Genomic DNA, 55799 nt, shown 5'->3' with positions numbered 1-55799 from the left:
GCAGGGGGCGCTGGTGCTCATGCTCGTCCCACCGGCGCAGGACGACGGCGTACAGCTGGTCCTTGGACGTGAAGTAGCGGTAGAGCGTGGCCTTGGCCAGACCGGCGCGCCGTGCGACGTCGTCGACCTTGATCTGCTCGTACTCCGCGTCGTGCAGGACCTCCAGGGCGGCGTCGAGGATCTGCTGGTACCTCGCCTGCTTGAACGCGGGCATTCGGCCGCCGGGCTTGCCGGGGCGCCGCTGTCCCTCGTCCGCCATCGTCCGCCTTCGGTTCTCGCTCGCCGACCTCGCTCACTCCACGGTCCGCACCGGATCAGGCGGGTGGGATCACTGTAGCCGTTCTTCGCCTCCTGCCGTGAGGTAGGCGAAATCCGAGTCTTGTTTCCGATCGCCACCAAACGGATCTGGCGAGGTATTGCACTTGAATTAAGAGTCTCATATTTTGTGTGTCCCCGGCCGTGGGCGGCCCCGAGGAGGACGTATGGCAGACCCGGGCATGACGATCGGCGGCGTGCCGGCGGAGGCGAAGAGCACGTTCGGTGTGATCGATCCGGCGACGGCCGAGGTGTTCGCGCAGGCGCCGGACTGCACCGAGGAGCAGCTGGACCTGGCGATGAGCACCGCCCAGGCCGCGTTCCGCGAGTGGCGGCGCGACGACGAGCGCCGCCGGGCGGCGTTGCGCGAGGCCGCCGCTTCGGTCCAGGCCGACACCGAGCGGATCGCGGCCCTGCTCACCGCGGAGCAGGGCAAGCCGCTGGACGACGCGCGCATGGAGGTGATGGGCGCCGTCTACTGGCTGGGCTACTACGCCGATCTCGACGTGCCCCGCGAGGTCGTGCAGGACGACGCGAACGGCTACGCCGAGGTCGTCCGCCGTCCCCTCGGCGTCGTCGCGGCCATCACCCCGTGGAACTTCCCGGTGGCGCTGGCGTCCTGGAAGATCGCCCCGGCGCTGCGGGCCGGGAACACGATGGTGCTCAAGCCGTCGCCCTACACCCCTCTGGCGACGCTGGCCCTGGGCGAGGCGCTGGCCCGCGCCCTCCCGCCCGGCGTGCTGAACGTGGTGTCGGGCCGCGATCCGCTGGGCGCGCGGATGACCTCGCACCCCGTGCCCCGCAAGATCAGCTTCACCGGTTCGACCCCGACCGGCAAGGTGATCGCGCGGACGGCGGCCGACGACCTCAAGCGGCTGACGCTGGAGCTGGGCGGCAACGACCCGGCGATCCTCCTCGACGACGCCGACCCCGGGCGGATCGCCGACAGCCTCTTCTGGGGAGCGTTCGCCAACTGCGGGCAGATCTGTCTCGCGGTCAAGCGCGTCTACGCGCCCCGGAGCATCTACGCCGACGTCGTCGAGGCGCTCGCGGAGAAGGCCCGCGCCGTCAAGGTCGACGCGGGGACCGTCGAGGGCGCGCGCATCGGGCCGATCAACAACCGGCCGCAGTACGACCGGGTCGCGGGGCTGGTCGAGGACGCCCTCGGCAAGGGGGCCAGGGCGGCGGCGGGAGGCGCGCCCCTGGACCGTCCCGGCTACTTCTACCGACCGACGGTCCTGGCCGACGTGTCCGACGGGGTCGCGATCGTCGACGAGGAGCAGTTCGGGCCGGCCCTGCCCGTCATCGCCTACGGCGACGTGGACGAGGCGATCGAGCGCGCCAACGGCACCCCCTACGGCCTGACCGCCTCGGTCTGGTCCGCCGACGTCGACCGGGCCCGTGCCGTCGCCGCCGACCTGGACTGCGGCCAGGTCTCGATCAACGCCCACGGCGCGGGCGTCCGCCCCGACCTGCCGTTCGGCGGCGCGAAATGGAGCGGGGTCGGCGTCGAGAACGGGATCTGGGGCCTGTACGGCTTCACCGAGACCCAGGTCCTGACTGTCCCCCCGGCCGCGTAGAGCCGACCCCCCACCCCCGAGGCGAGAAGAGCGTCACCATGGGCCTGTTCAGTACGTCCCACCCCTTCACCACCGGCGTCGACATCTCCTCCGACGAGTTCTGGAGCAGGTCGTTCCAGGAGCGGGACGAGGCGTTCGCGCGCCTGCGCGCCGAGGCCCCGGTCAGCTGGCATCCGCCGGTCTCCTATCCGGCGCCGCACGAGGAGCAGGGCTTCTGGGCGGTGACGCGGGTCGAGGACATCACCACGGTCAGCAGGGACAGCGAGACGTTCCAGTCCCGCCACGGGTTCACGCTCGACCCGCTGGGAGCGCGGAGCACCGGCGGTTCGTACTTCCTCGCCATGGACCCGCCCGAGCACACCCGCCACCGCGGCCTGGTGAGCGCCGCGTTCACGCCCAAGCAGATCCGCAAGATCGACGACCGGATCACCGAGAACGCCCGGCTGATCGTGGACGACCTCGTCGGCGCGGGCGACATCGACTTCGTCGAGGCGTGCTCCAGGCGGCTGCCGATGGAGACGGTCTCCGACATGGTCGGCGTGCCGAAGTCCGAGCGCGGGAGGGTGGCGCGCGCGGCGGACAACCTCTTCGGGGCCGGAGAGGTCTCCAGGCTGCCGGCGGAGGAGGCGATGAAGCTCAAGATGGAGGAGGCGATCTACCTCTTCTCGCTCGCCAAGGATCTGGCGGCGCACCGGCGCGAGCATCCTTCCGACGACCTGCTCACCAACCTCGTCCAGGCCCGGATCGACGGCGAGGGGCTGAGCGACGACGACATCGGCGCGTTCATGCTCCTCATGGCCACCGCCGGCAACGACACCACCAAGCAGACGACGACGCACACCATGCTCGGTCTCGCCGCGCACCCCGAGCAGCGCGACTGGCTGATGGCCGACTTCGACGGCCGCATCATGGGCGCGGTCGAGGAGTTCGTCCGGCACGCCACACCGGTGATGACCTTCTCCCGGACGGCCTCCCGCGACGTGGAACTCTCCGGTGCCCGGATCTCCGCCGGCGACAAGGTCGTCCTGTTCTACTGCTCGGGCAACCGCGACGAGACGGTCTTCGAGGACCCGCACGCGTTCGACCTGTCCCGTCCCCGGACGCGGCACGTCGCCTTCGGAGGCGGCGGCGCCCACTTCTGCCTCGGCAGCGGAGTCGCCAAGGTCCAGCTCAGGTCGATCATCGGTGAGCTGCTGCGCCGCCTTCCCGACATCGAGTTCGGGACCCCCGTACGGATGAAGAGCAACTTCATCAACGGCATCCAGTCCCTCCCCGCCCACGTGGGCTGAGGCCTCACCGAGAAGGCCCCGGTGGTCAGTAGATGTAGTCCTCGCCGCCGGCCCGGACGGTGATGTCGCTGATGTCGATGCCCCAGGGCTGGTCGATGACATGGACGACGACGGCCGCCGGTTCGGCGGGGTGCGAACTGTTCGCCTGAGGTCGGTTAAGTGAACATGCGGTTGATCAAGTGATCCGACTTGACATTTTGTGTTCGTCTCTGTACTTTCGGTAGCGCGATCTGGGACGCCGGGTTCGATGTCAGCGTGCGGGGCCCCCTTTCCACCGGAGTGATGGTCTGGGGCCTCCCCGTCGCCTCTGGTCGAGCCCACTTGGCCAGGTCGCGCAGGGAACCGGCCTCCCGGGTACGGACCACGCACAGGATGCGTGTCGCCGCCCCGGGGTCGAGTACGCCGGGGACCAGTGCGTCCAAGACCGTTCGGGGCGCGCGGCTGAGCAACTTATGCACAGTCCTTAGGAACGGTGAAGTAGCCGATGGAGTCGGGGTCGGTCTCGGCCGCGGTGAGGGAGCCGTTGACAAGGCGGCCCGTCTTCTCCTGGTAGCCGGCGGCCCGCTGCCCGACCAGGCCCATCACGGCCTTGTGGTTGACGACACCGAACCGGGCGAGGGCGTCGGTCTGGGCCTTGTCGGTGACGTCGGTCGGCAGGCCCGCGGCGGTGTGGCCGGCGGCGCGGATGCCGTCGATCGTGGCGGTGAGGGCGTCGGCGTCGATGTCGGCCCCGACGGCATGGGCGCCCCGCGCCGCGGTCATCTCCGCGATGATCTTGCCGAACCCGCTGCCGGCTCCGGTGATGACGATGACCTTGCCTGCGAGGTGGTCGCTCATGGACGTGCTCCGTTCGCGGCGTGCGCCGGATGGCTCAGATGACGTTGACGGCGGTGAGGACGGGCGCCACGAAGGAGGGATCGCCGTCGATGGTGACGGCCGTGCGCCAGTCCGTCCTTGTGGTGGCCCACCTCAGGAAGTCCACGGTCGAGGAGCGCGCGACGTCGCCGGGGAGGGGGGCGTCCTCGTCGAGCTGGACGGTTCCGGGCTCCGCGCCGGGGCGCAGGACGAACCGGCGGGCGGCCGGCCCGCGCAGATCCACTCCGAGCGGGCGGGTGAGGACGGGGGCCAGCGCCGTCCCGCACATCTGCGGGAGCCCGGCGAGCATCCAGTCGAGCGCCGGGCCGATCCGATCGGCGTCCATGGCGACCGCGTCCTGAGCGATGGGACCGAACGGAGCGAGCAGGTCGGAGCTGAGGTGGACGAGGTGGTCGAAGGCGAAGGCGTTGCTCAGCTCGGCGAGGCGGTAGGTGCCGAGTTCCGCGACGGGCATCGTGACCTCGGCGTACTCGGGTGCCTGGATCCCCTCCAGCAGCACGAGGCCCGCCGAGGACTTCTCCGCGTAGTACTCGGCGGCCTGCTCCCACCCCCAGTGGGCGCGCTCGCGGACGGCGGCGTCGTTGATCCTTTCCGCGAGTCCGGTGGGCTCGTCCGGAGCGGAGGTGGGGTCGGCGACGGTGTGGAAGAAGGCCGCCATGTGGACGATGACGTCCTGTACGCGCCATCCGGGGCACGCGCTGTCGCACGCCCAGTCGTCGGCGCCCAGCCCTCGGATCACGCGCAGCGTGTCCTCGACGAGCAGCCGGGTGGCGGCCACACCAGCGACGGACATGGGAAGACCTCTCGTTCGGGGGCGGGGGTCGAGCCAGAACGCGCGCGGAGCGCAACAAGACTCCCGTTTCAACCGGATCGATGTCAACAGCCGTGGTAGATCTCGGATCTCAGTTCCTGTCGAAGGAAGGACGAGCCTTCCAGCGAGACGCTGATTTCACTGACCGGGGCCGCGCGAGTCGTGCCCGCCTCTGCGGTCGCGTCAGGCCAGGTGGGAAGCGCGCCGTGCGGTACTGCGCGCGATGAGGGTGATGAACTCGTCCGCTACCCGCCGCGCCTCGGGGAAGCTGCCGTCGTAGGTGAGCGCGGCCGTGGTGAGCGTGCTGAGGATGGACCACAGCATGACCGCGGCATCCTCGGGGACCGACGCGCCCAGCGCCCGGAAGTCGGCCACCAGGATCTGATGCGATTCCGCGTGGATCCCGGCCATGATCGACCCGACGGCGTCGTCCGCCGCCGAATACAGCAGAACGTTGACCTTGAAGAACTGCGGATCCTCCTCGAAGGTGTCGAGCAGGGCGCGTATCCGTGTGCGCAGCCTCGCCTCGGGCGCCTCGGCGTCCAGGGACGACCGGAACGGGCCGGCGCCGGCCCACTCCCTGATCACGACCGCGTAGAGGTGCTCCTTCGAGGAGAACTCCCGGTAGAACGTGCCCAGCGCGACCTGAGCGCGCTGGGCGACGTCCGCCACGTGGATTCGCTCGTAAGGCCGCTCGCGCAAGGCGGTGTGGGCCGCGGCCACGATCCGGTCCCGGCGCTCGGATCGGTCATTCGACCGTTCCTTGGAGGGCGGGGCGGGGTGTGCGCGAGTTTCGGACGCCCCCACGGGGTCCCCGCCCTCCGGCGGATCGTAGAGGTCGACGAAGCGATCGAGAAGGCGATGGGTCTCGGTGAACGGGGTGCCGTGGTAGACGGCGGCGGTGAGCGCGGAGTGCAGGATCGCCGACAGCATCACGGCGGCGTCGTGCGGCGCGGCGACACCGAGGATGGCGAAGTCGTTCGCGAAGTACCGGCGGGTCCGTGCGGTCAGCGCGGACAGCTCCGCCTGCACGTCGGGGTCCGTACTGGCGGACAGCATGACGTTGAGCTCGAAGAAGCGGGGGTGGCGCTGGAAGGCGTCGAGGAGGGCGTGCCCCCGCAGGCGCGCCCGGTCCGCACCCGAGGTCGGTGCGGGTCGTCGCCTCCGCCGCTGCTCGCGCTCCGTCCACTGGCGGTAGATGGCGACATAGAGGTGTTCCCTCGAAGGGAAGTAGCGGTAGATCGTCGCCTTGGCCATGCCGGCGGCCCGGGCGATGTCGTCGACCCTGACGCTCTCGTCCGGCTGTTCCTGGAGCAGAGCGAGCCCGGCGTCGAGGATTCGCTCGTGCCGGTCGCGGTCGAACGACGGCGTGGCCCGGCGCTCGGCCTCCGTGCCGGTCTGTGCGCGCCGTGAGTCGGAACCTCTCGCCATCGTCACCTTCGGAGTCGCCGTCCGCCCTCGCCGAGGAGGAGCGAGGCCACTCTAGCCGCACGGGGCGAAACGCCTTGTGAGCGTGGAGATCGCCGGCCCTCGGACGAGACCGCCCGGTCACCCGCTCAGTGTTGGGTGATCGGGGTTTTGATGCCCAGGATGCGGCGGGCGGTGGTGTGCAGTTCGCGGCGCAGCTCGGTGTCGTCGAGGTCGGCCAGGTAGGGGCTGGTGGAGGCGTAGGCGAGACCGCCGCTGACGATGAGGGTGATGATCAGGGCGTGGGTGTCGGTGCGTGTGCCCATCATGAGCAGGCCGGCGCGCATTCCGAGGTCGCGCATGTCCGGGCGGCCGTCCACGTGCCGGCGGATGACCGGGTCGGCCTGCAGGGCGATGTGGAGTTCGCGGTTGTCGACGAGGAGGTCGATGATGCCGCCCAGAAGGGTGTCGAGCCGGTCGGCGCGGCGGTGCCGGCCTTCGGCGGCTTCGACGACGGCCGCCAGGTCGCGGAGGTAGGGGGTCACGACCGCTTCGACGAGGTCTTCCTTGCTCGGGAAGTGGTAGTAGACGGCCGCCTTCGTGACGCCGATCTCGTCGGCGATCATCTGGAGTGAGGTGCCGTTGACGCCGTGCTGGGCGAACAGGCCCAGGGCGGCTTGGACCAGCCGCTCGCGCACGTCCCCCGCGGGGTTGTTCCGGGCCATCTGCGGCACCTTAGCGTGCGGGTGGACGCTCACCGGGTGGACCGGGCGGTGGTGGCGCGTTTCCGCCGGCCGGCGGCGTCGCGCGGCCGTTGCCTGGGGCGGCGCTGGGTGAGCTGGCGGGTGCGCAGGGCCAGCTGCATCTCGAACCGCCAGTCGGGGTCGTTGAGACGGCCGGGGAAGAACTCTTCGAGGCGGCGCATGCGGTAGCGGACGGTCTGCGGGTGGACCTGGAGCAGGGCCGCGACGTCGATGACCGAGCTGCCGAGGCTGATCCAGGCCAGCAGCGTCTCGCAGAGGCGGTCGCGCTGGTTGGGGCTGAGCCCGGAGAGCGGGATCAGCGCCCGCCGGAGCAGGATTCCCGTGCAGGTGTCGTCGCGCAGCAGGTGCAGCGTGGCGAGGTGGTCCTCGCAGCGGATGTGCTCCTCGCCGGTCAGGACGCCCTGGGATTTGAGGGCCAGCACCTGGCGGGCCAGGTCGAGCGAGTGCGCGGTCTCCTCCAGCGGGACGGTGGGCCCGAGGGCGAACTCGACGCCCTTGAACGCGCGCCGCAGGTTCTGGTAGCGGCCCGGTGACGGGTCGGCGGGGATGAGCAGGCACGGATCGGGACGTTCCAGGTCGGCGAGGATGTCGGGATCCAGCACGGGCGAGATCATGCGCCGGGTGTCGTAGTCCTCGCTGATCGCCACGCACGCCACGGTGTCGGGCAGCGGCCACCGGGCCTTGAGGGACAGGTCGGCCAGGCGCGTGCGGATGGCCTGTGCGGGCTCGGTCAGCAGCAGGTGCAGCAGCCGCTGCCGGGTGTGCTCGAAGGCGCCGGCCGCCTGGGCGCTCAGCTCGGTGAACGCGCTGACCGACAGGGCCGCCATCTCCTCGGTGAAGGCGAAGACGCTGTCGGCCAGCAGGTACATCTGGCCGGGGGCGACGCCGGCCCGGTGCCCGATCTGGGCGAAGCGGCGCCAGGTGACCCGGGCGGCGATCCGGTAGGCGGCCTGCAGGGCGTCCAGGCTGCGGCTCTCGCGGAACTCGCTGCGGCCCAGGTCGCGGTAGAACTCGGCGTTGTGGTTCTCGATGGGGGAGCCGGCGGCGAACTGCGCGAGGAACTGGCGCAGCCCCTCCTCGATGCCCTGCCGGAGGTGGTCGCTGAACACGCCGTCCAGCGGGACGGCGTAGTCGGGGATCCGCTCCCGGATCTCGTCGACGATCTCCGCGGTCAGGGCGGGCAGGTCGGGGTACAGGATGGCGGCGATCTCCATCGCGGCGGGACCGGGATCCGCGGTGACGTTCCAGGGGTCGAGCATGGGGGTCCTCTCGCTGTCCGGCCCAAGATGTTAAACGATCGGCTAGCAGTTCACTAGCCGATCGTTTAACAAACGCTCCGGGGTCGTCCCTCAGGGGAGACGGTAGCGGGAGACGAATTCCCAGATCACGGCGTTGGCGTCGATGTCGTAGGTGGTGCCGCCGAGCACGGGTCCGAGGAACGGCGTCCCGCCGGGCCAGTTATGCCCGCCGCCCTTGATCTGGTACAGGGTGACGGGGCCGCCGGCCGGGCAGCCGGGGTGGTCGTGGCGGACGACGGTGGTGTTGTCGTCGGGAGCGATGTCGGGCAGGTTCGTGGCGACGGTCTCGGTGCCGCAGCCGTTGTTGCGCGTCCAGAAGTCCAGCGCGGGCCGCACCGTGGAGTAGGGGACGACGAAGTCGCCGTCGCCGTGGATGAGGACGATCGGGACGTGCCGTTCGGGGCGGCAGGCCCCGGGGTCGTTGAGCTGGCCGGCGACGGCGGCGTAGGCGGCGAACCGCCTGTTGTCGCAGGCCATCTTGCTGGTGAAGAAGCCGCCGTTGCTCATGCCCGAGGCGTACAGGCGCCGGGGGTCGGCGTTGAAGCGCTCGATGAGGATGTCCTGGAGCCGCTGGACGAAGCCGGGGTCGTCCACGTCGGGGCTGGGCGTGCCGGCCAGGACGCCCTGCCAGCCGATGCCGTAGTGCTCGGGGGTCATCATGATGAAGCCGCGGGTCTGGGCGTAGTCGGCCATGCGGCCGTACCACTCGGCGATGCCGGGCGTCTCCAGCAGGCCGGGGAAGTGGAACAGCACCGGCCGCGGAGTGCCGTCGTAGTCGTCGGGCAGGCGGAGGATGGCGTTGCGGGCCTGCCCGGCGTGGGTGATGCGGACGGCGTGGTCGCCGGGGTCGGGGCGGCGGTCCTGGACGGTGAAGGTGACCTTCTGGGAGGAGGAGGCACCGCCGCGGCGGACGGTGCCGTTCCCCTCCCACTTCACCGTCGCCTCGCCCGGGACGGTGACCCCGCCGTTGACGGCGGCGGAGATCTCCACGCCCGCGCCGGGGTCCTTGAGGGTGAACGTGCCCTTCAGCGCGGAGCCGTCGCGGGCGATGGCGAAGGCGACGTTCGCGGCGCCGCCGCCGGAGCCGGGCAGCGTCCCCGTCCCCTGGATCTTGTTGGTCTCGTAGGTCGCGACGTTGTCCAGGACGGCGATGGCGCCCGTGGACAGGTCGCCGGTCAGGGTGTAGGCGGGGGAGCCGGCCGCGGTGACGGTGACGCGGTCCGCGGCCTGCGCGGCGGGTGCGGCGGCGTGGGCGGTCCCGGCCGGGATGGCGGCGGCGGCACTGAACGCCGTTCCCGCCACGAGTGCGGCGGCAAGCCCGCGCCGGGACCGAGGGGGGTGGGAGTGCACGGTGGATCCTTCCTGCGAAGGGTGCCGTCAAGGCACATCCGAGGTGCGAGTCGCGCCACCGTAAGTCCGACCCACCTCAGCCGCCCATGCACGAACGCGCACATCCAGCGGACGCTTTTAGCGCATCCGGATGATGGATCCGGCGTATCCCCAGTTCACCGGTCATCCTGAACGGACATCGCCGCGACCATCGGTGACGGGGACACCGTCTCTGGACAGGAGGCTCCGGCATGCCTGCCACATCTGCGCGCGGAATGCCTCTCGATCGGGCGAACGGCGGTCCGGCGGGATTTCGGGTCGTGCGGGTCAGCCGAGGTCACGGGCCATGAGGTCGTCGATGGTCTCGCGGCGGATGATGAGGCGGGCGCGGCCGTCGCGCACGGCCACCACGGGCGGGCGGCGGACCATGTTGTAGTTGGAGGCCATGGAGTGGTGGTACGCGCCCGTGCACGGCACCGCGAGCAGGTCTCCGGGACGGACGTCGGCGGGCAGCCGCACGCCGGCCGCGATCACGTCCCCGGCCTCGCAGTGGCGTCCGACGACGGTCGCGCTGCGTTCGCCTCCGGCACCGCGGCGGCCGATCAGGCGGGCGGTGTAGCGCGCGCCGTACAGGCTGGGCCTGGGATTGTCGCTCATGCCGCCGTTGACGGCGACCAGCAGCCCGCCCGCCGGGCCGTGCTTGACGCTGACCACGCGGTAGACGGTGACCCCGGCGTGCGCCACGATCGCCCGTCCCGGCTCCACCGTCAGACGGGGTACGGGGAGCCGGTGCGCGGCGCAGGCATCCTGGACGGTACGGCGCAGCCGGCCGGCCACCGGGCCGGGAGCGAGTTCGGGGTCGCCCGCCCGGTAGGCGACGCCGAAACCGCCGCCCAGGTCGAGCCGCCGCGGGGGAGTGCCGTGCGCGGCGCGCAGTTCGGCGAGGAACTCGACCATGCGCGCGGCGGCGAGGTCGAAGGCGCCGGGGTCGGTGATCTGGGAGCCGATGTGGCAGTGCAGCCCGGCCAGTTCCAGGTGCCGCTGGGCCAGGACGCGGCGGACGGCCTCGGCGGCGGCGCCCGAGGCGAGCGAGAAGCCGAACTTCTGCCCGTCGGTGCCGGTGGTCACGGCGGCGTGGGTGTGCCCGTCGACTCCCGGCGTGACCCGGATCAGCAGGCGGGGCCGGGCGCCCTGGGCCGCCAGCGCGGCCAGGCGGGAGATCTCGTGGAAGGAGTCGACGACGATGGTCCCCACGCCGTAGCCGAGCGCCGCCCGCAGGTCTTCGGGGGTCTTGGCGTTGCCGTGCATCAGGATCCGCTCGGCGGGGAACCCCGCGGCCCGTGCCACGGCGAGCTCTCCGGCGGAGCAGACGTCCAGGGACAGCCCTTCCTGCCCGATCCAGGTGGCCATGGCACGGCACAGGAACGCCTTGCCCGCGTAGGCCACCTCGGCGTCACCGAAGGCGCGGCGGAAGGCTCGGCAGCGTTCCCGGACGTCCTGCTCGTCCACGACGAGGAGCGGGGTGCCGAAGCGTTCGGTGAGGGGCGTCAGCTTGATCCGGCCGATCGAGATGTCCCCGTCCAGGTGGGGGCGCGCGGTGGCGGGCCAGAGGAGGGCTTCCAGGGCGACGGCTGACGGCCTGGTCTGCGGGGTCATCGGTGCCCGGCCAGCGTCGGGACGGGCCGCGGCGCCGATGGGGCCGCGGGGAGCTCCGGGCCCACGAACAGCGGGTCCACCTGGACGTCGGCGATGCCCATGGGCCGCAACATGGCGCGCAGCGCGCGCACGCTCAGCCGGATCGACCGCTGCCCCTCACCGAGCGCGGACCGTAATCCCTCCTCGCTGGTGAAGGCGATCCCCACCCGTTTCTTCCGGGGGGACAGGAGCCCGGTCCGCAGGACCACCGTGCCGCTCGTGCACACGTGCACGGGGACGATCAGGAGTTCATGCATCAACGCATCCCTTTCAAGACGACCGACGAGCCCACGCTAGGGACACCACATCCATTCCTGGACGTTTCGCTACGCGCCCCATACGACCGATCCGGAAATATTGACGCCATCCTGACGCCGGCCTCTTTGCTTCGCGTGAAAGGGCGTCAATGAAGCGTTAACGCTCTTGCCCCGCCACAATGCGGCGATCTTGAATGATGGCGCCAGGTTCGCAAGCCATGGGGGAATGCGTCGTGAATCACATGCTCAATCCGCCCGCGCCGCCGCCGGCCACCGCTGAGGAGGTCCGGATCGAACGCGGGCGTCTGCGCAGGCTCCAAACAGAGTTGCCCGCGGCGGCAGGGCCGCTGGAGAAGGCCGTGGCGGAACTCGTCGGTCTGCAGGTGGCGGAGGCGTCGTTCACCTCGTTCACCTATTCGCTGGCCATCGCCTACAACGAGGTCGAGGCGTACACCCTGCGGGAACTGCGGCACCGGGCCGAGGAGACCGTGGAGATCCAGGACGGCGTGAGGTACTCCGCCGACGCCTGGGAGGCCGCGGAGCAGGCCAGCGCGCCGAGGATGGTGTGAGGCATGGTCGGGCTGGAACAGGGCGCGTGGCTCTCGAAGAAGAGCCTCCAGATCGGCACCGTCGCCGCGTTGTCGCTGTCGGCGTTGGGCGTCCCCGCCGCGTGGCCGTTCGTCCCGCCGCTGTACGTCCACCAGTACGACCCGCAGGCCTTCTGGGACGGCGGGATGGCCTGGGCGGAGGCGGGCCGGCAGGTGAGGACCGCCCGCGAGCGGATCGAGCGGCTCGTGGACGGGATCGAGGAGGAGGGCTGGCGGAGCGAGGACGGCCGCGCGTTCAAACAGCGGATGGACCGCTTTCTCCAGGACCTGCTGTCGATGGAGATCCGGGCCGCCGTCACCGCGGCCGTGCTGTTCATGGCCGCCGTCCTCGTCATGGCCATGATCCTGTTCATGGCGCTGATCGCCGCGGTGCTGGTGGCGCTGGCGGCCTGGCTGGCGATCGCGACGATCACGCCCATGAGCGCCGCGGCGGCGCGCCTGTCGGCGATCGGGACGCTGGCGAGCGTGAACGCCGCGCTCAAGTCCGTCGAATCGGCGCTGGCCACCGTGCTGCACACCTGCGCCGGGATCCTCGGCGCGCTGGTGGCCGGGGACGTGCTCGCCGAGGCCGCGCAAGGCGACTTCAGCGGAGTGCGGGACTTCGTCAGCGCGACCGTCGCGCAGGGACCCATGCTGATCTGGGGCACCCTGAACCGCGTCGAGCGCGATGCCACGGCCTACGGCCTCGGCGGCAGATTCCCCGCCGACGGCTTCTACGGATGGCTGAGCCGAGGGCGGGCCGGTGCCGACCTCCCCGCGGGCTGGACGCAGGCCGCGGGCGCCAAAGGCTTCTACGAGACGCAGTACAACGAGGGCGGCCAAGCGATCACCGGCGGCCTCGCCCCCGAGCAGGACACAGACGGCTCCTACCGATACCCATGGGAATGACGGCGTGATGGACGACTTCAAGAAGGTGCTCGGATTCGACCCCGGGAAGCTGGCCGAGGACTCCGAGACGTTCTTCGCCCGGCTCCGCGACATGCACGAGATCGGCCTGGCCGTCACCGCCAGGACCGAGTCCGCGGACCGCCGCGTCGCGGTGGAGTACTCCAGCGCCGAAGGCGTCCGGGTTCTGGAGATCGACCCCCGCGCGATGCGGGTGGGCGCCGGCGAGTTGGCCGCGACGATCCTGGAACTGATCAGGCGGGCGCGCGCAGAGGTGGAGGCCGAGGGCCAGGAGCGGCTCACCGAGGCGCTCGGCGACGAGAACTCCCTGGTCAGCGACCGCTACTCCTTCGGCAGGGAACTCCGGAACGCCACCACCGCCGTCACCGAGAACCTTGAAGCCGCCAAGGCGACGCTGGCGGAGCTCCAGGCCCTGCTCCGCCGCTGAGCCCTCCGGCGGGGTCACCACTGCCAGTGGTCCCAGCCGTGGCGCATGCGGATGACGAGGGGCAGGGCGAGGACGAGCGCGTGCACGTCCGGCGGCGGATCGGAGAGCAACTCGACGTCGAGCCGGCGCGCGGACGGCAGCGCGCCCCGCTCGCCCATGGCCCGGACGGACTCCTCGGGCTCGACCACGGCGGCGAACTCCGCACCGCCGCGCGCGTCCCGTACCAGGAAGGACTCCCGAAACCCCCGGGAGCCCCGCTCGGCCACCGCGAGAACCCCTCCGCGCGGATCGCGCAGCTCGAAGTCGCAGTGGACGAACCCTCGGGGACGGATGACGCCGATCCGCCGCCCCGCCGGCCACGACACCGGCGCCCACGCGTACGGGCGGAATCCGGGCGGGACACGGCCGACCGCCAGCAGCACGGCACCGTCCGGGGCGGTGAAGTCCATGATCCCCCTGGGGAACCGGGTCCGCCGAACGGCCCTGGCGAGCGGCTCGCCATCGGAGCGATCGACATAGGTGCGGTCACCGGAGAAGGTCAGCGCCGGCGTCCGGAACAATGCCGCCCGCCCGGCGCCGCATCCCTTCCGCATTTCCCTCCCCAGCGGGTGTCCTTTCTTTCTGAATACGCGACGATCACCAATGGTTTCAAGCCGTCCTCACGAAATCCATACGCCGGTCCCGGACCCTGAGGCGGGCGTCAGGAGGGTGTGTGGATGTGCACTGTGCCCGCGGTTCCGTCGATGGTGATCAGTTGGCCGGTCTCGATGGCGTGCGTGGCGTCGCGGAGGCAGATGACGGCGGGGATGCCGTACTCGCGGGCGACGGTGGGGCCGTGGGCCACGGGCGAGCCGGTCTCGGTCACCAGGCCGGCGGCGGTCATGAACAGCGGTGTCCAGCCGGGGTCGGTGGTGGGGGCCACGAGGATCTCGCCGGGTTCGATGCGCGCGCCGGACGGGTCGCGGATCACCCGGGCCCGGCCGGTCGCCCGGCCCGCCGCCGCGGCCATCCCGGCCAGCGTCCCCTCGCCGGCGGGGCCCGGCGGGGCGAGCGCCTCCACGTCGGTGCCGTCCGAGAGGAGCGCGCCCGGGACGGCGGCGCGTCGCAGTTCACGCCGGTGGCCGGCACGCCGTGACGCGACCAGGTCCCGGTGGTCGGTCCCGTGCAGCACGGCCGCGCGTGCCTCGTCGAGGTCCAGGAACATGATGTCGTCGGCGCGTTCCAGGAGCCCGTGCGAGACCAGGTCGTCGCCGATCAGCAGGAGCTGGCGGCGCGCCGCCTGGAGCGCGGGGAGCCAGGCGAACTTGCCGATCTCCCGGAGGCCGGTGAGCCGGCGCGAGCGGCGCATGAGGAACGCCGCGAGCCGGCCGCGGACGGGGCGCGTGCGCCGCGCCCGCCGCGACAGCGTCTCGATCATCTCCTCCGCCTCGTGCGCGGCCTGCTCGAACCGCCGGTCGGGCGCCTGATCGGGGTCCTCGACGCGGAGGTAGTTGGCGATCGCGGCCAGCAGCGGCGCCGGGTCCTCCTGCCAGCGCGGCACGCCGACGTCGACCTCGGCGGCCGCACGCATGCCGTACCTGTCCAGGAATCCGGCCAGCCCGATGTCCGGGAGTTCGCCGCCGAGGTACCTGGCGGCGAGCTCGTCCGGCGGGGTGCCGAGGAACAGCGCGCGGTGCGGGCGCGCGTTCACGGCCAGGTCCCAGAGGGCGAGATCCATCTCGGTGGTCACGTTGTGCGGCATCCCGCCCAGGACGGTCCCCGTCTCCTCGTCCGTGGCGATGCCCTTGAGCAGCCGGGACGGCACCACGCCGAGGAGGATCCCGGTCGCCAGCGGCCACATGAGGTCCAGCATGCGGGGGCCCATGACCTGCTTGTACGCGTCGTCGGTGACCCATCTCAGCCGTGCCTCGGCGGTGGCCGGTTCCAGTGGCGGGATCGTCTCGCGCCTGATCTCCTTCACGGCGCGGTAGGCCCGGGAGCGCGCCGCGTCCGGGCGGGCCAGGCTCGACGCCAGCCCGGCGATCGCGTGCGGCACGAGCGGCGCCGTGATCCTGAGCGCGTTGCGCAGCCGGAGCGGCATGCCGGGGCGGGGGGCGAACCGCGGATCGGTCATCATCCGCTCGACCGCGCTCTGCACTCGCGGCCCGTAGATCCGCAGGCCCGCCCGCAGCCGCTTCCGCAGGACCTTGTTGCGGACGAAGTCGGTCAGGTCGAAGTAGAGCCGCCCGCCGATCGGGACGAGCCGGGGCATCGGATCGCGGCGGTCGAGCTTGGCGCCGCGTCCCCGCAGCCACATCGCCGATCCGGCCTTCAGCATGGCCACGCCCATCGGCGTGCACGGCCGGAACATGCCCTGGATGTGGCCGAACTCCAGGTAGAGGCGGGTCTCGCCGGTGTCGGGCGGCAGCGGGAACAGGGTGGTGATCGGCCGGGACTGGAGCAGCCACAGCGTGCCGTCCGGATCGATCGCCCACTCGATGTCCTGCGGCGCGCCGAAATGGGCTTGAAGCCGTCGGCCGGCGTCACGGAGCTGCCGGAGCCGGTGCCGGTCGAGGCTGCCGGCGTCCGGCCCGGACGGGGACGGCCCCAGGGCGTAGTGGTCGGGGACGACGGTGCCCTCGACGACCGCGGTGCCCAGGCCGGGGGCGGCGTCGACGATCATCCGCGAACGGCTCCCGGTGACCGGGTCGGCGGTGAACAGCACGCCGGCCACGTCGGGGTCGATCATTCGCTGGATCACCACGGCCATCGCGGCGTCGTCGATGCCGGCGGCGGCGCGGTAGGCGACGGCCCGGTCGGTGTTCAGGGAGTCCCAGCAGCGGCGGACGGCCTCGACGAGCCGGTCGGCGCCCTCGACGTCGAGGTAGGTGTCGTGCTGGCCCGCGAAACCGGCGTCCGGGAGGTCCTCGGTGGTGGCGCTGGAGCGGACCGCGACCCGGCCGGCGCCGAGCCGCTCGTAGGCGTCGACCAGCTGCTTCTCGGGCAGGTCCCGCGCCCTGTAGGAGTCCGCGGTCAGGCACACGCCGTCCGGGACCCGCTCCCCGGCCTTGATCATCTCGCCCAGCCCGGCGGCCTTGCCCCCCACCAGATCGACCATCGAGGAGTCGACCTCGGACAGCGGCCGGATCGGTCTCATCGCCCACCCTCCTCTGAAAAAGGGGGATGACCTGGCTCCTTGCCCCGGGGTGCCCTCTGAAACCAGGGAGAGGGCCCGCCCGGGCCAGGCGTGCGCGGGTGTCAGGCCGCTCCGAAACGGTTGCTCAGCCTGCGCTCGACGAGCCCGACCAGGGCGTAGAGCACCCAGGCCAGCAGGCACAGCAGGCCGAGGGAGATGATGACGAGCCGGATGTCGTCGTTGTCCTGCGCCTGCCGTTCGAGGTAGCCCAGCCCGGCCTCCGCGCCGATGAACTCGCCGATGACCGCGGCCGTGACCGCCTGCAGCACGCCCAGCCGCAGGCCGACGGCGATGGCCGGCAGGCTGTAGGGCAGGTCGATCTTGATCGCGCGGGCGATCGGGCCGATCCTCAGCAGCCGGGCCAGGTCGTCCACCCCGGTGGGAATGGTCCGCAGGCGCATGGTCATGTTGATCAGCACGGGATAGAACGACACCAGCGTGATCAGCGCGATCTTGGAGCCGATGCCGAGGCCCAGCCAGAGCACGATCAGCGGCGCGATCGAGATCTTGGGCGTGACCTGGGCGATCACGATCAGCGGCATCAGGACGCGCTCCAGCGGGCGGACCCGTGTGAACAGCATCGCCAGCACGACGCCGAGCACGCTGCCCAGCAGGACCCCCTGGACGACCTCCGCGAGCGTCTGCTGGACGTGCAGGGTGAGCGCGCCGTCGCGGGCCAGCGTGAGCGCGTGCGAGGCCACCGCCCCGGGCGTCGGCAGCCGGTAGGCCGGGATGTCGAAGGCGACGGTCACCAGCCACCACAGCACGACGCCGGCGGCGAGGGAGAGCGCGCCGACCAGCAGCGGTCGGCCCGCCCGCACCCGGTCGCCGAGCCGGAGCCCGGCCGGCGGCGCGCCGCCGGCCGATCCTCCCGCGGCCGGGCTAGCCGAGCGCATCGGGCTTCACCACCAGGTCACCGGCCTTGAAGCCGGAGTCGATGAGCTTGAAGCCGGCCTGGGCGTCGATCGCCTTCTGCCAGCGGGCCTCGTCCGGGTGGCCGAAGCCGTGCTGCCGGGTGGTGTCCGACTGCCAGAGGGTCTTGACGAAGACGTCCTGGATGATGGTCGTGACGTCCTTCTGCTGGCCGTTGAAGGTGGGGGCGTACTTCTGCACCGCCATGTCCACGGCGGCGGCCGGGTCCTTGGTCGTGTACTCCAGGCCCTGGTCGAGGGCGTCGTCGAAGGCCTTGACCGTCTTCGGGTCCTTCTCCACCTTGTCGGGGCTTGCCACGACCACGTTGCCGAAGGACGGCAGGTACTGGTCGCTGAGGATCTGGCGCACGTCCACCCCGGCCGACTTCAGCGCGTAGTAGCGGAGCCGGGAGAAGACGATCGCGTCGACCTGGCCGTTCTTGAGGGCGTCGACGATGGCGCCGGTGCCGATCGTCTTCACCTTCACGTCGCCGAGGCCCAGGCCGGACTGCTTCAGCATGGCCTGGAGCTGGATGTAGTTCGGGCTGCCCAGGTCGGTGACCGCGACGGTCTTGCCCTTGAGGTCGGCGGGCGAGGAGATGTTCGCGCGGCCGGTCGACAGCAGCGCGCCGATGCCCTGCTGGTAGGTGGTGTGGACGACGCGGGTCTTGACGCCCTTGCCGTAGGCGGTGATGACCGAGTCGCCGTTGGGGAAGCCGAAGTCGACGTTGCCCGCCGCGACGTTCTTGACGATGTCGGAGCCCTGGGCGTAGGTGAAGGTCACGTCCAGGCCGGCCTTGGCGAAGTAGCCCTGCTCCTTGGCCGCGTACAGCGGCGCGTAGTACGGGACCGCGGACCCGTCGATCTGGATGGTGACCTTCTTGGTGCCGCCGGGGCCCGTCCCGTCGGACTTGGACCCGCCGGACGACGCGGGGCTGCACGCGGCGAGGGCGGCGGCCAGCAGCACGACGGCCCCGATTCCGGGCACGCGACGCACGTTGAACTTCATGGACTCTCCTTGGAAACGTGCCGGGATCAGCGGTCCCAGCGCAGAAGGCGCCGTTCGGCCAGCGAGACGAGGCCGAAGCCGAGCAGGCCCACCAGCACCGTGACGAGCACGGCGGCGATGAGCATCGGGGTGTCGTTGGAGGTGTTGCCGAGGATCATCAGGTAGCCCAGGCCGCGCTGCGCGGACAGGTACTCGGCGAGGAAGGCGCCGGTCATCGCGTCGATGACGGCGATCTTGGCGCCGGCCAGGAGGGCGGGCATCGCCGCGGGGATCTGGATCTTCCACAGGTACTGCCCCCGCGACAGGTGCAGCAGCCGGCCGAGGGACGCCACGTCGGCGGGGACGTCGCGCAGGCCCAGCATCGTGGCCGCCATCATCGGGAAGAACACCAGCAGCAGGATCAGCACGAACTGCGAGGTCAGGCTCAGCCCGAACCACAGCACCAGCAGCGGGGCCACGGCGATCTTCGGGGCGGCCTGCAGCAGCACGATGTAGGGGTTGAGCACCTCGCGCAGGACGCGGGACGACCACAGCGCCCAGCCGAGGGCGATGCCGATGACCGAGCCGCCGGCGAACCCCAGGACGATGTTGCGCATCGTGTAGGCGAGGTGGGGCCACAGCTGCCCGTCGCCCACCAGGCCGGAGATCGCCGAGAGCACGCTGCCCGGCGCGGGCAGCAGGTAGCTCGGCACGTCCGCCGACCGCACGTACAGGCTCCAGGCCCCGATGATGACGACCGCGTACACCGCGGCGCCGAGGACGCGGGCGCCGGTCCGCGTCAGGCCGCCGCGACGATCGGAGCGGCGTCGCAGCCGGTCCCGCTCGCGGGTGCCGCCGGAGCCGCCGGAGCCGCCGGAGCCGCCGGAGCCGCCGCGCCCGCCCGTGTCCTGGGCGGAGGCCACCGAGCCGCCGCTCATTCCAGCTCCTGGCGGAGCATGCCGGCGAACTCGGCGAACCGCGGCAGCCGCCGGGTCTCGGGGCTGCGGTCCCGGTCGAGGGGCACGTGGTGGACGGCCTTGATCCGTCCCGGCCGCGACGACATCACGGCCACCCGGTCCGCGAGGTAGGTGGCCTCCTCCACGCTGTGGGTGACCAGGATGATGGTCTTGCGCGTGGTCTCCCAGATGCGCAGCAGGTCGTCGTGCAGCCGGTCGCGGGTGATGGCGTCGAGGGCGCCGAAGGGCTCGTCCATGAGGAGGATCTGCGGGTCGTAGGCCAGCGCGCGGGCGATCGCGGCGCGCTGGCGCATCCCGCCGGAGAGCTCCTTGGGGAAGGACTGGGAGAAGTCGGAGAGCCCGACGAGGTCGAGCAGGTCCCGCACCCGGGTCCGCCCCTCGGCGGACTTGTCGCGCTGCGCCTCCAGCCCCAGGGACACGTTGCGTTCCACCGAGCGCCAGGGCAGCAGGGCCGGCTCCTGGAACACGAAGCCGATGTCCTTGCCTGGACGCGGCTGCCTCGTCCAGGACAGCCCGCCCTCGAAGTCGTCGTCCAGCCCGGCGATCATGCGCAGCAGGGTCGACTTGCCGCAGCCCGACGGCCCGATGAGCGCGACGACCTCGCCCTCGGCGACGTCGAGGTGCACGTCCGACAGCGCGACGACCCGCTGGCGGTTGGTGCCGACGTAGGTCTTGCGGACGTCCCGGATGGAGAGAAACGCCGTCATCGGGCCGCCGTCCCCTTCCGCGCGGGCCGCCGGCCGGTGCCGTACCGCGGCCGCCGGCCGCCGTCCTCCCGCGTCCACTGACGATGTCGCACGACGACTCCCTCGGTCTCTCCGGCCCTGCGCGGCTGCTTGCTTCCGCAGACGGAAGCTCCGCCTCCAGCAATGAAGGTCACAGAGTGCAGCCAATTTCGGTCGCTGTCAAGACTGCCCATGGCGTTACATGCTGGACATATTCGGGCCACGCGTTTCGAATCAGTCCGGAGAAACCGGCCATAACTCTATTGACGTCACGCTCCGTCTCCCTGCACACTTCCACATCTGGAAACCAGCCATCCACTTCTGGAGGATCTTGATGGCCCGTAGCGCCCGGGACCCCTGGCGGGACGGCGCCGCCCCGCACCTCCCCGCCCGTACGGGGACCCTGCCCCCGGTGTGCCTGCTGCCCGGCGACCCGGCCCGGGTCGACCTCGCCGCCGCGGTGCTCGACGGCTTCGAGATCGTGGGGCACAACCGCGAGTTCCGCCTCGGCACGGGCTGTCTGGACGGGACGCGCATCGCGGTGTGCTCGACCGGCATCGGCGGCCCCTCGGCCGAGATCGCGGTGGTCGAACTGGCCCGGCTGGGCGTCACGACGGTCCTGCGCACGGGCGGCATGGGGGCGCTGCGGGCACGGATCGCCCCCGGCTCGGTGTGCGCGGTGACCCGGGCCGTGCCCGGGGGCGGGGCCGCCGCGCCGTACGCCGCGGACGACGACGAGGGCGAGGACGGCCGCGCCGCCGATCCCGAGGTGCTCCGCCGCCTGGGCGCCGAGGCCGCGTCCCTGGGCATCGGCCTGACCGAGGTCGCCGTGGCGTCCGCCGACTCCTACTACCTCGGCCAGGGCCGTCCGCTCGCCGGGTACGAGCGGACGGCGGCGGCGCGGTACGAGGAGCTCCGCGCGCTCGGCGTGGACGGCGTCGACATGGAGACCGAGACCGTCCTGGCGGTGGGCAGGGCGATGGGGCTGCGCGCGGGCGCGGTCCTGGTGGCGCACGCCAACCGGGCCACCGACGCCTGGCTGGAGGACTACGAACCCGCCCAGCTCGCCATGCTGCGGCTGGCCGCGCACACCGCGCGGTCCCTGTCGCCGGACGCTGGGGAGTCGTCATGACGGCGGACACGGGCTCCGCCGCGACCGACGCCCGCGAGCGGTTCTTCGCCGACCGGCCCTCCCGCCACCGCGCGGACCTGTCGGTGGACCTGGGCGGACTGCGCCTGGCCAATCCGGTGATGCCCGCCTCCGGCTGCTTCGGCCCGGAACTGGCGCCGCTGCTGCCCATGGACGAACTGGGCGCCGTCGTCACCAAGACCGTCTTCGCGCGGCGGCGCGGCGGCAACGCCGCCCACCGGCTGACCGAGACCCCCTTCGGCATGATCAACAGCGTCGGCATCCCCAGCCCGGGAACGGCCGGCTTCCTGCGCGACGTCCTTCCCCGCTACCGGGCCACGGGGCGTCCCGTCGTGGTCAGCATCGGCGGGCTCGGGATCGACGAGTACTGGCGGGTCGCCGACGAGCTGGCCGGCGCCGACTGCGCGGCCTTCGAGGTCAACGTCTCCTGCCCGAACCTCGAGCACGGGGGCATCGAGATCGGCGCGAGCCCCGAGGCGGTGCACCGCGTCACCGACGGCGTCCGGCGCCGGCTGGGCGACGTGCCGGTCTGGGTGAAGCTGACCCCGATGGCCGCCGACGTCGCCGCGGTCGCCGAGGCCGCGCAGAGCGCGGGGGCGCGGGCGCTGACGGTCGCCAACTCCTTCCCCGGCATGGTGGTCGACCCGCGCACCGGGACGCCCGTCCTCGGCAACGACGTGGGCGGCGTGTCCGGACCGGCGATCAAACCCCTGGTGCTGCGGCTGGTGTGGCTGGTCGCGCGGGCGGTCTCCGTCCCGGTCATCGGATGCGGCGGGATCGGCTCCGCGCAGGACGTCCTCGACCAGCTCCGGGTCGGCGCGAGCGCCGTCCAGGTCGGCACCGCGACCTTCGCCCGCCCTCAGGTCATGGCCGAGATCGTCCGTGAGCTGGACGCCCGGTGCGCGCGTGCGGGTGTCACTAATCTTCAGGGGCTGGTCGCCGCCGGCAGCGGCGCGGGCGACCCCACCACGACGAGCATCTCCGGGCGAACGGATGGCTGAGGCATGCAGGTTCTCAATCGCGCACTGCGGGTGATCAAGACGCTCTCCACGAGCCAGCGGGGGATGACGCTGCAGCAGCTCCATGAGGAGCTGGAGATCCCCATCGGCAGCATGCACCGGGTCCTGGCCGCCCTCACCGAGGAGCGGTACGTCACCAGGTCGCCCACCAACCGCCGGTACTTCCTCGGCCCGGCCGCCGCCGAGCTGGTCGGCATCTCCACGGCGGCGCGCGGGACGCTGGTCACGCCGCCGGCGCCGGTGCTGCGGGCCGCCCGGGAGAGCGGCGAGACGGTCTTCCTCACCGAGCTGATCGGGTTGCAGACGGTCTGCTGCGCGCTCGTCGAGGGACACCATCCCCTCCGGCTGTTCGTCCGCGTGGGCCAGGAGATGCCGCTGCACGCGGCGGCGTCCGCCCGCAGCATCCTCGCCTACCTGCCGGGCGAGATGGTCGACACCATCTTCCGCGAGCGGGACCTGACCGCGTTCACCGCCGGGACCCTCCGGACGCCGGACCAGGTGAAGGAGCATCTCGCCCAGGTCCGCGCGCGGGGCTACGACGTCTGCGAGAACGAACTGGACGAGAACGTGTGGGCGGTGGCGGCACCGGTGTTCTCCTCGACGGCGCACGTGGTCTCCAGTGTGACGCTCGCCGCCGCGGGCAACCGGATGCGCGACCCGATCCAGCGCACCCGGGCGACGGAGATCGTGCTGCGGACGGCGCGGGCCCTCTCCGAGGAGCTGGGCCACACGGGCGGGTTCCCCGCGCTGGAGGAGGCCGCGGCGAGCGCGGAGGAGTCCGCCGCGACAGAGGCGAGCGCGGCCGGGGTGCCGGCGAGCCGCCGACCGGGAGAGGGGTAGCCGATGACAGGAGACGGTCCGGAAACGGCCGGGGGCGCGGGACGGCGCCGAGCCGAGCTGGTCGCCGACATCGCGGCCATCGCGATCCCGCACAGCGGCCCGCTGCGCGACAGGTCGGAGTTCAGGGAGTCCGCCGCGCTCAACCGGCCGTCCATCCTGCGCAGGGTGGCGGCCGACCTGGCGCCGCGGGTGCCGCGCGAGGCGGAACGGCTGGTCGCCGCGGGATGGGGCGCCGCGGTCCTGGCGACGGCCCTGTCCCTGCACACCGGCCTCCCGCTGTCCGTCGCGGCTGATCCGGAGCCGGGCGCCGCGCCACCGGTCCTCGCCGATGGGGACCTGGACGCGGGACGGCCCGTCGCGCTGGTGGTCGCCTCCACGACCGGCGACGCCGAGGTCGCGGCCCGGGTCGCCCGGCTGGAGGAGCAGCGGGCCCACGTCGTCGCCGTGCTGTCGCTGCTCGCCCCGGAAAGGCCGGGCGCGTCCGGCGGCGCTAACGTCCCCGCGCCCGCGCCCAGGGCGGCACTGCTGACCGAAGAGGAACTGGCCGTATCGACCGCAGGAGGCCGAGCATGAACCAGCCGCACACACGTCCCGAGACGCTCGCCGCCGTCCGCCGGCTCGCCGGGGCCGGACCGGAGCTGGACCCGAGCCGGTCCGCGGAGGCGACGGAGACGGTCGGCCGCGCGCTGGCCGAGGCGGTCCGGGCGTTCGCGCCGGAGGTCCTGCTCACCTCCGGCGAGGGCGCCGACGCGGTGCTCGCGCACATCGTCGCGCGGGAGCTGGGGGTCCGCGCGGCGCCCTTCTACCTCGAGGAGGGCGTCATCGAGGTCGACGCCGCGCTGATCCGCGGGCGCCGCGTCGTGCTGATGGTCGCCAGGGGCGTGCGCCCGCTGCGGCTGAGCACCATGCACTCGTTCGTGGCGACGCACGACGCGGAGTTGGCGGGCATCGTCGAGGTCATCGGCTCGCCCGGCGCGGCCGCCGAGGTCCCGGTGCCGTACGCCGCCCTCGTGGACGAGCCGGCGCTGTCCTCGGACGAGGGCCGATGAGCCCTGACACCAGGGAACGCCTGGAACATGACGTCCAGGATCTGGCCGCGCACGTCGATCCGCAGCGGGTGGCCGGGCTCGTCGAGGATTTCGCCGCCCTCTCCGAGGACGACGGCCCGGGAGTCACCCGTCCGGGCTACAGCCCGCTCGAACGCCGGGCGCACGAGGTCTTCTCCGCGCACATGACCGGCCTCGGCCTGCGGGTGTGGTCCGACGCGGCGGGCAACACCTACGCCGAGCGGCCGGGCCGCGGTGAGCCGGGGCTCGGGGCGCTGGGCACGGGCTCGCATCTGGACAGCGTGCCCGGCGCCGGACGCTTCGACGGCATCGCCGGTGTCGTGGCCGCGATGGAGACCGCCCGGATCCTGGTGGAACGGGACGCGGCGCACGCCCGCCCGCTGCGCTTCGTCGCCTTCGCCACCGAGGAGGGCGCCCGGTTCGGGCAGGCGTGCGTCGGCAGCCGCATCGCCGCCGGCCTCACCGGCGCCCGCGACCTGCACGCCCTCCGGGACGCGGCGGGCACGACCCTGGCCCGCGCCATGGAGGAGGTGGGCCTCGATCCCGCGCGCGTCGAGGACGCCCGATGGGACCCCGCCCGATGGAGCGCCTTCGTCGAGCTGCACATCGAGCAGGGCACCGTGCTCGAAGGCCTCGGCGTGCCCATCGGGGTGGTCGACACCATCTCGGGCAGCACCCGGCTGCGGCTGACGTTCACGGGCCGCGCCTCGCACACCGGCGGCACCCCCATGCACCGGCGGGCGGACGCCCTCGCCGCCGCGGCGGAGTGCGTCCTGCTGGCCGAGCGGCTGGCCAACGACCCGCGCCACCGGGGGACCCGCGCCACCGTCGGCAGTCTCGACGTGTCGCCGGGGTCGATCACCACCATCCCGGGCGAGGTGACGATGGCGGTCGACATCCGCGACATCGACAGCGACCGGCAGCGGGAGACCGCCGCGGAGTTCCTCGCACGGTCGCGGGAGCTGTGCGACCGGCGCGGGATCGGGCTGCGCGCCCGGGAGCTGGCCGACGCCTCGCCCGTCGTCCTGCCGGTCTGGATCGCGGACGCGATCGGCGCCGCCTGCGCCGCGCTGGGGGTCGGCCGCACCGGCCTGGCCAGCGGCGCCAGCCACGACAGCCAGATGATCAACCACATCGTCCCGACCGGAATGATCTTCGTGCCGAGCCGGGACGGGCTCAGCCACACGCCCGAGGAGTGGACCGAGCCGTCGGAGCTCGCCACCGGGACCCGCGTGCTGCTCGCGAGCCTGCTGGGCCTTGACCGGCTGCTCGCACCGCTCCCGCAGGGGAGCGGCACGTGACCGCGGGCCCCGGAGGCGGGCGGCTCGCCCCGCTCGCCCTCCCCGGACCGGTGGCGCCGACCTGGGACCACGCCGAGGTCGTCGGCCACCACCCGGTCGGCGACCGGTACCACCGGATGCGGCTGAAGGCGCCCACGATCGCCGCCGCCGCGCGGGCGGGGCAGTTCGTCATGGTCACGATCCCGGACGCGACGGGCACCCGGGCGGTGCTGCCGAGGCCGATGGCAATCCACCGCCGTCTGCCCGGCGAGGGTTGCGTCGACATCGTCTACGGCGTGCAGGGCGCGGGCACCCGCGCGATGACCGGCACCGGGATCGGCACCCGCGTCCAGATCGTCGGGCCGCTGGGGGTGGGGTTCGCGCTGTCGCCGGACACCACCGGGCTCCTCCTGGTCGGCCGCGGCATCGGCGTGTGCTCGGTGACGACCTCGGCCGAGGACGCCGTCCGCGCCGGTGTCGAGGTCACCGCCGTGGTCAGCGGGCGCGGCCCGGACGCGCTGGTCGGCTCCGGCGACCACCGCGAGCTGGGCGTGCGGCGCCTGATCGAGGTCACCGACCGGGACGGGAGCAGCGCACCGGACGCCCTGGCCGCGCGCCTGCGCCGGACGCTCGACGCCGCGCCGCCGCAGCAGATCTTCACCTGCGGCTCCGAGCGGCTCGCCGAGATGTGCGCGCGCCTGGCCGACCGGTGGGGCGCCCGGGTCCAGGTGTCGCTGGAGGCGCACATGGCCTGCGGCCTGGGCTACTGCCACGGCTGCGCCACCGCGGCCCGGACCGCCGCCGACGAGAGCCCGCTGATCTGTGCCGACGGTCCGGTGTTCGAGCTGCGCCCCGCGGAGCGGGCCCATGGCTGACACGCTGATCCGCGGCGCGCCCCGGGACGTGCTCGTCCGGGACGGCATCGTCAAAGCGGTCGGAACCGGCCTGCCGCCCGGCGGCGCGGACGTCGTCGAGGCCACCGGGCAGGTGCTCCTGCCGGGCCTCGTCACCGCCACTTTCCTGCGAGGCAGGCCGACCGTCCTGGACGGAACCCTCCGCTGATCGGCGAAGGGCACGTCCACGGGAGGAAAATCGGGTGCGGCCCGGGGTGCGGCGGGGTGACCATGGAGGATGAGCTGGGACGTTTCAGGGAACCCGGAGGAGTTCCTCGCCGCCGCGGGTGGGTTCCTGTACGCGGATCCGGTGCGGAACACGGTTCTGCTCACCGTGACGGAGACGCTGCGCGTGCGCGGGGTGCACGTCTATGGGGATCTCGACCCTTCGTTCGGATGGTGGCGATCGGGTACGGGGGAGGTGCGCGGGGCGTTCGTGCACACGCCGCCGCGTGCCGTCCAGTTGAGCCCGATGCCTGAGCCGGCGGTCCGGGAACTGGTGGAGGTCCTCCCGGATGAGGTGACCGGTCTGGGCGCCGAGGCGGCGGTGGGGCAGACTTTCGCGGCGGCCTGGGAGCACCGGACGGGGCGCGCCGGCGAAGTGCAGTTGCGGGAACGCCTCTACCGCTTGGAACGGCTCGAGGCTCCCCGGGTGCCGGGCGAGGCCCGCCTGGCGACGAGCGACGACCGGAGGCTTCTGCTGGCTTGGCTGGCGGCCTTCAGGGAGGACGCGGGGCTGCCGCACGGTGTGAATCCCGCCGTAACGGACGACAAGCTCGACTACGGCGGCTACCTCCTGTGGGTGGACGGCGAGCCGGTGTCGCTGGCAGGGAGGACGCGCGTCGTCGCCGGGATGGCGCGGGTCGCTCCCGTCTACACGCCGCTGGAGCGTCGCCGGCTCGGGTACGGGGGCGCGGTGACGGCGGCGGCCACGCGGGCGGCCCTGGACGCGGGCGCGCGCGAGGTGGTGCTCTTCACCGATCTCGCGAACCCGACGACCAACAGCCTCTACCCGCGGCTCGGCTACCGCCCGGTGGCCGACGTGCTCCAGTTCGCCTTCCGCGGCGGTTCCTGAGCTGCGGGCGGCGGGTCGGGGAGAGATGGCCATTGCACCCGTCCCGCGCCGAGAATATTCTTCTCTACGGGGAGAAGATCATTCTTCCGGTGGGGACGCGGCGAGGAGGGCGCATGGCGGTGCGACGGGAGCGGCGGGACGAGGACGGCGATCCGGCGAGGGCGGTCGAGCCGATGACCCCGACCTGGCATGCGCGGGCCACCCCGGACGCGCCCGCGATCATCATGGGGACGAGCGGGGAGGTCGTGACCTTCGCGCAGCTGGAGGAGCGGTCGGTGCGCTTCGCCCGGGCGCTGCGCTCCCGCGGTCTCCGGGCGGGCGATCACATCGCGATCCTCATGGAGAACAACCGGGCGTATCTGGAGGTCGCGTGGGCGGCGCAGCGGTCGGGCCTCTACTACACCGCGATCAACAGCCATCTGCGTCCCGGTGAGGTGCAGTACGTGCTGGAGGACTGCGGGGCCACCGCGCTGGTGACCAGCGAGGCCATGGCGGACGTGGTCGCCGGCCTGGACCTGTCGCGGATCCCGGTCCGGCTGACGGCGGCGGGCGGGCTCGCGGGCTTCGACCGCTACGAGGACCTGCTCGGCGCGGAACCCGCGGACCCGCTCCCCGACGAGTGCGAGGGGCGCGAGATGCTGTACTCGTCCGGCACGACCGGGCGGCCGAAGGGCGTGCGCAAGCCGCTGCCGCGCACGCGGCTGGGCGATCCGGAGTCGGCTCCCGTCCAGATCGCCAAGGGGCTCGTGATGCAGGGCGGCGGGGCGGGCTCGGTCTATCTGTCGCCCGCTCCGCTGTACCACGGCGCGCCGCTGGTGTTCTCCATGTCGATGCACCGGCTCGGCGCGGCGGTCGTGGTGATGGAGAGGTTCGACGCCCTGCGCTGCCTGGAGCTGATCGAGCGCCACCGGGTGACCCACGCGCAGTTCGTCCCGACGATGTTCATCCGCATGCTGCGGCTGCCCGCGGAGGAACGCGATCGCTTCGACCTGTCGAGCCTGGCCATCGCCACGCACGGGGCGGCGCCGTGCCCGGTTTCGGTGAAGCGGCGGATGCTGGACTGGTGGGGCCCGATCATCCACGAGTACTACTCGGGCACCGAGGACGTCGGGCACACCTCCATCACGCCCGAGGAGTGGCTGGCCCACCCCGGCTCGGTCGGCAGGCCGGCGCAGGAGTGCCACATCGTCGGCGAGGACGGCCGGGACCTGCCGCCCGGCGAGCCGGGCACGGTGTACTTCGCGGGAGGCCGGTCGTTCGAGTACCACAACGACCCGGAGAAGACGGCGTCGGTGACCAACGACAGGGGCTGGCGCACCCTCGGCGACATCGGGTACCTGGACGAGGACGGCTACCTCTACCTCACCGACCGGCGGGCGCACATGATCATCTCGGGCGGGGTGAACATCTACCCGCAGGAGGCGGAGAACGTCCTGGTCGGCCATCCCGCCGTGGCGGACGTCGCGGTCATCGGCGTGCCGGACGAGGAGATGGGCGAGGCCGTCAAGGCGGTCGTCGAGCCCGCCCAGGGCGTGACGACGGGCGCCGGGCTGGCCGAGGAGATCCTCGCCTACTGCCGGGCCGAGCTGGCCACCTACAAGTGCCCGAGAACGCTGGACTTCGTCGACGAGCTGCCCCGCGATCCCAGCGGCAAGCTCTACAAGCGCCTCCTGCGCGAACGCTACGGGGCCGGCGGGATCGGGGTGGCGGGCTGACCGCGCACCCCGGCGCCCCGTCCTACACCGCGGGCTCGGCGCTGCGGGCGGGCGCGCTCGGGCCGGTCGCGGCGGGCTCCACCAGGTGCGTCCTCAGGTCGTCGAGGACGCCGGGGGAGAGGCCGGCCCGGGTGAGGAGGTAGCGCTCGACCGAGCCGTGCTCCTCGCGCAGCACGGCCAGGGCTCCGGCCATGGCCTGGCGCGACGCGCCGAAGACGGCGAGGTACTGCCGCTCGTCGATGCCCGCCTTCGCGAGCCGTTCCCGCATCCTCGCCATCAGGGGTTCGCTGTAGTGGGCGGCGCTGAGCTCGTAGTCGTCCAGCACCGTCTCCTCGTCCACGCCGAGGACCGTGAGCAGCAGCGCCGAGCCCAGGCCGGTGCGGTCCTTGCCGGCCGTGCAGTGGACGAGCGCGGGCAGCCGGGCCGGGTCGGCGAGCCCGGTCAGCAGCCGGCCGAACGCCGGGGCGTTGTGGTCGATCATGGCCCGGTACACCCGGGCCAGGAAGTCCGCGGGGATCTCGGCGAACCGGCCCTCGGCGAACAGCACGCCGAGGCCGCTGGTCTCCTTCGCGCCGCCGCCGATCGGCAGCGCCTCCCGCGTCAGTCCGGCGGGCAGCGCGGACGGGGAGTGGGCGCGCTCCTCGTCGGTGCGCAGGTCGTACACGCGGCGCAGGCCGAGCTCCCGGACGGCGGCGAGATCCGCCGCGGTCAGCCGGTGCGGCGCGTCCGAACGGAAGACCCGGCCCCAGCGGGTCCGCCCGCCGCCGGAGGTGGGGTAACCGCCGAGGTCGCGGAAGTTGGTGGCGCCCTCCAGCGCGAGAACCCGTTCCGGCTGCATCGTTCCCTTCCCGTCGAGCCGCGGTACCGGGGAGGCCCCGGTCCTCGGGCGGACGCGACGCCGCGTCCGCCCGGCACCGTGCGCGCGGTCAGCGCGCGTTCTTCGCCGCCGACCTGGCCGTGGTCACCGGCTCGGCCAGCCGCTCCTCCTCGATGGTCCGCTGGAGGTTGTCCAGGGTCTCCTCCAGCCCGGGGCCCTGCCGGGAACCGGGGGTGAAGGTCGCCGGAAGCTTCTGCATGCCCTGGATGACGCCGATCGTCTGGTAGTGGACCGTGCCCTCGGGCTCGCAGCGGTAGTCGGGCATCCGGTCCATCACCTGGACGACCATGCGCTTGAACACCGTGCGCGCCAGGTTGGACCCGATGCAGCGGTGGATGCCCAGGCCGAAGCCCAGGTGCCGGTTGCCCTTGCGGTCCATGACGATCTCGTTGGGGTTGTCGAAGATCGCCGGGTCGCGGTTGGCCATCGCCCAGGACAGCCAGACCCGCTCGCCCTCCGCGAACCGGGTGCCGGCGATCTCGCAGTCCTCGGTGATGGTGCGCGCGTCGCCGGGCGCGGGGGTGAAGAAGCGCAGGAACTCCTCGGTCGCCGGGTTCAGCAGGGTGTCGCGCTCGCGCGACAGCCGCTCCCGCTCGCCGGGGTGCTCCGACAGCCACTCCAGGGCGTGCGCGGTCAGGGCGGTGGTGGTGTCGAAACCACCGCCGATGAGCAGCGCGATCACGCCCAGCAGCTCCAGGTCGTCGGGCCTGTTGCCGTTGATCTCCGCCGTCACCAGCGCGTTGATCAGGCCCGGCCGCGGGTTCTCGCGGATCGCCCCCATCTCGGCGGCCACGTCCCCGAACATCGCCGACTGCTGCTCGCGCACCTTCTGCATCTCGGGCGTGTTCGGCGGCGTGTAGACCGAGGCGTGCGTGGGCTCGCTGTACATGTGCCACTTGTGGACGGAGATGCCCAGCATGCCCAGGGTGATGACCGCGGGGACGACGTTGGCCAGGTCGTCGACGAAGTCGATCCGGCCCGTCTCGATCCGCTCGTCCAGCGAGGCGCGCACCACCTCGTCGATGATCGGGATCCAGCGGTTCACCGCGGAGGGGGACAGGTAGGGGTTGAGGGCCTGCCGGTAGTGGCGCTGCTCGGGCGGGTCCATCTCCAGGAAGCCGCCGCACACCGGGGGCGAGGGGTTGGGGGCGGGGACGGTGATGCCCTTGTACCCGTGGCCGAGGCTGCCGTTCACGTCGTGCTCGTTGGACAGCAGTTCGGCGGACCTGGCGATCTCGAAGACCTGCTGGGCGCCCGCGGCCACCCAGTGACCGCCGTGGGTGTCCGACCAGGCGACCGGACACTTCTGCTGCATCTCTTGGGTGATGGTCTCGAACTGCTCGCGGTACTCGGGGGTGTGCCGGTCGAAGGCGTAGCGGTTCTTCTTGCGGTCCTCGTCCACGCTCACGGGGCTCCTCTCTGAGACGGCTTTCGGGCCATGGGGGCGGCGGATGATCTCGGGGGGTGGAAGTCAGGAGATGGCGATCGCGTGTTCCCGGCGGAAGCGGACCGCCGCCCGGATGTGCTCCTCGTGCGCCCCCGGCGGCGGGTCGTGTCGACCTGTGCCTGCACGGTCTTCCTCCCGGGGCGTGGCGGTCCGGGCAGGCCGAGACGCTCTGAGGGCGCTGCCGACCGACAAGAATACCCCTTTCCGATACCGAGAATATTACTCTCGGGAAAGGTCGCTGCGGAACCCCCCGATCACGGGGCGATCTGGGCGTCTTCGCGACCGCCCGCGGTATCGGGTGCCGCGTCAGAGGTACCGATGCCCGCCGGCGGGCCGCATCCGAGTTGTCGGTGGCGAGCACTCCTCACTGTGCGTGCGAGGAGAACGGGATTCTACCGACGCCCTTCTCAGGCGACGAGGGGAGCGGCCGGGAGGGCTCAGCTCGGGCCGCCGTCGCCGGTGAGCCCCGGCGGCACCCAGCTCGGGGGACGCTTCTCCATGAACGCCTTCATCCCTTCGCGCGGCTCGGGCGATTCCTCCAGGGCCCAGAACATCGTCTGGTAGTCGATGACCCCGTAGCGCTCGTTCAGCATCCGCTTCACGTGCATGCGGGTCATGGGCGGGGTCTGGAGGATCTCGGCGGCGGCGTGGTGCGCCGCCTCCTGGAGCTCCTCGTGGGGCACGACCCGTGAGATGACGCCCAGCCGCTGGGCTTCGGCGGCGTCGAACCGGCGCGCCGACAGCAGCAGGTCGCGCGCCACGGCCACGCCGACATGGGCGGGCAGGACGGCGGCGAACGTGGCGTCGGGAATGCCCCGCAGCAGTTCCGGGGCCCGGAACACGGCCCGGTCGCTGGCGACGGCGATGTCGGCCAGCATGGCGATCAGCAGCCCCCCGGCCTGGCAGATGCCGTTCACCGCGGCGATCACCGGCGCCCGGCTGTCGCGGATGGTGAGGAAGGGCAGGATCTCGTGGCCGATGTCGGGCACGACCGCGTCGCCGGGTTGGTCCCGGCCGCCCAGATCCCCGCCCGGGGCGAACACGTCACCGGTTCCGGTGATGATGAGCGCCGCCAGATCGGGATCGCCGTTGACCAGGCGCACGGCGCGCTTGATGCCGAAGTACATCGCCGGGGTGAACGCGTTCCTGGCCTCCGGCCGGTCGATGAAGCACCAGCCGATCGGCCCCCGGCGCTCGAAGCGCAACCCGGCGGCGCCCAGATCGTCAGCCACTCGCCCTCACCTCTCCACCCTGATTGAATCTTTGATTCTTTATGTCATATTCGACTTTACGCCCCGGCCTCGTGCGGGGCGCGGCCGCGCGGTGCCGGGCCACCGCTACGCGACCGCCGGCATGATCTCTTCGGCCACCCACTGGGTGTAGTCGAAGTACTCGTCGATGTGCCGCAGCGGGGGGATCGGCACCGAGCTCATCGTCACGCCCAGCTCCGCGAACCAGCCGAGCCGGTCGATGATCTCCTGCCCGGTCATCCCCGGCCGGGCGCGCGGATCGTCCCGCACGGCGTGGCCCTCCCCGACGCGCGAGGTGGCGAAGCCGTAGAAGACCTCGGTCAGCCTGCCGGCGTAGTCGGGCTGGGACCTGATGAACTCCAGCCTGGCGGGGATGTCCTCGGGTTTGGTCAGGAACGGCCACCAGCCCGAGGCGTAACGGCCGGCGCGCCTGAGCACGGCGTCGGCGTCGCCGCCGAACCACACCGGCACGTGCGGGGACTGGACGGGCTTGGGCTCGAACGCGACGTCGCGGAAGGAGACGTACCGGCCCTCGAACTCCGGTTCCTCCTTGGTCCACAGCTCGATGATCGCCTGGACGTACTCCTCGCTCATCGCGCCGCGCTCGTGGAAGGGGACGCCGAGCAGGTCGAACTCCTCCTCCAGCCAGCCGACCCCGAAGGTGACGGTGACCCGGCCGCCCGACAGCCAGTCGATGCTGGACAGCGCCTTGGCCGTGACGATCGGGTGCTGCGCCGGCAGGATCGCGATGCAGGAGTTGACGCGGATCCGCTCGGTGGCCCCGGCCAGGTAGGCCATGGCCGGGTAGGCGCTGAAGTAGTGCGGCCCGGACAGCTCGACGTGGGCCCTGGGGATGATGTGGTGCTCGGGCACGCTGATCATGGCGTAGCCGAGCTTCTCGGCCCATCTGGCCAGGCGCGTCTGGTCCGCGCCCGTGACCGCCGCCTCCCACGGCTGGCAGGTCGCCTTCAGTCGCAGCAGGTGCGGCATGGCGAATCCCAGCTTCACGTTTCCTCCCGCTCGGTTCCGTCACGCGAGGCGGCGCGCCGCTCCCGCATGCATATGCGGCTCTTGGGTGCGAGAGTAGTGTTCTCCATATGAAGAGCGCTCATATCGAGAAGGTCGCGCTGGTCACGGGCGCCAGCCGGGGCGTCGGAGCGGCGACCGCCCTCGCCCTCGCCGGCGAGGGGTACGCGGTGGCGTGCGCCGCCCGCGCCACGCGGGAGAGCCCGCAGCGCACCCCCGGCACTCTCGATGACGTCGTCGACCGGATCCGCGCGGCCGGCGGGACCGCGGTCGCCGTGCCGGTCGACCTCTCCGTCCGCGACCAGGTGACCCGGATGGTCGAGCGGACCGTCGCCGAACTCGGCCGCCTCGACGTGCTGGTCAACAACGCGGCGGTCACGTTCGTCGGCGACCTCGACATCCCGCTGCGCCGCCACGACCTGGTGATGGCGATCGATCTGGACGCCCCGCTGCAGGCGATCCGCCACGCCGTCCCGCACCTGCGCGCCGCCGGCGAGGGGCGCGTCGTCAACGTCTCGTCCCTGGCGGCGCTCAAGCCGGTGCCGGGCCTGATGTCCTACGGCATCGCCAAGATCGCGCTCGAGCGGATGACCGTCGACCTCGCCCGGCAGCTCGCCCCCGACCGCATCGCCGTGAACTGCTTCCGGATCGACGTGCCGGTGGCCTCCGAGGGCACGCTGGCCAACATGCCGGGCGTCGACCACAGCGGCTGGGAGGCGCCCGCGGTCGCGGCCGAGGGGATCGCCTGGATGCTGCGCCGGCCGGCCGGCTACTCGGGACGGCTCGAGAGCATGGCCCACCTCGCCCATCGGGAGGGGATCATGCCGACCGTCGCGGCCTGGCCGCTCCCGCCGACCGAGGTGTTCACCGGTGTGTACGACCAGCAGGACACCGCGTTCGTCGACGGGTGAGGTACGGGTCGATCGCCGTCCCGGCATCGTGGCCTCCGCGGTGCCCGGTCAGGTGAGCGCCACGCCGCCGTCGATCTGCAGGATCTGACCGGTGACGAAGGCGGCCTGGTCGGAGGCGAGGTACACCGCCGCCGCGCCGATCTCCTGCGGCCTGGCGGTCCCGCGGTCGAGCGCGGTCGTCCGGCGGAACGCGGCGCGCTCCTCCGAGCGGCTGGCCCCGGGCCGCGTGAACAGTCCGGTCCGCGGGTGGAAACGGCTGCCGGAGCTGGTCTCCCCGGCGAGGTCCTCGGGGACGGTGCCGTAGGGCGCGATGGCGTTGACGGTCACGCCGGACTTGCCGATCTCCAGTGCGAGGACCCGGGTGAAGGAGTGCACCGCGCCCTTGGCCGCCGAGTACACGGCCATGTACGGGTCGCCGATCAGCGCCGCCATCGAGCCGATGTTGACGATGCGGCCGCCGCCCTGGCCGAGCATGTGCGGGAGCACGCGGTGGGTGCAGCGGAGCGTGCTCATCAGGTTGATGTCGAGGTCCTCGCGCCACTGCTCCGGGGCGGAGGAGACGAACGGCGTCACCGCGGCGTTGCCCCCGACGTTGTTGACCAGCACGTCGACCCGCCCGAACCGGCCGATCACGTCGGCGACCAGCCCGTCCACCTCGTCCTCGGAGGTCACGTCGGCGGCCCGCCACAGCGCCTCGGCCGCGCCGCGTTCGCGGGCCGCCTCGACGACCCGCGCGCCGGCCTCGGCGTCCCGCCCGACGACCACCACGCGCGCCGCCTCCTCGGCGAAGGCCAGCGCCGTGGCCCGCCCGATGTTGGCGGTCGCCCCGGTCACGATGACCACCTTGCCGGCCAGCCCTGTGCGCACCTGTCCCTCCCAGCCTCAGAACGCGATTCTTTGTCACCGGAACGTATGTGATCACAGGACGGTGCGCTCCTTCAAGTGCGTCGAATGGCCGTTCTTGGAGGAGAGAATGTTATTCTCGGAGCGCTGCTCCGCAGGTACGCGCTCGAGGAGGACGCCGGTGAAGGCCCTACGCTGCTCAGTCCACGGTCCCCTGGACGGCCTCACGCTGGAGGAGCTGGCCGATCCCGCGCCCGGCCCCGGGCAGGTCGTCGTCGACGTGCGCGCCGCCGCGGTGAACTTCTCCGACATCCTCATCGTCCAGGGGACCTACCAGGTCAAGGCGCCCGTCCCGTTCACCCCCGGCAGCGAGTTCGCCGGCCGGGTCGTCGAGGTCGGGCCCGAGGTCGAGGGGTTCGCCCCCGGTGACGCGGTGTCCGGCTCGACGTTCGTCGGCGCCTTCGCGGAGCGCGTGGTGGTGGCCGCGTCCAGCCTGACCGCGCTGCCGCCCGACATCGACATGCGCGCGGCCGCGGCGTTCGGCGTCGCCTACGCCACCGCCTACCACTCGCTGACCCTGGTGGCCGAGCTCGGCAAGGGCGAGACGCTGGCGGTGCTGGGCGCGGCCGGCGGCGTCGGCCTCGCGACCGTCGACCTCGGCCGGCTGCTGGGCGCGCGCGTGATCGCGGTCGCCTCGTCCGCGGCCAAGCGCGAGCTGTGCCTGGCCAAGGGCGCCGAGACCGCGCTGCCCTACGACGACCTGAAGCGGCGGCTGGCCGACGCGGGCGGCGCCGACGTGGTCATCGACCTGGTCGGCGGCGAGCACGCCGAGCCGGCGCTGCGCGCGATGCGCTGGGGCGGCCGCTTCGTGTCCGTCGGCTTCGCCGCGGGCGAGATCCCGCGCATCCCGCTCAACCTGGTCATGCTCAAGGGCGTCACGGTGCGCGGCTTCGAGATCGGCGGCTGGGGCCGGCGCGACCCCGAGGCGCTGCGGCGCGGCCGCGCCGAACTGGCCCGGCTGTTCCACGCGGGGGAGTTGAAGCCGCACATCCACGCCGTCCACCCGATGGAGCGGGCGACCGAGGCGATGGCCGCCGTCGCGAACCGGGCCTCCGCCGGCAAGGTGCTGATCGTCCCGGACGGCGGGGACGACCTCTGAGACCCCGTCCAGGGTGAGCGCCCTGGACGGACCGTTCCCGTGGCGGTGAGCGGTCGCCGGCGACGGCATCGTGCGCGCCGCCGGCGACCTCGGTCACCGCGCCGAGTCGGTTCGCCGGGTCACCCGCGAACGGGCCCGGAACGCCGCCTCACCGGCCCGTCCACACCGGTTTGCGCTTCTCCACGAACGCCGCCGCGCCCTCGATGGCGTCCTGGCTGGAGAACACCGACGCCTGCAGGTCCTTGTTGCGTTCGGCCGCCCGCGTGGCGTCGGTGACCGCGAGCCGCACCAGCTCCTTGATGGCCGCGAGCGCCAGCGGCGCGTTCCCGGCGATCCGCTCCGCGATCTCCACGGCGGTGTCCAGCACCCGCTCCGGCGCCGCGACGGCGTTGACCAGGCCCAGCTCGAAGGCGCGGCGGGCCTCGATCGGGTCGCCGGTCATCGTCATCTCCAGCGCGATCGCCAGCGGGATGCGGGTGCCGATGTTGGTGCCGCCGCCCGCCGGGTACAGGCCCCGCTTGACCTCGGGCAGGCCGAACTTGGCGGTCTCGGCGGCCACGATGACGTCGCAGCCCAGCAGCAGTTCGAGCCCGCCTCCGACCGCGGTGCCGTTGGCGGCCCCGACCACGGGCACCGCCAGCTCGCCCTGCGCCAGCCGCATGAAGCCCGCCATGCCCTCGGCCGAGGCCGTGCCGCCGCCGCCACTGGCGAACTCCCGCAGGTCCATGCCGGAGCAGAAGATCCGGTCGCCCGCGGCGGTCAGCACGACGGCCCGGATCTCCGGGTCGTTCTCGGCGTCGAGCATCGCGCGGCCGATCCCGTCGATCAGCGCGACGTTGAGGGCGTTGCGCGCCTCCGGCCGGTTCAACCGGACGATCAGCACCGCGCCGCGCCGTTCCCTGAGCAGCTCGCCGGTCATGACGCGTACCCGCTCGACTCGGCCAGGTCGGCGGCGTCCTTCATCAGGTCGAGCACGATCGGGCCGAACGCCAGCAGCTTCTCGTCGTCGCCCGCCCGCTGGAAGCCCTGCTCCAGCACCACGCCCAGCTTCCACTTGGCCAGGACGAGGTAGTAGTCGATGTCGTCGACCTGCCGGCCCGACACCTCGGCGTAGTGCGCGAGCAGCTGCTCCTTGGAGGGCATCCCGCGCAGGTCCTTGTAGCTGGACTCGGACGCCTCCGGCGCGTCGGTGTCCTCGGGCCAGCCCTGCAGCATCCAGCCCAGGTCCAGCTTGGGGTCGCCGACGGTGCCCATCTCCCAGTCCACCAGCGCCGCGAGCCGCGCCGGGGCGCCGTCCTGGAACATCACGTTGGCGAACTGGTAGTCGCCGTGCATGATGCCGGGGATGTAGTCGATCGGCCGGTGCGTCCGCAGCCAGCCGGCGGCCTCCTCGAAGCCGGGCAGCTCGCGGCCCTTGATCCGGGTCAGGAAGGCGGTCCAGCGGTCCACCTGGCGCTCGTGGAAGCCGTCCGGGCGCCCGAGGTCGGTCAGGCCCCTGGCCCGCCAGTCCACCTTGGACAGCAGGGCGATGCCCTCGGCGAGCTGGTAGCCGAGCCCGGCCCGCGCCTTGAGGTCGCTGCCGAACGGCTCGGGCCAGGTCTTGCGGCCCATGGGCGACCAGCCCTCGACGAACCCCATGAGGTAGAAGGGGCGGCCGAGCACCGAGGCGTCCTCGCACACCGCGACCGCCTTGGTGTGCGGCACCTCCGTGCCGTCCAGCGCCTCGACGATCCGCCACTCCCGCAGGATGCCCTTGTCCCGGTCCGCGGGCGCCTCCGGCGGCGGGATCCGGATGACGCAGCGCTCGTCGCCCCGGATGATCTCGTAGATCTCGTTCTGGGTGCCGCCGGAGAGGAAGCGGTGCTCGATCGGGGCGCCCTTGCCGGGCAGCCCGGCGGAGTCCATCCAGCCGGCCAGCCGTTGGAAGTCGATCACAGGTTCCCCACTTCGTGTTCGAGGTACTCGGCGAACTTCGCCTTGGCGGCCTCGGCCTTCCTCGGGATCCACTCGGTCGGCCACTGGTCGCCGCTGGGCTTGTAGCCGCGCAGCACCTGCTTGGCCACGGTGACCTTGTGCACCTCGGTCGGGCCGTCCGCCAGGCCCATCACGCCCGCGCCGTGGATCATCTGGAAGAACGGCATCTCGTTGGTGGTGCCGAGGGCGCCGTGGACCTGCATCGCCCGCCAGGCGATGTCGTGCAGCACCGTGGGCATCACGACCTTGGCCGTGGCGATGTCCTTGCGGACCTTCCGGTAGTCGTTGTACTTGTCGATCTCCCACGCGGTGTAGAGCACGAACAGCCGGAACTGGGTCAGCTGCGCGTAGGAGTCGGCGATGTAGCCCTGGACGAACTGCTTGTCCGCCAGGCGGCTGCCCTGGGTCTCACGGGAGAGCGCGCGCTCGCACATCATGTCCAGGGCCTTCTGCGCGAGCCCGATGGTGCGCATGGCGTGGTGGATGCGGCCGCCGCCGAGCCGGGTCTGGGCCACGGCGAAGGCCTGGCCCTCACCGCCCAGCAGCGCGTCCGCGGGCACCCGCACGCCGTCGTAGTGGATGAGCGCGTGGAAGCCCTCGTTCATCGCCTCGCCGTACAGGCCGACGTTGCGCTCGATCTTGATGCCCGGAGTGTCGGTGGGCACCAGGAACATCGACATGCCCTCGTACCGGCTCACCTCGGTGTCGGTCACCGCCATCACGATGAGGAACGAGGCGACCTTGGCGTTGGACGAGAAGTACTTCCAGCCGTCGATGACCCACTCGTCGCCGTCCTTGACGGCCCGGCAGGTGAACCGGGTCGGGTCGGCCCCGGCCTGCGGCTCGGTCATCGAGTAGCTGGAGAACATCTCGCCGTCCAGCAGCGGCTGCAGGTAGCGCTCCTTCTGCTCCGTCGTGCCGTAGTGCGCGATGATCTCCGCGTTGCCGGTGTCGGGCGCCTGGCACCCGAACACGTGCGACGCCCACGGCGAGCGGCCGAGGATCTCGTTCAGCAGCGCCAGCTTGAGCTGGCCGTAGCCCTGCCCGCCCAGCTCGGGCCCGAGGTGCGTCGCCCACAGCCCCTGCCGCTTCACCTCGGCCTTGAGCGGCTCCAGGATCCTGCGCTTGGTGTCGTCCCTCGGGAGGAAGGTCTCATGCCCCCACAGCTGATCGAGCGGTTCGACCTCCTCGCGCACGAACTCGTCCGCCCAGTCCAGCTTCTTCTGGTACCCGGGCTCGGTCTCGAAGTCCCACCCCATTGCGCCTCCTCTCGCGTCGTGAGAATATACTTCTTGTCATGGAGAATGCAATTCTGAAGCGGGTGCGGACGGTGCCGGTATGAAGCCCGGCGACCAGTTCCACCTCGGTATCGTCACCGCCGAGTTCGAGACGACGATGGACGCGCTGTCCGCGGTATTCGGCCACGAGTGGGGTCCGGAGATCGGTGAGCCGATCGCCGTGACGCTGCCGTCCGGCGAGGCCGTGCTCAACCTGAGATGCGCCTTCTCGACGACCGTGCCGCGACTCGAGCTCGTCCGGAGCATCCCGGGGACCATGTGGGAACCGGCTCCCGGCGGCGTCCACCACATCGGCTTCTGGTCGGAGGACGTGGCCGCGGACTCGGCCGAGCTCGCGAGCAACGGCTACGTGCTCGAGGCGAGCAGGACCGGGCCCGACGGCAAGCCGTTCTTCACCTTTCAGCGCAGCACGACGGGGTTCCGCGTCGAGCTGGTCAGCACGGCCGCGCGGGCGGGACTGGAACGGTGCTGGGCGACCCCCGCCCGGCAGGCGACGGAAGGGAACCGCCAATGACGACCGTGGGCATCGCGACCGGAGCGGGGCGCGGCATGGGGCTGGCGTGCGCGCGGAGGCTCGGCCCCCTGGTGGACCACCTGGTGCTGGTCGACCGGGACGAGGCGGCCGTGTCCGCGGCCGCGAAGGAGCTCTCGGGCGCGGGGCCGGTGGCCGAGCCCTTCGTTCTCGACGTCACCGACGCCGAGGGCCTCGCCCGTCTGGCCGCGCGTGTGGGGGAGCTCGGCACGCTGCGCGCCGTCGCGCACGCCGCGGGCATCTCACCGACGATGGCCGACTGGCGGCGCATCCTCACGGTGGACCTGGTCGGGACGGCACTGCTGGCCGAGGCGCTCCGCCCGCTCGCCACCGCCGGCACCGCGATGGTGCACTTCGCCTCGATGGCGCCGCTGCTGTCTCCGGACGAACCGGACCCCGCGGCGCTGGAGGTCCTCGACGATCCGCTCGGCGAGGACTTCGCCGATCGCCTCCGCGCAGCCGTCGGGCCGTCCATCGAGGACCCGGGGCTGGCCTACTCCTGGGCGAAGCGCGGCGTGCACCGCTTCGTCCGGAAGGAGGCCGTGCGGCTGGGGCCGGTCGGCGCGCGGGTGTGCTCGGTCTCGCCCGGTCTCATCGACACCCCGCAGGGCAGGCAGGAGGCGGAGAAGCACACCAGCATGCAGATGCTCCTCCAGCGCACGCCGCTGGCGCGCGAGGGGCGGCCGGAGGAGGTCGCCGCCGTCGTCGGCTTCGCGCTCTCCGACGACGCGAGCTTCCTCAACGGCATCGACCTCCTCGTGGACGGCGGGGTCATGGCCGCGATCAACGGCTGACCGCGCGCGAACACAACAGAGCCGACATCAGGACGGTGCAGATGAACGAACAAGACGAGGTACGCACCCCGGCGGAGCTGTTCGACCTCACGGGCAAGGTCGCGCTCGTCACGGGCGGGAGCCGGGGGCTGGGCCGCGCGATCGTGCTCGGCTACGCCGCCGCCGGCGCGGACGTGGTGATCGCCAGCCGCAAGTTCGACGCCTGCGCGGCCGTGGCGAAGGAGGTCGAGGCGCTCGGCCGGAAGGCGCTCCCGGTCGCGTGCCATGTGGGGCGCTGGGACGAGCTCGACGCGCTGGCCGAGCGCGCCTACGAGCACTTCGGCAAGGTCGACGTGCTGGTCAACAACGCGGGCATGTCCCCGCTGGCGCCGTCGTCGGCGGAGACGAGCGAGGAGCTGTTCGACAAGGTCGTCGGCGTCAACTTCAAGGGCCCGTTCCGGCTGTCGGCGGTGGTCGCCGAGCGGATGGCGGCGGGGGACGGCGGCTCGGTCATCAGCGTTTCGAGCACCGGCGCGCTGCGGCCGTCGCCGAACTTCGGCCCGTACGCCGGGTCCAAGGCCGCGCTCAACGCGATCAGCGTCGCCTTCGCGCAGGAGTTCGCGCCCAAGGTGCGCTTCAACGTGATCTCGCCGGGCGGGTTCTACACCGACGTCTCCAAGGCGTGGGCCGTCCCGGGCAAGGACGAGCCCGGCATGCTCCTGCGGCGTTTCGGCTACGCCCGCGAGATCGTCACCGCGGCGCTGTACTACGCCAGCGGCGCCTCGTCGTACACGACGGGCTCGCTGCTCCGCGTCGACGGTCTCGGCCCGGTCTGACCAGTGGGAGGTGGACGATGCTCGTGCGCACCGAACGCCGGGACGCCGTCACGATCGTGACGCTCAACCGGCCCGAGCGGCGCAACGCCGTCACGATCGAGCTGTGCGAGGAGCTGTACCGCACGCTGGTGAACGTGGCCGCGAGCGATGCCCGCGTCGTGGTGCTGCGCGGCGCGGGCGAGCACTTCTCGGTCGGCGCGGACCTGGGCGGCGACTGGGAGTCGGATCCGGCGACGCTCGAACGGCTCGGGCCGGTCTACCACGCCGCCACGCTCCTGCACACCATGCCGCAGGTGACCATCGCGGCCGTCCACGGCGGATGCGCCGGTGCCGCGATGGGGTGGGCGTGCGCCTGCGACTTCCGGTTCGCGGCGGCCGGCGCCCGTTTCAACACCGGGTTCCTCCAGGTCGGGGTCTCCGGTGACATGGGGCTGGCGTGGTCGCTGATCCGGCTGGTCGGCGGCGCGCGGGCGCGCGAGCTGCTGTTCTTCCCGGAGAAGCTCGGCGCCGAGGAGGCGTTGCGCCACGACCTCGTCACCCGCGTGTTCGAGCCGGACGTGCTGCACGAGGAAGTGCTGGCACTCGCGGGCCGGCTGGTCGCCCACCACCCGTTCCCGCTGCGGATGATGAAGGCGAACGTGCTGTCCGCGGAGACGAGCGCGATCGCCGACTACGTGGAGATCGAGTCGGCGCGGCACCTGCACGTGACCGCCGGCCCGTCGGCCCGCGAGGGGTTCGCGGCCCGCCGCTCCGATGCGCGGTGACGCCCTCCGTTCTCAACGTATAGCGGACCCGGGGGCTTGCGGCAAGACCCGGGTCATGCCGCAGAATCGTCGGCCTGGGCCGGGGGCCGGGTGCTGCGAGGCTGCGGAAACGGGGGATGCGAAGTGCGGGTGCTGCTGTCGACGTACGGGTCGCGCGGGGATGTGGAACCGCTGGCGGGGCTCGCGGTGCGGTTGCGGGCGCTGGGCGCGGAGGTGCGGCTGTGCGCGCCGCCGGACGAGGAGTTCGCGGAGCGGCTGGCCGGTGTCGGCGTGCCGCTGGTGCCGGTCGGCCCGTCGGCGCGCGCGCTGACCACCGCGGCGGCGCCGCCGACGCCGGCGGGCCTGCCCCGGCGCGCGGCCGAGCTGATCGCCGGCCAGTTCGAGAGGATCACCGCGGCGGCCGAGGGCTGCGACGTGCTGGTCGCGACCGGGATAACGCCGGCCGCGGCCGGCGCGCGGTCGGTGGCCGAGAAGCTGGGCATCCGCTCGGTGTCCGTGACCTTCCAGCAGCTCACCCTGCCGTCGCCGCACCGTGCGCCGCTGGCCTATCCGGGCCGGCCGTTCCCGCCGGAGGTGACCGACAACCGGGTGCTGTGGGACCTGGACGCCCAGAGCATCAACGCGCTGTTCGGCGAGGCGCTCAACAGCAACCGCGCGTCGCTCGGCCTGCCCCCGGTGGACGACGTCCGGGACTACGTCATCGGCGACCGGCCGTGGCTGGCGACGGACCCCGTCCTGGACCCGTGGCGGCCGACGCCGGACCTGGATGTCGTACAGACCGGCGCGTGGATCCTTCCCGACGTCCGCCCGCTGTCGGCCGAGCTGGAGGCATTCCTGGACGCCGGCGCACCGCCCGTGTACGTGGGCTTCGGCAGCACGCCCATGCGCGAGGCGAAGGACCTCTCCCAGGTGGTCGTCCAGGCGGTCCGGGCGCAGGGCCGCCGCGTGCTCGCCGGGCGCGGCTGGGCCGAACTGGGCTTGATCGATGACCGGGACGACTGCTTCGCCGTAGACGAGGTCAACCAGCAGGCACTGTTCGGCCGGGTGGCCGCCGTCGTGCACCACGGGGGCGCGGGCACCACGACCACGGCCGCCCGGGCCGGCGCGCCCCAGGTGGTGGTGCCGCAATCGGCGGACCAGCCGTACTGGGCCGGCCGGGTGGCCGATCTGGGCATCGGCACGGCCCATGACGGTCCGGCTCCCACCTTTGAGTCCCTGTCGGCCGCGCTCAAGACGGCCCTGGCCCCCGAGACCCGCGCACGAGCGATCGCCCTGGCCGGCACGATCAGCACCGACGGGGCGGCGGCGGCCGCGAAGCTGCTGGTGGACGCGATCAGCAGGGACAAGCCGCCCGTGTCCACGTGAGCCGCTGACCGGGCGGCGCCGCGTACCCTGGAATCCAGGTTCGCGCAGGTCGGGGGGGCAAGTGTGGGACCGTTGGTCGACTATGCGGCGTTGTTCGCGGCGACGCCCAGCCCGTATCTGGTGCTGGGGCCCGATCTGGTGATCGTGGACGTGAACCGGGCGTATCTGGAGGCGACCGGGCGGACCCGGGAGGATCTGGTCGGGCAGCACATCTTCCAGGCGTTCCCCGACAACCCGGCCGACCCCGAGGCCGACGGGGTCCGGAACCTCGGCGCCTCCCTGCACAGGGTCCTGGCCACGGGGAAGCAGGACACCATCGCGTTGCAGAAGTACGACATCCCGGTGGCGGGCGAGCCGGGCCGGTTCGAGGAGCGCTGGTGGTCGCCGGTGAACACCCCGGTGGCCGGGCCGGACGGGCGGGTGACGTGGATCATCCACCGGGTCGAGGACGTCACCGCCTATGTCAGGGCCTTCCAGAGCGCCCATCCCCGGGCGGCCCCTCCGGAGAACGCGCAGGCGCTGGAAGCCGAGCTGTACGCGCGGGCGCGGGAGCTGCAGCGGCTGAACGAGGAGCTGCGCCAGGCCCACACCCGTGAACGCGAGGTCGCCCTCACCCTGCAGGAGGCTATGCTGCAGACCCCTGACCTGGTCCATCACGCCGATGTGGCGGTGCGGTACCTGCCGGCCGCCGCGTCGCTGAACGTGTGCGGCGACTGGTACGACGTCGCGGACATCGCGCCCGACCGCCTCGCCCTGGCGGTCGGTGACGTCGTCGGGCACGGCCTGGAGGCCGCCGCCGTCATGGGGATGCTCCGCAGCGCCCTGAACGCCGCCGTCCGAGCCCTGGAGCGCCCGGCCCAGGCCCTGGAGGTCCTGGGGTTGTACGCGCGGTCGGTGGAGGGAGCGCTGGGCACCACCGCCGTCAAGGTCATCGTCGACACCCGAAGCCGGTTGCTCAGCTACAGCAGCGCCGGTCACCCGCCGCCCGTCCTGGCCCACCCCGACGGCGGTTTCGACCTGCTGGACCAGGCCACCGACCCGCCGCTGGGCGCCCGCCCGCTGCACGTCCTCCGCCCCCAGGCCAGCATCCACTACCAGGCCGGCGACACCCTCGTGCTCTACACCGACGGGCTCATCGAACGCCGCGGCGAGGACATCGACACCGGCCTGCGGCGCCTGACCGACGCCCTCACCGACTGCGCCCGCCTGGGCACCGAGCAGGCCGCCGACGCCCTGCTGGCCCGCCTCGGCGTCGCCGGCGGCGGCGCCGACGACATCGCCCTGATCATCACCCGCCTCTGATCACGATGGTCCCCGCGTCGGGCCCGCTGTGGTGGAATGCGGGTGGTCGGTCTGGTGGGGTGTGGTGATCTTGCGGATCTTTGGCCGGCGCCGTCCGGTGCCGGCCCGTGCGGCGGCCCCGCCTGATCAGGGCCGTGAGCGGGCCGAGAACCTGGCCGTACTGGAAGCGCGTCAGCGGGTCGAGGACTGGCGGCGGATGGCCGGGCAGGACGCCTCGTCCCTTCCCGGCCTGGGCACGGCCCTGAACGATCTGGGCCTCAGGCTGGCGGACGCCAGAGACGAAAGCGCGGCGCTGGCACCGACCCGGGAGTCGGCCGACATCTTCCGGCGCCTGGCCGGGCAGGACCCTGCCGAGTTCCGGCTCTTCCTGGCGCTCGCCCTGAACAACCTCGGGATCCGCCTGTCGAGGACCGGCAGCGAGCGGGCCGCGCTGGAACCGGCCCGCGAAGCGGTGGCCATCATGCGGGACCTCGCCGAGGAGGAGCCCGCGCCCCACCTTCCCCGGCTGGCCAATGTGCTGAACGGGCTCGGCACCCGTCTGGTGGAGGCCGGGGACGACCGTGCCGGTGTCGAGACCATCGGTGAGGCCGTCGGCATCCAGCGGCGGCTGGCGGACGAGGACCCCGCCGCGCACCTCCCCAAGCTGGCCCTGATGCTGAACCGCCACGGCGTCCACCTCGGCCAAGCCGGGGACGGCGACGCAGCGCTCGCGGCCGTCGGCGAGGCGGTGGAAACCTGGCGCCGGTTGGCCGAGGCCGATGCGGCGGCCCACCTGCCCAACCTGGTCATGGGGCTGATCAATCTCGGGACGCAGCTGTCCCACGCCGGAGACACGGCGGCCGCGGTGGAGGCCGTCCAGGAAGCGATCGACCACTGCCGGAATCTGCCTTTCCCGGCCCCTTACCGCACCGACCTCGCCGTCGCCCTGAACGGGCTGGGGAACTTCCTCGCGGAGACCGGAGACCGGGAAGGCGCGGTGAACGCCGCCACCGAATCGGTGAGCATCCTGCGCGATCTCGCGGGCGACGATCCCGACGTCCACCTGCCGCTTCTCGCTGTCTCCGTCCAGAACCTCGGCAAGCGGCTGGCGGAGATCGGACAGCCCGAGCAGGCGCTGCGGTCGGCCCGTGAGGCGGTCGACATCAGGCGGCGGGCGGCCGAGTCCGGGAGGGCCGAGCACCTTTCCGGCCTCGCCCGTTCCCTCTGCTCCGCCGCGTCGATCGGCGACGCCCACGGGATCGACCTCGACGCCTCACTGAAGGCGGTGGACGAGGCCATCCTGATCTACCGAGCGCAGGCGGCATCCGGCGACGACCTGGCCGAAGCCGAACGGATCCGCGCCGGCCTCGTCCAGCGGACCGAGGTCTGACCGGGCAGGCGGGCGCGTGGGCGATGAGTTCGGGCGGCGGAGCGGGTCTGCCCTGACATGACTCGAATCATCGCGGACATCTCGATCTCCCTCGACGGCTTCGTCACCGGGCCCGGCCCCGGCCCGGACAGCGGTCTGGGCACCGGCGGCGAGGCCCTGCACACCTGGGCGTTCTCCGACGACCCCGGCGACCGCCGGGTCCTGCGCGAGGGGACCGCCCGCTCGGGCGCCGTCGTCCTCGGCCGCCGCCTCTTCGACGTGGTCGACGGGCCGGGCGGCTGGAACGACGACACCGGCTACGGCGCCGGCGAGGTCGGCAGGCCCGCGTTCGTCGTCGTGACGAGCTCGCCGCCGCCGTCGGTGCGGCTCACCGAGCTCGACTGGACGTTCGTCACCACCGGCCTGCCCGACGCCGTCGCCACCGCGCGCGAGCGCGCCGAGGCGGCGTCGGCGGACCGCGGCGAGGACCTCGACGTCGTCCTCATGGGCGGCGGCGCCACGATCGGCTCGGCGCTCGCGGCCGGGCTGGTCGACGTGCTGTCGCTGCACCTCGCGCCCGTCGTGCTGGGCGCCGGGACGCCGCTGTTCACCGGCGGAACGCCGCGCACGCTGGTACAGCGGAGCGTGGTCCCGACCTCGACCGCGACGCACCTGACCTACGACGTCGTGGCGTGACCTCTGGCCTTAAACCTCTAGAGGTATGAGACTGGGGGTGCCGAGCGTGCGGTCGGCTCCCGTTACCGGTCAGGAGGCCGAAGTGGTGGAGGGCGGGTTCTGGGGTCTGCTGGAGGAAGCCGTGCGGTGTCGTCCCGACGCGGTGGTCCTGGCGGACGATCATGGTCGTTCGCTGACGGTGGCCGCTCTCGCCGGTGAGGCGGAGCGGGTGGCGGCGGGTCTGCGCGCTCTGGGTGTCGGCCGGGGTGACGTGGTGTCCTGGCAGGTGCCGACGACGCTGGAGGCGGCGGTGCTGATGGCGGCGTGCGCCCGGCTGGGCGCGGTGCAGAATCCGATCATTCCGGTGTTCCGCGAGCGGGAGGTCGGGTTCATCGTGCGGCAGGTGCGGGCTCGCCTGGTCGTGGTGCCCGAGACCTGGCGCGGGTTCGGTCACGGCGAGATGGCCCGGTCCCTGGGGCCTGAGGTGCTCGTCCTGGATCTGGACGGTCCGCCCGGTGCGGCGCTGCGGCTGCCGGGCGGGGACCCTGGTGATCTTCCCGGGCCGCCGGCGGGCTCCGGTGAGTGCCGGTGGATCTACTACTCGTCGGGGACGACGGCCGATCCCAAGGGCGTCCGGCATACCGACGCCTCGGTGATCGCCTCGTCCAACGGCCCGGTCGACGGTCTCGGCCTCGGCCCCGGCGACGTGTATCCGATCGCGTGGCCGCTGGCCCACATCGGTGGTGTGTCGATGCTGGCGTCCGCGCTGCGGACCGGGTGCAGGCTCGTGCTGTTCGACGCCTTCGACCCGGCGGTGACGCCGGAGCGGATGGCGGCCCACCGGCCCACGATCCTGGGGTCGGCGACGCCGTTCTTCCAGGCGTACGTGGCCGCGCAGCGCCGCCACGGCGGGCGGCCGCTGTTCCCGGCGTTGCGCGCCTGCGTCGGTGGCGGCGCGGCGACCCCCGAACCGGTCAATCGCGAGGTCGCCCAGGTGCTGGGGGTGGCGGGCGTGGCCGGGTCCTGGGGATTGACGGAGTTTCCGGTGGCCACCAGTGAGAGACCGTCCGATCCGGGGGTCGGGTCGGGTGTCGGGCGGCCGATGGACGGGGTGCGGGTGCGGGTGGTCGGCGGCGAGCTGCGCCTCAAGGGGCCGCAGTGCTTCCTGGGGTATGTGGACGCCGCGCTGGACGCGGAGGTGTTCGACGATGAGGGGTGGGTGCGCACCGGCGACGTCGGATCCGTCGACGACGAGGGCCGGGTGCGGGTCGAGGGCCGGATCAAGGACGTGATCATCCGCAACGCGGAGAACATCTCGGCGGGGGAGGTGGAGGGGGTCCTGCTGGGGTGTCCGGGGGTCGCGGACGTGGCGGTCGTGGGGGGAGCCGCACGAGCGGACCGGCGAGCGGGTGTGCGCCGTGGTCGTCGCCGCCCCTGGCCACCAGGTCACCCTTTCCGGGCTGGTCGAGCACTGCCGGGAGCAGGGGCTGGCCCGTTTCAAGTGCCCCGAACGGCTGGAGGTCGTCGACGAGCTCCCGCGGTCGCCGATGGGCAAGGTCCTCAAACGCGCGCTCCTCACCTGACCCGGCGGTGGTGCGCGGCGGGCGGTGCTGCGATCATGCTCGGGTGCTGGAGGCCGGATATGAGAGCGCGCCGCTGGTCGACGGGACGCCGTTCCTGGACGAGCCGCTCTTCTGGCCCGCCTACCTGGCATCGGCCAAGGCGTTGGGCGGCCGGCGCACCATCGATGAGGTCTTCGGCGTGGACCGGAGCCTGCGGGGCCGGGGCTCGGCTGGCCCGAACTGGCCGGTGCGGCGGTCGCCTCCGCGCTGGTGGCGGCGGGTGGGTGGCGGGGGCTCACCGCCGAGCGACGGCGGCTGGTTTCGGCGGCCCTGCGGCCGCGCTGATCACGGCTGGGCTCGCACGGCCACGATGCGCCAGCCGAGCGGCCCGTGTGCGGTGGCCGGGGTGAGCGGGCATAACCCTCGCATCGCTGGAGGGGGGAGCCATGCGGGCGGGCGAGCGCCATGGATCGGACGCGCTGATCCGTGCGCTGCGCGACCAGGGGGTGGACGACCCGCGCGTGCTCGACGCGTTCCGGCGGACGCCGCGCGAAGGGTTCGTCCCCGCGTCGCATCGCGCCGAGGCGTACGAGGACATCCCCTTGCCGATCCCGCACGGCCAGGTGACCTCGCAGCCCTCGCTCATCGCGCAGATGGTCGCCGCGCTGGGGCTCACCGGCCGCGAACGGGTCCTGGAGATCGGCACCGGGCTCGGCTTCCAGACCGCCCTGCTCGGACGGCTCGCCCGCGAGGTGTGGTCCGTCGAGCGGTACGCCGACCTCGCCGCCCGGTCGCGCGCCAATCTCGCGGCGGCCGGTGTCCCGAACGCGACCGTGATCGTGGGCGACGGGACGCGCGGGCTCGCCGGACACGCCCCCTACGACGGCGTCGTCGTCTCCGCCGCGGCCCCGGAGGTGCCGGCCCCGCTCGCCGGGCAGCTCGCCGCGGGGGGGACGCCTGGTCCAGCCCATCGGCACCGGCGGCGCCGAGCGGGTCATCGCTTTCACCGAGCGGGGCGGACGGCTGCTGAAAGGGGAACTGGTGACGTTCGCGCGTTTCGTTCCCCTGGTCGGAAGGCACGGGCTCTCCGAATGACCGGGAATTCGATCATCTGAACGATCACCGGGCCCGTTCCGGGGCGGAAAAGGTCGCCGCCGTATTCTCCCCGATGCGTGGAAAAAACCACGTAGCCGGATGTGGACGACCGGAAAAGAGCTCCGCGGGTGACGGCCGGACTACCCTCCAGCGAGGGGATGTTCTCTTCTACGGGGGAGCAACGGGTGGAATGGTTCTTGGCCGTCATTCTCGGCCCGGTGATCAGTGGCCTCGCCGGCCGGATTCCGGATCTCATCGGATTCGAGCTGCGCAATCGGGGGGTCGTCGGCGCGGCGGAGGAAGAGCGGCGGCTGATCGAGATCGCGGAGCGGCGGGACGCGGCCGCGCGCGAGATCCAGGCGCGCGAGGAACACGAACGCAGAATGCTGCTGGAGCGGTATCGCCATCGCGGCGAGCACTATCCGCTCGGGGTCATCGGCCGGCTGGCGGAGAAGATCTCCGACGGCCGCCCGGCCGTGCTGGTCGCACCGGTCTCCTGGCACGGCCTGCCCGCCGGGCGGCTGCCCGGGCTGATCCACGAGGCGTTGCGGGAGGTCGCCGGATTCTCCCGCTACGCCGAGCTGCACACGGGGGCGTTCGTCGGCGACCGGACGATCCGCGGTTCGGTGGGGGCGGCGGAGATCAGCGCGCTGGAGTTCCCGGCGCATCCGGCGATCGTCGTCTGGTTCGAGGCGGACGGCAGCGACATCAGCGCCTTCGCCCATCTGGGCTCGCTGTTCCCCGCCGTCGACGGGGCCGCGGGCTTCCCGATCCGGATCGCCCGGTTCGGCACGGGGCCGGGCAGGCCCACCCGGCCGGACGGCGGATCGCTCCCGACCTGGCAGCACATCGATCTCTCCGAAGCGGGCCAGCCCGCCGAGAAGGTCATCGCCGCGGCCGTGGCCTGGTTCGTCCTGACCTGCCTGGAGTACCACTGGCAGCTGCGCGGCTTCGCCGGCGCCGACCTGCGCGGCTCGGTGCTGGCCGGCCGCGCTCCGGCGGACGCTCCGGCGGACCCGCCGGCAGGGGACGCGGAACCCGGGACGGGCGGCGACGTGTTCGGCTGCCGGCTGGAGATGGAGCTGCGGGAACTGGAACGGCGCGGCTTCGACCACGAGACGGCCGAGTTCGGCGACACCAGGGTCGCGCTGATCGTGTCCGACCAGGACCTCGAACTCGCGTTCGTCCTGGCCCCCGACTACCCGCTCAGCCCGCCGATGGTGTTCCACGTGGCCGGCGCGCTCCGCGAGCGGATGGAGATCGACGCCGCCGACTGGTCGGCCGAACGCACCCTGCTGGAGATCGCGGAGGGCTTCCGGTGAACGATCACTACCTGGTCCGGATCTTCGAGTCCGAGCTGCGCGTCATCGCCGACGAGACCTTCGACCACGAGCGGATCGAGACCGGAGGCAGCCTGTTCGGCCTGTTCAGCCATGGCGGCGGGCCGACGGTCTTCCTGGCGACCCGGCCGTCGGAGCGCGCCGTGCGCGGTTCGTCCACGCTGGAGCTCGACCCGGACGTGACCTGGGAGCTCGAACGGCTGTCGTGGGAGGAGTTCGGCGTCCAGTGCCTCGGCATGTGGCATTCCCACCACTGGTTCGACCTGCACGAGCCCAGCAGCGGCGACCGCGAGCGGACGCGCCGGTACGCGCAGAAGCACCAGCGTCCGCAGTACACCGAGATCCTCGCCAACTTCGTCGGTCCGGAGAAGCGCTCGCGCGTGTTCCGGGGCGATGGCGAGGAGACCAAGGTCAAGCTGACGCCCTTCTTCTACATGGACGCGCGCAACCTCACCCGGGCCGAGGCGTCCCTGAAGGTGCTGCCCGGCGAGAGCCCGCTGCGCCGCGCGCTGAGCAGGGTGGAGCTGGACGGTTCGGTCGCCGGCTCGCTGCGTCCCGCCGCGCTCAGGCCGCGCGTCCGTTACGTGCTGGCGAGCTCGGACGCGTCCGCCGCAGGGTCCTCGTGGTGGCGGGGGCTGGCCGATCGGCTCCCGCACTTCGGCGATTCCGACAAGCGCGCCGCCCTGGAGACCCGCGCCGATCCCGGCGCGGCCGACGACACCGCGACGGACGCGCCCGAACGGGACGAGCCCGAGCGCAGCGAGGCGGCGGGGAGGGAGCCCGAACGCACCGAGGTCGCGACGAGAAAGCCGTCGGGTGAACAAGCGCCCGCCGACGCCGCTCCGGCCCGGCCGGCCAAGGAGGAGAAGGCCGAGAAGGCGGGTGAACGAGGGGCGGACGCGACGCCGGCCGACCCGCGTCGCGACGAGCGGGGTGGGCCGCGGCTGAGCCCCGTCCCCGATCTCGCCGACTACGTCAGGGACCACATCCAGCCGCTGCTGCAGGTGCTGGAGGGCCGGTACGAGGCCGAGCTGCAGCCGATCAAGCACCACCGGATCGCGTTGATCGTCCGTGTCCACGGCCGCCGCAGCCGCCTGCACTTCTACACCGCGTGGGACGGCGAGCGCCCGCTCGTCCTCGCCTGCAGGCTCTTCTACTCCGAGCACGAGTTCGAGGAATGGCGGCCGAGCGACGAGGAGGAAAGGTACGGCCTTCCGAACACGCTGGCCTGGGGACTCCGACTCCTGGACCGGGCGCCGTGATCGTCCGTCGGACAGGCACGCTGCAAAGGACATCAGGATGAGCTGGAATCGCCATCAGATCGTGCGGCTGTCACAGGAACGCGACGTTCTGCGCAGGGAGTTCCCGCTCTTCGGCTTCTTCGACCCGAGGGGCTCCACGTACGTCGCGGGCAACTGGACGACGAACCTGGGCAACGACTACACGTTGCGCGTCAACATTCCGGCGGGTTATCCGGACGAATGCCCGAGCACCTACATCGTGCGGCCCAGCCCCCTGCTCGGCTGGAAGGGCCGCCGGACGATGGAGTCGCACGGGTCGAGTCATGAGATGCACACCTGGAGGACCGACCATCCCGGCTGGGTGAAGATCTGCACGTACCGGCCCGACCTGTGGTCCGCCGACCATTCGATCGTGAAGATAATCCGCAAGGGCATGCTCTGGCTGGTGGCCTACGAGTGCCATTTGCAGGACGGCAGCCCGCTGAACCGATTCCTGATGGACTGAGGCTGGAGGAGCCGCATGGCCGGCGACACGCACAACGACATCCGGGCTTTTCTGGAACAGGCCGCCTCCGGCGAGATGCCGCCCGGCCAGCGCATGGTCTTCAACCCGGCGACCGGGAAGTTCGAGGTCCGCTCGGCCGGGGAGCGTCCCGGTGACCACGTTCCCCAGGTGGACGCCGAGGACATGAAGGCGTTCGCGCATGGCTGAGACGGTGCGCCATCTGGTGTTCACACCGGCCGCGCTGGCGGTGGTCGCGCAGGGGAACGCGGGGCCGCGGTTCCGCGTGCGGCTGCGCGACCAGGGAGATCTGGGGGTGGTGGACGGCGCGCCGGGCGACGACCTGGTCGTGCTGCCCGCCGACTCCGGAACCGGTGAACCGGGACCGGACGAGGCGGGGTTGCTGGCGGTGTGCCGGGTCGAAGACGGCGGGCTGACCTGCCGGAGCCCGTCCGGCGAGCCGATCGGCACCACGCTGGTGCCCGCGGGGGCGGACGCCTTCGACCGGGTGCGCGGCATCTTCGAGACCGATGTGCTGCGCGACAAGGGCGTGGCCGTGCTGGGGCTCGGGTCCGGCGGCAGCTTCATCGTCCGCGAGCTCGCCAAGGCGGGCGTGGGGCGGTTCCTGCTGCTGGACCACGACCGCCTGGAGGTCGGCAACATCTCCCGCCACGAGTGCGGGCTCGACGACGTGGGGCGGCTGAAGGTGAACGCGCTGCGCGACCTCGTGCGGCGGCACCACTCGGCCGCCCGGATCGTGACCAGCGACCTGCGTGTCAGCGGTGAGACCTGGTCCGAACTGCGCGAGCTGGTCCGGGCGCTGCCCGCCGACGTGGTGATCTGCGCGACCGACAACCGGGAGAGCCGGCTGCTGATCAACCGGCTGTGCCTGGAGGAGGACGTCCCGCTGGTGCTCGGCGGCGTGTTCCGCCGGGCGTACGGGGGCGTCGTGCAGCGGGTCGTCCCCGGCCTGACCGCGTGCTACCAGTGCTTCGTGTCGGCGCTGCCGGAGCAGGCGGGCGACAACGAGATCAGCAGCGGTGACGAGGCGGCGCGGGTCTCCTACACCGACCGGACGGTGCAGCCGCAGCCCGGCCTGTCCACCGACATCCTGCCGATCGCCCTGCACATGGCGAAGCTGGCGCTGGTGGAGCTGCTGGACGGCGAGTCCCCGGCCTTCGCCTCGCTGAGCGCCGACCTGGTCGCCCCCGTCCACCAGTGGATCAACCGGCGGGAGCTCGCCCACGCCGGGCTGGAGCCGATGGGGGTGGGGGTGGACCGGCTGAGCGTCCTGCGCTGGTACGGCGTGCTGCTCCAGCGCCTTCCGGACTGCCGGGCCTGCTCGCGGCAGCACGCCGAGATCCAGGACGAGTTCTTCGGCGCGCCCTCCTGACCGCCCGAGTTCCCGCAGACCCGCACCGCATGGCGATATTTCCGGTAATGCCGATTTCTTGGGCAACAGGATTCCGGTGGGCTTGTGATCGTTTACCCCGGGCCCCGTAGCGTGGAAGCGCGCGGGCGGGACCGGCGCGAGCCGAAGGGGGCGACGCCCGGCGCGAAGGGGAGATCGGCATGCCGGAGATCACGTCGTTCGAGCCCGGCGCGCCGGTCGGGGTGGAGCTGTCCAGCCCGAACGTCGAAGCGTCCAAGCGGTTCTACCGGGGGCTGTTCGGCTGGGGCTCCTACATCATCGCCGACCGGCGCCTGGGCGACCACACGCTGTTCACCCACGACGCGTCCAGCGCGCTGGACGTCGCCGGGCTGGTGGCCCTGGCCGACGACTCCAGCGCCCCCTTCTGGACCTGCTTCTTCGGCCTCGACGACCTGGTCGCGGCCATGGCGGCCACGCGGGAGGCGGGCGGCTACGTCCATCTCGAACCGACGCCCGTCGTGAACATGGGCCGCATGGTGCTCGCCGACGACGACCAGGGCGCGGGAATCGGTTTCTGGCAGGCCTACACCCACCCCGGCGCCGGGATGCTCGGCGACCCGAACTCGATGTGCTGGATGGAGCTGGTGTGCCGGGACGTCGCCGCGGCCGGCCGCTTCTACGGCCGCGTGCTGGGCTGGAACGAGCCGGTCGAGTTCGAGGGCGTCACCGGCTCGCCGTCGTACCTGTGGAGGAAGGACGGAAGGTCCGTCGCCAGCGTGGTCCGCACCGACCTGCCCGACGGCGTTCCGGCCCAGTGGATCCCCTATTTCGCCGTCGCCGACTGCGACGCCACCGCCGCCGAGGCCGTGCGGCAGGGCGGATCCGTGACGGGGCCGTGCACCGAGACGTCGCACGGCCGCTACGTCCGGC

At 72.4% G+C, this 55799-nt stretch carries 56 protein-coding genes (2 of these 56 cut by a window edge); 33 read left to right on the top strand and 23 right to left on the bottom strand.

Going from position 1 to position 55799, the window contains the following annotated elements; genetic code table 11:
- Positions 1–259, bottom strand: partial view of a TetR/AcrR family transcriptional regulator gene (locus ACZ466_RS55125; RefSeq protein WP_378283579.1) — the beginning only. 974 nt of this gene lie to the left of the window's left edge; only the first 259 of its 1233 coding nucleotides appear in the window; its start codon is at positions 257–259; its stop codon lies off the left edge, out of view.
- Positions 260–482: 223 nt separating this feature from the next.
- Here ACZ466_RS55125 and ACZ466_RS55120 point away from each other — a divergent pair, with 223 nt between their 5' ends.
- Both ACZ466_RS55120 and ACZ466_RS55115 read left to right on the top strand, forming a co-directional pair.
- Positions 483–1895 carry an aldehyde dehydrogenase family protein gene (locus ACZ466_RS55120; protein ID WP_378283580.1) on the top strand — a complete coding sequence of 471 codons (1413 nt, stop codon included), beginning with the start codon at positions 483–485 and terminating at the stop codon, positions 1893–1895.
- A 38-nt stretch (positions 1896–1933) separates the two neighbouring features.
- The gene (locus ACZ466_RS55115; protein WP_378283581.1) at positions 1934–3184 is read left to right on the top strand and encodes a cytochrome P450; all 1251 of its coding nucleotides are present in this window, start codon (positions 1934–1936) and stop codon (positions 3182–3184) included.
- Positions 3185–3634: 450 nt separating this feature from the next.
- On the opposite strand, the gene ACZ466_RS55110 is transcribed toward ACZ466_RS55115, so the two are convergent.
- The 8 genes from ACZ466_RS55110 to ACZ466_RS55075 all read right to left on the bottom strand — a co-directional run bounded on the left by ACZ466_RS55110 (position 3635) and on the right by ACZ466_RS55075 (position 11621).
- A complete protein-coding gene (locus ACZ466_RS55110) occupies positions 3635–4021 on the bottom strand; it encodes an SDR family NAD(P)-dependent oxidoreductase (protein WP_378281871.1) in 387 nt (128 codons plus the stop codon).
- A 34-nt stretch (positions 4022–4055) separates the two neighbouring features.
- Positions 4056–4853, bottom strand: a complete 798-nt coding sequence (locus ACZ466_RS55105; protein ID WP_378281872.1) for a maleylpyruvate isomerase N-terminal domain-containing protein — start codon at positions 4851–4853, stop codon at positions 4056–4058.
- A 201-nt stretch (positions 4854–5054) separates the two neighbouring features.
- Entirely contained in the window at positions 5055–6302 is a 1248-nt protein-coding gene (locus ACZ466_RS55100; RefSeq protein WP_378281873.1) for a TetR/AcrR family transcriptional regulator, read from the bottom strand.
- Between the two features lie 125 nt (positions 6303–6427).
- On the bottom strand, positions 6428–7003 hold the full coding sequence (locus tag ACZ466_RS55095) for a TetR/AcrR family transcriptional regulator (RefSeq protein WP_378281874.1): 576 nt from the start codon (positions 7001–7003) through the stop codon (positions 6428–6430).
- A gap of 29 nt (positions 7004–7032) precedes the next feature.
- Positions 7033–8301, bottom strand: coding sequence for a helix-turn-helix domain-containing protein (locus ACZ466_RS55090; protein WP_378281875.1), 1269 nt, complete (start codon positions 8299–8301; stop codon positions 7033–7035).
- 90 nt (positions 8302–8391) lie between these two features.
- Positions 8392–9690: a CE1 family esterase gene (locus tag ACZ466_RS55085; RefSeq protein WP_378281876.1), complete on the bottom strand. Its 1299-nt coding sequence runs from the start codon at positions 9688–9690 to the stop codon at positions 8392–8394.
- A gap of 306 nt (positions 9691–9996) precedes the next feature.
- Entirely contained in the window at positions 9997–11364 is a 1368-nt protein-coding gene (gene lysA / locus ACZ466_RS55080; RefSeq protein ID WP_378282018.1) for a diaminopimelate decarboxylase, read from the bottom strand.
- On the bottom strand, positions 11322–11621 hold the full coding sequence (locus ACZ466_RS55075) for an SAV_915 family protein (protein ID WP_378281877.1): 300 nt from the start codon (positions 11619–11621) through the stop codon (positions 11322–11324). Before ACZ466_RS55075 ends, lysA begins: the two co-directional genes overlap by 43 nt.
- A 233-nt stretch (positions 11622–11854) precedes the next feature.
- Here ACZ466_RS55075 and ACZ466_RS55070 point away from each other — a divergent pair, with 233 nt between their 5' ends.
- Genes ACZ466_RS55070 through ACZ466_RS55060 form a run of 3 tightly spaced genes read left to right on the top strand, consistent with a single transcriptional unit; the run spans position 11855 to position 13562 of the window.
- Entirely contained in the window at positions 11855–12190 is a 336-nt protein-coding gene (locus ACZ466_RS55070; RefSeq protein WP_378281878.1) for a hypothetical protein, read from the top strand.
- Between the two features lie 3 nt (positions 12191–12193).
- Positions 12194–13117, top strand: a complete 924-nt coding sequence (locus ACZ466_RS55065; RefSeq protein WP_378281879.1) for a hypothetical protein — start codon at positions 12194–12196, stop codon at positions 13115–13117.
- A 7-nt stretch (positions 13118–13124) separates the two neighbouring features.
- Complete coding sequence (locus tag ACZ466_RS55060; protein WP_378281880.1) at positions 13125–13562, top strand: YbaB/EbfC family nucleoid-associated protein; 438 nt, start codon at positions 13125–13127, stop codon at positions 13560–13562.
- Positions 13563–13576: 14 nt separating this feature from the next.
- On the opposite strand, the gene ACZ466_RS55055 is transcribed toward ACZ466_RS55060, so the two are convergent.
- The 6 genes from ACZ466_RS55055 to ACZ466_RS55030 form a co-directional block, all read right to left on the bottom strand.
- Positions 13577–14155: a hypothetical protein gene (locus ACZ466_RS55055; RefSeq protein ID WP_378281881.1), complete on the bottom strand. Its 579-nt coding sequence runs from the start codon at positions 14153–14155 to the stop codon at positions 13577–13579.
- Positions 14156–14262: 107 nt separating this feature from the next.
- Complete coding sequence (locus tag ACZ466_RS55050) at positions 14263–16698, bottom strand: PEP/pyruvate-binding domain-containing protein (protein WP_378281882.1); 2436 nt, start codon at positions 16696–16698, stop codon at positions 14263–14265.
- Between the two features lie 101 nt (positions 16699–16799).
- Entirely contained in the window at positions 16800–17633 is an 834-nt protein-coding gene (locus tag ACZ466_RS55045; protein WP_378281883.1) for an ABC transporter permease, read from the bottom strand.
- Positions 17620–18657, bottom strand: a complete 1038-nt coding sequence (locus ACZ466_RS55040; RefSeq protein ID WP_378281884.1) for an ABC transporter substrate-binding protein — start codon at positions 18655–18657, stop codon at positions 17620–17622. The genes ACZ466_RS55045 and ACZ466_RS55040 overlap by 14 nt, the downstream gene beginning before the upstream one ends.
- A gap of 26 nt (positions 18658–18683) precedes the next feature.
- Positions 18684–19574: an ABC transporter permease gene (locus ACZ466_RS55035; RefSeq protein WP_378281885.1), complete on the bottom strand. Its 891-nt coding sequence runs from the start codon at positions 19572–19574 to the stop codon at positions 18684–18686.
- Positions 19571–20320, bottom strand: a complete 750-nt coding sequence (locus ACZ466_RS55030; RefSeq protein WP_378281886.1) for an ABC transporter ATP-binding protein — start codon at positions 20318–20320, stop codon at positions 19571–19573. The genes ACZ466_RS55035 and ACZ466_RS55030 overlap by 4 nt, the downstream gene beginning before the upstream one ends.
- Positions 20321–20672: 352 nt before the next feature.
- On the opposite strand from ACZ466_RS55030, the gene ACZ466_RS55025 reads away from it, so the two are divergent.
- The 10 genes from ACZ466_RS55025 to ACZ466_RS54980 all read left to right on the top strand — a co-directional run bounded on the left by ACZ466_RS55025 (position 20673) and on the right by ACZ466_RS54980 (position 29377).
- Positions 20673–21470, top strand: a complete 798-nt coding sequence (locus tag ACZ466_RS55025; RefSeq protein ID WP_464042526.1) for a nucleoside phosphorylase — start codon at positions 20673–20675, stop codon at positions 21468–21470.
- Positions 21467–22489, top strand: a complete 1023-nt coding sequence (locus tag ACZ466_RS55020) for a dihydroorotate dehydrogenase (protein ID WP_378281888.1) — start codon at positions 21467–21469, stop codon at positions 22487–22489. The genes ACZ466_RS55025 and ACZ466_RS55020 overlap by 4 nt, the downstream gene beginning before the upstream one ends.
- Positions 22490–22492: 3 nt before the next feature.
- Positions 22493–23347 carry an IclR family transcriptional regulator gene (locus ACZ466_RS55015; RefSeq protein ID WP_378281889.1) on the top strand — a complete coding sequence of 285 codons (855 nt, stop codon included), beginning with the start codon at positions 22493–22495 and terminating at the stop codon, positions 23345–23347.
- A 3-nt stretch (positions 23348–23350) separates the two neighbouring features.
- Entirely contained in the window at positions 23351–23920 is a 570-nt protein-coding gene (locus ACZ466_RS55010; RefSeq protein ID WP_464042523.1) for a type I phosphoribosyltransferase, read from the top strand.
- The gene (locus tag ACZ466_RS55005) at positions 23917–24396 is read left to right on the top strand and encodes a hypothetical protein (protein ID WP_378281891.1); all 480 of its coding nucleotides are present in this window, start codon (positions 23917–23919) and stop codon (positions 24394–24396) included. The genes ACZ466_RS55010 and ACZ466_RS55005 overlap by 4 nt, the downstream gene beginning before the upstream one ends.
- Positions 24393–25715 (top strand): Zn-dependent hydrolase, encoded by a 1323-nt coding sequence (locus tag ACZ466_RS55000; RefSeq protein WP_378281892.1) that lies wholly within the window; start codon positions 24393–24395, stop codon positions 25713–25715. The genes ACZ466_RS55005 and ACZ466_RS55000 overlap by 4 nt, the downstream gene beginning before the upstream one ends.
- Complete coding sequence (locus ACZ466_RS54995; RefSeq protein ID WP_378281893.1) at positions 25712–26569, top strand: iron-sulfur cluster-binding protein; 858 nt, start codon at positions 25712–25714, stop codon at positions 26567–26569. The genes ACZ466_RS55000 and ACZ466_RS54995 overlap by 4 nt, the downstream gene beginning before the upstream one ends.
- Entirely contained in the window at positions 26562–26756 is a 195-nt protein-coding gene (locus ACZ466_RS54990; protein WP_378281894.1) for a hypothetical protein, read from the top strand. The genes ACZ466_RS54995 and ACZ466_RS54990 overlap by 8 nt, the downstream gene beginning before the upstream one ends.
- Before the next feature lie 69 nt (positions 26757–26825).
- Positions 26826–27662 carry a GNAT family N-acetyltransferase gene (locus ACZ466_RS54985; protein ID WP_378281895.1) on the top strand — a complete coding sequence of 279 codons (837 nt, stop codon included), beginning with the start codon at positions 26826–26828 and terminating at the stop codon, positions 27660–27662.
- A gap of 113 nt (positions 27663–27775) precedes the next feature.
- Positions 27776–29377, top strand: a complete 1602-nt coding sequence (locus ACZ466_RS54980; protein WP_378281896.1) for an acyl-CoA synthetase — start codon at positions 27776–27778, stop codon at positions 29375–29377.
- A 22-nt stretch (positions 29378–29399) separates the two neighbouring features.
- Here ACZ466_RS54980 and ACZ466_RS54975 read toward each other — a convergent pair whose 3' ends face one another.
- The 4 genes from ACZ466_RS54975 to ACZ466_RS54960 all read right to left on the bottom strand — a co-directional run bounded on the left by ACZ466_RS54975 (position 29400) and on the right by ACZ466_RS54960 (position 33959).
- A complete protein-coding gene (locus tag ACZ466_RS54975; RefSeq protein WP_378281897.1) occupies positions 29400–30215 on the bottom strand; it encodes a tyrosine-protein phosphatase in 816 nt (271 codons plus the stop codon).
- Positions 30216–30303: 88 nt separating this feature from the next.
- Positions 30304–31662 carry a cytochrome P450 gene (locus tag ACZ466_RS54970; RefSeq protein ID WP_378281898.1) on the bottom strand — a complete coding sequence of 453 codons (1359 nt, stop codon included), beginning with the start codon at positions 31660–31662 and terminating at the stop codon, positions 30304–30306.
- Between the two features lie 476 nt (positions 31663–32138).
- Positions 32139–32933, bottom strand: a complete 795-nt coding sequence (locus tag ACZ466_RS54965) for an enoyl-CoA hydratase/isomerase family protein (protein ID WP_378281899.1) — start codon at positions 32931–32933, stop codon at positions 32139–32141.
- A 105-nt stretch (positions 32934–33038) separates the two neighbouring features.
- The gene (locus ACZ466_RS54960; RefSeq protein ID WP_378281900.1) at positions 33039–33959 is read right to left on the bottom strand and encodes a TIGR03619 family F420-dependent LLM class oxidoreductase; all 921 of its coding nucleotides are present in this window, start codon (positions 33957–33959) and stop codon (positions 33039–33041) included.
- Positions 33960–34048: 89 nt separating this feature from the next.
- Between ACZ466_RS54960 and ACZ466_RS54955 the strand changes: the two genes are divergently transcribed.
- Positions 34049–34888: an SDR family NAD(P)-dependent oxidoreductase gene (locus ACZ466_RS54955; protein WP_378281901.1), complete on the top strand. Its 840-nt coding sequence runs from the start codon at positions 34049–34051 to the stop codon at positions 34886–34888.
- Between the two features lie 48 nt (positions 34889–34936).
- Here ACZ466_RS54955 and ACZ466_RS54950 read toward each other — a convergent pair whose 3' ends face one another.
- Positions 34937–35755, bottom strand: coding sequence for an SDR family NAD(P)-dependent oxidoreductase (locus ACZ466_RS54950; RefSeq protein WP_378281902.1), 819 nt, complete (start codon positions 35753–35755; stop codon positions 34937–34939).
- A gap of 157 nt (positions 35756–35912) precedes the next feature.
- Here ACZ466_RS54950 and ACZ466_RS54945 point away from each other — a divergent pair, with 157 nt between their 5' ends.
- Entirely contained in the window at positions 35913–36890 is a 978-nt protein-coding gene (locus ACZ466_RS54945; RefSeq protein ID WP_378281903.1) for an NADPH:quinone oxidoreductase family protein, read from the top strand.
- Positions 36891–37038: 148 nt separating this feature from the next.
- Here the strand turns inward: ACZ466_RS54945 and ACZ466_RS54940 are convergent, their stop codons facing one another.
- From ACZ466_RS54940 to ACZ466_RS54930, 3 genes are read right to left on the bottom strand one after another with little or no spacing between them, the layout of a single operon-like run.
- Complete coding sequence (locus ACZ466_RS54940; RefSeq protein WP_378281904.1) at positions 37039–37809, bottom strand: enoyl-CoA hydratase-related protein; 771 nt, start codon at positions 37807–37809, stop codon at positions 37039–37041.
- Positions 37806–38825 carry a phosphotransferase family protein gene (locus tag ACZ466_RS54935; RefSeq protein WP_378281905.1) on the bottom strand — a complete coding sequence of 340 codons (1020 nt, stop codon included), beginning with the start codon at positions 38823–38825 and terminating at the stop codon, positions 37806–37808. The genes ACZ466_RS54940 and ACZ466_RS54935 overlap by 4 nt, the downstream gene beginning before the upstream one ends.
- On the bottom strand, positions 38822–40123 hold the full coding sequence (locus tag ACZ466_RS54930) for an acyl-CoA dehydrogenase family protein (RefSeq protein WP_378281906.1): 1302 nt from the start codon (positions 40121–40123) through the stop codon (positions 38822–38824). The genes ACZ466_RS54935 and ACZ466_RS54930 overlap by 4 nt, the downstream gene beginning before the upstream one ends.
- A 79-nt stretch (positions 40124–40202) precedes the next feature.
- Here ACZ466_RS54930 and ACZ466_RS54925 point away from each other — a divergent pair, with 79 nt between their 5' ends.
- The 16 genes from ACZ466_RS54925 to ACZ466_RS54850 form a co-directional block, all read left to right on the top strand.
- Positions 40203–40676, top strand: a complete 474-nt coding sequence (locus ACZ466_RS54925; RefSeq protein WP_378281907.1) for a VOC family protein — start codon at positions 40203–40205, stop codon at positions 40674–40676.
- Positions 40673–41488 carry an SDR family oxidoreductase gene (locus tag ACZ466_RS54920; RefSeq protein ID WP_378281908.1) on the top strand — a complete coding sequence of 272 codons (816 nt, stop codon included), beginning with the start codon at positions 40673–40675 and terminating at the stop codon, positions 41486–41488. The genes ACZ466_RS54925 and ACZ466_RS54920 overlap by 4 nt, the downstream gene beginning before the upstream one ends.
- A gap of 41 nt (positions 41489–41529) precedes the next feature.
- A complete protein-coding gene (locus ACZ466_RS54915) occupies positions 41530–42303 on the top strand; it encodes an SDR family NAD(P)-dependent oxidoreductase (protein WP_378281909.1) in 774 nt (257 codons plus the stop codon).
- A gap of 17 nt (positions 42304–42320) precedes the next feature.
- On the top strand, positions 42321–43067 hold the full coding sequence (locus tag ACZ466_RS54910) for an enoyl-CoA hydratase/isomerase family protein (RefSeq protein WP_378281910.1): 747 nt from the start codon (positions 42321–42323) through the stop codon (positions 43065–43067).
- Between the two features lie 123 nt (positions 43068–43190).
- Positions 43191–44432, top strand: coding sequence for a glycosyltransferase (locus ACZ466_RS54905; RefSeq protein WP_378281911.1), 1242 nt, complete (start codon positions 43191–43193; stop codon positions 44430–44432).
- A gap of 72 nt (positions 44433–44504) precedes the next feature.
- The gene (locus ACZ466_RS54900; RefSeq protein WP_378281912.1) at positions 44505–45734 is read left to right on the top strand and encodes a PP2C family protein-serine/threonine phosphatase; all 1230 of its coding nucleotides are present in this window, start codon (positions 44505–44507) and stop codon (positions 45732–45734) included.
- Between the two features lie 70 nt (positions 45735–45804).
- Entirely contained in the window at positions 45805–47103 is a 1299-nt protein-coding gene (locus ACZ466_RS54895) for a tetratricopeptide repeat protein (RefSeq protein ID WP_378281913.1), read from the top strand.
- A 57-nt stretch (positions 47104–47160) separates the two neighbouring features.
- Entirely contained in the window at positions 47161–47778 is a 618-nt protein-coding gene (locus ACZ466_RS54890; RefSeq protein WP_378281914.1) for a dihydrofolate reductase family protein, read from the top strand.
- A 25-nt stretch (positions 47779–47803) separates the two neighbouring features.
- Positions 47804–49729, top strand: coding sequence for a class I adenylate-forming enzyme family protein (locus tag ACZ466_RS54885; protein WP_464042513.1), 1926 nt, complete (start codon positions 47804–47806; stop codon positions 49727–49729).
- Positions 49730–49765: 36 nt separating this feature from the next.
- Positions 49766–50434 carry a protein-L-isoaspartate O-methyltransferase family protein gene (locus ACZ466_RS54880; RefSeq protein WP_464042512.1) on the top strand — a complete coding sequence of 223 codons (669 nt, stop codon included), beginning with the start codon at positions 49766–49768 and terminating at the stop codon, positions 50432–50434.
- A 165-nt stretch (positions 50435–50599) separates the two neighbouring features.
- Positions 50600–51736, top strand: a complete 1137-nt coding sequence (locus ACZ466_RS54875; RefSeq protein ID WP_378281917.1) for a hypothetical protein — start codon at positions 50600–50602, stop codon at positions 51734–51736.
- A complete protein-coding gene (locus tag ACZ466_RS54870) occupies positions 51733–53016 on the top strand; it encodes a hypothetical protein (protein ID WP_378281918.1) in 1284 nt (427 codons plus the stop codon). Before ACZ466_RS54875 ends, ACZ466_RS54870 begins: the two co-directional genes overlap by 4 nt.
- Before the next feature lie 37 nt (positions 53017–53053).
- Complete coding sequence (locus ACZ466_RS54865; RefSeq protein ID WP_378281919.1) at positions 53054–53500, top strand: hypothetical protein; 447 nt, start codon at positions 53054–53056, stop codon at positions 53498–53500.
- A 15-nt stretch (positions 53501–53515) separates the two neighbouring features.
- Positions 53516–53707, top strand: coding sequence for a hypothetical protein (locus ACZ466_RS54860; RefSeq protein WP_378281920.1), 192 nt, complete (start codon positions 53516–53518; stop codon positions 53705–53707).
- A complete protein-coding gene (locus ACZ466_RS54855) occupies positions 53700–54890 on the top strand; it encodes a HesA/MoeB/ThiF family protein (RefSeq protein WP_378281921.1) in 1191 nt (396 codons plus the stop codon). Before ACZ466_RS54860 ends, ACZ466_RS54855 begins: the two co-directional genes overlap by 8 nt.
- A gap of 179 nt (positions 54891–55069) precedes the next feature.
- A protein-coding gene (locus tag ACZ466_RS54850; RefSeq protein ID WP_378281922.1) for a VOC family protein crosses the window boundary here: on the top strand, positions 55070–55799 show its 5' portion. The gene runs 86 nt beyond the window's last position; the window shows 730 of its 816 coding nt (coding positions 1–730); its start codon is at positions 55070–55072; its stop codon lies off the right edge, out of view.

The sequence above is a fragment of the Actinomadura rugatobispora genome (genome assembly GCF_055379765.1).
This window is presented reverse-complemented; position numbering and strand designations above follow the sequence as displayed.

Bases quoted from the DNA above. Each gene is read 5' to 3' on its own strand.
- ACZ466_RS55060 (WP_378281880.1), top strand. From the start codon at position 13,125: ATGGACGACTTCAAGAAGGTGCTCGGATTCGACCCCGGGAAGCTGGCC.
- ACZ466_RS55005 (WP_378281891.1), top strand. From the start codon at position 23,917: ATGAACCAGCCGCACACACGTCCCGAGACGCTCGCCGCCGTCCGCCGG.
- ACZ466_RS55045 (WP_378281883.1), bottom strand. From the start codon at position 17,633: ATGCGCTCGGCTAGCCCGGCCGCGGGAGGATCGGCCGGCGGCGCGCCG.
- ACZ466_RS55025 (WP_464042526.1), top strand. From the start codon at position 20,673: ATGGCCCGTAGCGCCCGGGACCCCTGGCGGGACGGCGCCGCCCCGCAC.
- ACZ466_RS54925 (WP_378281907.1), top strand. From the start codon at position 40,203: ATGAAGCCCGGCGACCAGTTCCACCTCGGTATCGTCACCGCCGAGTTC.
- ACZ466_RS54885 (WP_464042513.1), top strand. From the start codon at position 47,804: ATGAGACTGGGGGTGCCGAGCGTGCGGTCGGCTCCCGTTACCGGTCAG.
- ACZ466_RS54865 (WP_378281919.1), top strand. From the start codon at position 53,054: ATGAGCTGGAATCGCCATCAGATCGTGCGGCTGTCACAGGAACGCGAC.
- ACZ466_RS54890 (WP_378281914.1), top strand. From the start codon at position 47,161: ATGACTCGAATCATCGCGGACATCTCGATCTCCCTCGACGGCTTCGTC.
- ACZ466_RS55100 (WP_378281873.1), bottom strand. From the start codon at position 6,302: ATGGCGAGAGGTTCCGACTCACGGCGCGCACAGACCGGCACGGAGGCC.
- ACZ466_RS55015 (WP_378281889.1), top strand. From the start codon at position 22,493: ATGCAGGTTCTCAATCGCGCACTGCGGGTGATCAAGACGCTCTCCACG.
- ACZ466_RS55075 (WP_378281877.1), bottom strand. From the start codon at position 11,621: ATGCATGAACTCCTGATCGTCCCCGTGCACGTGTGCACGAGCGGCACG.
- ACZ466_RS54880 (WP_464042512.1), top strand. From the start codon at position 49,766: ATGCGGGCGGGCGAGCGCCATGGATCGGACGCGCTGATCCGTGCGCTG.
- ACZ466_RS54930 (WP_378281906.1), bottom strand. From the start codon at position 40,123: ATGGGGTGGGACTTCGAGACCGAGCCCGGGTACCAGAAGAAGCTGGAC.
- ACZ466_RS55010 (WP_464042523.1), top strand. From the start codon at position 23,351: ATGACAGGAGACGGTCCGGAAACGGCCGGGGGCGCGGGACGGCGCCGA.
- ACZ466_RS55105 (WP_378281872.1), bottom strand. From the start codon at position 4,853: ATGTCCGTCGCTGGTGTGGCCGCCACCCGGCTGCTCGTCGAGGACACG.
- ACZ466_RS54940 (WP_378281904.1), bottom strand. From the start codon at position 37,809: ATGACCGGCGAGCTGCTCAGGGAACGGCGCGGCGCGGTGCTGATCGTC.
- ACZ466_RS54990 (WP_378281894.1), top strand. From the start codon at position 26,562: ATGGCTGACACGCTGATCCGCGGCGCGCCCCGGGACGTGCTCGTCCGG.
- ACZ466_RS54915 (WP_378281909.1), top strand. From the start codon at position 41,530: ATGAACGAACAAGACGAGGTACGCACCCCGGCGGAGCTGTTCGACCTC.
- ACZ466_RS54855 (WP_378281921.1), top strand. From the start codon at position 53,700: ATGGCTGAGACGGTGCGCCATCTGGTGTTCACACCGGCCGCGCTGGCG.
- ACZ466_RS55030 (WP_378281886.1), bottom strand. From the start codon at position 20,320: ATGACGGCGTTTCTCTCCATCCGGGACGTCCGCAAGACCTACGTCGGC.
- ACZ466_RS54955 (WP_378281901.1), top strand. From the start codon at position 34,049: ATGAAGAGCGCTCATATCGAGAAGGTCGCGCTGGTCACGGGCGCCAGC.
- ACZ466_RS54985 (WP_378281895.1), top strand. From the start codon at position 26,826: ATGAGCTGGGACGTTTCAGGGAACCCGGAGGAGTTCCTCGCCGCCGCG.
- ACZ466_RS55035 (WP_378281885.1), bottom strand. From the start codon at position 19,574: ATGAGCGGCGGCTCGGTGGCCTCCGCCCAGGACACGGGCGGGCGCGGC.
- ACZ466_RS55095 (WP_378281874.1), bottom strand. From the start codon at position 7,003: ATGGCCCGGAACAACCCCGCGGGGGACGTGCGCGAGCGGCTGGTCCAA.
- ACZ466_RS54860 (WP_378281920.1), top strand. From the start codon at position 53,516: ATGGCCGGCGACACGCACAACGACATCCGGGCTTTTCTGGAACAGGCC.
- ACZ466_RS55050 (WP_378281882.1), bottom strand. From the start codon at position 16,698: ATGAGACCGATCCGGCCGCTGTCCGAGGTCGACTCCTCGATGGTCGAT.
- ACZ466_RS55120 (WP_378283580.1), top strand. From the start codon at position 483: ATGGCAGACCCGGGCATGACGATCGGCGGCGTGCCGGCGGAGGCGAAG.
- ACZ466_RS55065 (WP_378281879.1), top strand. From the start codon at position 12,194: ATGGTCGGGCTGGAACAGGGCGCGTGGCTCTCGAAGAAGAGCCTCCAG.
- ACZ466_RS55055 (WP_378281881.1), bottom strand. From the start codon at position 14,155: ATGCGGAAGGGATGCGGCGCCGGGCGGGCGGCATTGTTCCGGACGCCG.
- ACZ466_RS54910 (WP_378281910.1), top strand. From the start codon at position 42,321: ATGCTCGTGCGCACCGAACGCCGGGACGCCGTCACGATCGTGACGCTC.
- ACZ466_RS55020 (WP_378281888.1), top strand. From the start codon at position 21,467: ATGACGGCGGACACGGGCTCCGCCGCGACCGACGCCCGCGAGCGGTTC.
- ACZ466_RS55090 (WP_378281875.1), bottom strand. From the start codon at position 8,301: ATGCTCGACCCCTGGAACGTCACCGCGGATCCCGGTCCCGCCGCGATG.
- ACZ466_RS55115 (WP_378283581.1), top strand. From the start codon at position 1,934: ATGGGCCTGTTCAGTACGTCCCACCCCTTCACCACCGGCGTCGACATC.
- ACZ466_RS55110 (WP_378281871.1), bottom strand. From the start codon at position 4,021: ATGAGCGACCACCTCGCAGGCAAGGTCATCGTCATCACCGGAGCCGGC.
- ACZ466_RS55040 (WP_378281884.1), bottom strand. From the start codon at position 18,657: ATGAAGTTCAACGTGCGTCGCGTGCCCGGAATCGGGGCCGTCGTGCTG.
- ACZ466_RS55000 (WP_378281892.1), top strand. From the start codon at position 24,393: ATGAGCCCTGACACCAGGGAACGCCTGGAACATGACGTCCAGGATCTG.
- ACZ466_RS54980 (WP_378281896.1), top strand. From the start codon at position 27,776: ATGGCGGTGCGACGGGAGCGGCGGGACGAGGACGGCGATCCGGCGAGG.
- ACZ466_RS54975 (WP_378281897.1), bottom strand. From the start codon at position 30,215: ATGCAGCCGGAACGGGTTCTCGCGCTGGAGGGCGCCACCAACTTCCGC.
- ACZ466_RS54920 (WP_378281908.1), top strand. From the start codon at position 40,673: ATGACGACCGTGGGCATCGCGACCGGAGCGGGGCGCGGCATGGGGCTG.